General features: G+C 71.9%; 55 protein-coding genes and 1 pseudogene (1 of these 56 only partly in view). 36 read left to right on the top strand and 20 right to left on the bottom strand.

Annotated features, from left to right (window positions below; translation table 11 throughout):
- The 3 genes from ilvA to LG395_RS30380 all read left to right on the top strand — a co-directional run.
- Positions 1–626 carry the 3' portion of a threonine ammonia-lyase gene (ilvA, locus tag LG395_RS30370; protein WP_225811878.1) on the top strand. The gene continues 604 nt to the left of window position 1, outside the view, so the window shows 626 of its 1,230 coding nt (coding positions 605–1,230); its start codon lies off the left edge, out of view; its stop codon occupies positions 624–626.
- A 226-nt stretch (positions 627–852) separates the two neighbouring features.
- Complete coding sequence (locus LG395_RS30375) at positions 853–1,836, top strand: ATP-binding cassette domain-containing protein (RefSeq protein ID WP_171153311.1); 984 nt, start codon at positions 853–855, stop codon at positions 1,834–1,836.
- The gene (locus LG395_RS30380) at positions 1,833–2,684 is read left to right on the top strand and encodes an ABC transporter permease (RefSeq protein WP_171153310.1); all 852 of its coding nucleotides are present in this window, start codon (positions 1,833–1,835) and stop codon (positions 2,682–2,684) included. Before LG395_RS30375 ends, LG395_RS30380 begins: the two co-directional genes overlap by 4 nt.
- Before the next feature lie 101 nt (positions 2,685–2,785).
- Here LG395_RS30380 and greA read toward each other — a convergent pair whose 3' ends face one another.
- Positions 2,786–3,283 (bottom strand): transcription elongation factor GreA, encoded by a 498-nt coding sequence (greA, locus tag LG395_RS30385; protein WP_171153308.1) that lies wholly within the window; start codon positions 3,281–3,283, stop codon positions 2,786–2,788.
- Positions 3,284–3,483: 200 nt separating this feature from the next.
- Positions 3,484–3,882 carry a DUF4307 domain-containing protein gene (locus LG395_RS30390; RefSeq protein ID WP_171153307.1) on the bottom strand — a complete coding sequence of 133 codons (399 nt, stop codon included), beginning with the start codon at positions 3,880–3,882 and terminating at the stop codon, positions 3,484–3,486.
- Positions 3,883–4,006: 124 nt separating this feature from the next.
- Here LG395_RS30390 and mca point away from each other — a divergent pair, with 124 nt between their 5' ends.
- Both mca and LG395_RS30400 read left to right on the top strand, forming a co-directional pair.
- Complete coding sequence (mca, locus tag LG395_RS30395) at positions 4,007–4,867, top strand: mycothiol conjugate amidase Mca (protein WP_171159748.1); 861 nt, start codon at positions 4,007–4,009, stop codon at positions 4,865–4,867.
- Positions 4,860–5,111 (top strand): hypothetical protein, encoded by a 252-nt coding sequence (locus tag LG395_RS30400; protein ID WP_171153306.1) that lies wholly within the window; start codon positions 4,860–4,862, stop codon positions 5,109–5,111. Before mca ends, LG395_RS30400 begins: the two co-directional genes overlap by 8 nt.
- Before the next feature lie 16 nt (positions 5,112–5,127).
- Here the strand turns inward: LG395_RS30400 and LG395_RS30405 are convergent, their stop codons facing one another.
- The gene (locus tag LG395_RS30405) at positions 5,128–8,328 is read right to left on the bottom strand and encodes a tetratricopeptide repeat protein (RefSeq protein ID WP_225811879.1); all 3,201 of its coding nucleotides are present in this window, start codon (positions 8,326–8,328) and stop codon (positions 5,128–5,130) included.
- A 249-nt stretch (positions 8,329–8,577) separates the two neighbouring features.
- Between LG395_RS30405 and LG395_RS30410 the strand changes: the two genes are divergently transcribed.
- The gene (locus LG395_RS30410; protein ID WP_225811880.1) at positions 8,578–10,611 is read left to right on the top strand and encodes a thioredoxin domain-containing protein; all 2,034 of its coding nucleotides are present in this window, start codon (positions 8,578–8,580) and stop codon (positions 10,609–10,611) included.
- Between the two features lie 59 nt (positions 10,612–10,670).
- On the opposite strand, the gene LG395_RS30415 is transcribed toward LG395_RS30410, so the two are convergent.
- The 4 genes from LG395_RS30415 to trhA form a co-directional block, all read right to left on the bottom strand.
- Positions 10,671–11,000: a hypothetical protein gene (locus tag LG395_RS30415; protein WP_225811881.1), complete on the bottom strand. Its 330-nt coding sequence runs from the start codon at positions 10,998–11,000 to the stop codon at positions 10,671–10,673.
- A 48-nt stretch (positions 11,001–11,048) separates the two neighbouring features.
- Positions 11,049–11,771 carry a Mut7-C RNAse domain-containing protein gene (locus LG395_RS30420; protein ID WP_171153299.1) on the bottom strand — a complete coding sequence of 241 codons (723 nt, stop codon included), beginning with the start codon at positions 11,769–11,771 and terminating at the stop codon, positions 11,049–11,051.
- A gap of 33 nt (positions 11,772–11,804) precedes the next feature.
- Entirely contained in the window at positions 11,805–12,437 is a 633-nt protein-coding gene (locus LG395_RS30425) for a TetR/AcrR family transcriptional regulator (RefSeq protein WP_225811882.1), read from the bottom strand.
- Positions 12,438–12,585: 148 nt separating this feature from the next.
- Positions 12,586–13,299 (bottom strand): PAQR family membrane homeostasis protein TrhA, encoded by a 714-nt coding sequence (gene trhA, locus LG395_RS30430; RefSeq protein WP_171153296.1) that lies wholly within the window; start codon positions 13,297–13,299, stop codon positions 12,586–12,588.
- 280 nt (positions 13,300–13,579) lie between these two features.
- On the opposite strand from trhA, the gene LG395_RS30435 reads away from it, so the two are divergent.
- A complete protein-coding gene (locus tag LG395_RS30435; RefSeq protein WP_225811883.1) occupies positions 13,580–15,403 on the top strand; it encodes a phosphoenolpyruvate carboxykinase (GTP) in 1,824 nt (607 codons plus the stop codon).
- A gap of 171 nt (positions 15,404–15,574) precedes the next feature.
- Here LG395_RS30435 and LG395_RS30440 read toward each other — a convergent pair whose 3' ends face one another.
- From LG395_RS30440 to LG395_RS30465, 6 genes are all read right to left on the bottom strand, one after another.
- Complete coding sequence (locus tag LG395_RS30440; RefSeq protein ID WP_225811884.1) at positions 15,575–16,201, bottom strand: hypothetical protein; 627 nt, start codon at positions 16,199–16,201, stop codon at positions 15,575–15,577.
- Positions 16,188–17,726 (bottom strand): vWA domain-containing protein, encoded by a 1,539-nt coding sequence (locus LG395_RS30445; RefSeq protein ID WP_171153292.1) that lies wholly within the window; start codon positions 17,724–17,726, stop codon positions 16,188–16,190. The genes LG395_RS30440 and LG395_RS30445 overlap by 14 nt, the downstream gene beginning before the upstream one ends.
- A complete protein-coding gene (locus LG395_RS30450; RefSeq protein ID WP_225811885.1) occupies positions 17,723–18,886 on the bottom strand; it encodes a toxic anion resistance protein in 1,164 nt (387 codons plus the stop codon). Before LG395_RS30450 ends, LG395_RS30445 begins: the two co-directional genes overlap by 4 nt.
- Before the next feature lie 17 nt (positions 18,887–18,903).
- Entirely contained in the window at positions 18,904–19,980 is a 1,077-nt protein-coding gene (locus LG395_RS30455) for a substrate-binding domain-containing protein (RefSeq protein ID WP_225811886.1), read from the bottom strand.
- 282 nt (positions 19,981–20,262) lie between these two features.
- Entirely contained in the window at positions 20,263–20,679 is a 417-nt protein-coding gene (locus tag LG395_RS30460) for an SCO4983 family protein (RefSeq protein ID WP_171153288.1), read from the bottom strand.
- 90 nt (positions 20,680–20,769) lie between these two features.
- Positions 20,770–21,981 (bottom strand): pyridoxal phosphate-dependent aminotransferase, encoded by a 1,212-nt coding sequence (locus LG395_RS30465; protein WP_171153286.1) that lies wholly within the window; start codon positions 21,979–21,981, stop codon positions 20,770–20,772.
- Between the two features lie 126 nt (positions 21,982–22,107).
- Here LG395_RS30465 and LG395_RS30470 point away from each other — a divergent pair, with 126 nt between their 5' ends.
- Together LG395_RS30470 and LG395_RS30475 are read left to right on the top strand one after the other, a co-directional pair.
- On the top strand, positions 22,108–22,923 hold the full coding sequence (locus tag LG395_RS30470; RefSeq protein ID WP_225811887.1) for a hypothetical protein: 816 nt from the start codon (positions 22,108–22,110) through the stop codon (positions 22,921–22,923).
- Between the two features lie 275 nt (positions 22,924–23,198).
- The gene (locus LG395_RS30475; protein WP_225811888.1) at positions 23,199–24,062 is read left to right on the top strand and encodes a S1 family peptidase; all 864 of its coding nucleotides are present in this window, start codon (positions 23,199–23,201) and stop codon (positions 24,060–24,062) included.
- Between the two features lie 7 nt (positions 24,063–24,069).
- On the opposite strand, the gene LG395_RS30480 is transcribed toward LG395_RS30475, so the two are convergent.
- Together LG395_RS30480 and LG395_RS30485 are read right to left on the bottom strand one after the other, a co-directional pair.
- Entirely contained in the window at positions 24,070–25,680 is a 1,611-nt protein-coding gene (locus tag LG395_RS30480) for an N-acyl-D-amino-acid deacylase family protein (RefSeq protein WP_225811889.1), read from the bottom strand.
- A gap of 9 nt (positions 25,681–25,689) precedes the next feature.
- Complete coding sequence (locus tag LG395_RS30485) at positions 25,690–26,961, bottom strand: amino acid deaminase (protein ID WP_225811890.1); 1,272 nt, start codon at positions 26,959–26,961, stop codon at positions 25,690–25,692.
- Between the two features lie 204 nt (positions 26,962–27,165).
- Here LG395_RS30485 and LG395_RS30490 point away from each other — a divergent pair, with 204 nt between their 5' ends.
- The 5 genes from LG395_RS30490 (at position 27,166) to LG395_RS30510 (ending at position 31,702) form a co-directional block, all read left to right on the top strand.
- A complete protein-coding gene (locus LG395_RS30490; protein ID WP_372463487.1) occupies positions 27,166–28,248 on the top strand; it encodes a sugar kinase in 1,083 nt (360 codons plus the stop codon).
- Entirely contained in the window at positions 28,245–29,009 is a 765-nt protein-coding gene (locus tag LG395_RS30495) for an IclR family transcriptional regulator (RefSeq protein WP_171153278.1), read from the top strand. The genes LG395_RS30490 and LG395_RS30495 overlap by 4 nt, the downstream gene beginning before the upstream one ends.
- Positions 29,006–29,416, top strand: coding sequence for a RidA family protein (locus LG395_RS30500; RefSeq protein ID WP_030652279.1), 411 nt, complete (start codon positions 29,006–29,008; stop codon positions 29,414–29,416). Before LG395_RS30495 ends, LG395_RS30500 begins: the two co-directional genes overlap by 4 nt.
- A 128-nt stretch (positions 29,417–29,544) precedes the next feature.
- Positions 29,545–31,029 (top strand): GntP family permease, encoded by a 1,485-nt coding sequence (locus LG395_RS30505; RefSeq protein ID WP_225811891.1) that lies wholly within the window; start codon positions 29,545–29,547, stop codon positions 31,027–31,029.
- A gap of 37 nt (positions 31,030–31,066) precedes the next feature.
- Positions 31,067–31,702 (top strand): hypothetical protein, encoded by a 636-nt coding sequence (locus LG395_RS30510; RefSeq protein ID WP_372463482.1) that lies wholly within the window; start codon positions 31,067–31,069, stop codon positions 31,700–31,702.
- Position 31,703: 1 nt separating this feature from the next.
- On the opposite strand, the gene LG395_RS30515 is transcribed toward LG395_RS30510, so the two are convergent.
- The 3 genes from LG395_RS30515 to LG395_RS30525 all read right to left on the bottom strand — a co-directional run bounded on the left by LG395_RS30515 (position 31,704) and on the right by LG395_RS30525 (position 34,292).
- Positions 31,704–33,050, bottom strand: a complete 1,347-nt coding sequence (locus LG395_RS30515; protein WP_225811892.1) for a M14 family metallopeptidase — start codon at positions 33,048–33,050, stop codon at positions 31,704–31,706.
- A 190-nt stretch (positions 33,051–33,240) separates the two neighbouring features.
- Positions 33,241–33,438: a DUF397 domain-containing protein gene (locus LG395_RS30520; RefSeq protein WP_171153273.1), complete on the bottom strand. Its 198-nt coding sequence runs from the start codon at positions 33,436–33,438 to the stop codon at positions 33,241–33,243.
- Positions 33,439–33,440: 2 nt separating this feature from the next.
- Entirely contained in the window at positions 33,441–34,292 is an 852-nt protein-coding gene (locus tag LG395_RS30525; RefSeq protein ID WP_225811893.1) for a helix-turn-helix domain-containing protein, read from the bottom strand.
- 207 nt (positions 34,293–34,499) lie between these two features.
- Here LG395_RS30525 and LG395_RS30530 point away from each other — a divergent pair, with 207 nt between their 5' ends.
- Together LG395_RS30530 and LG395_RS30535 are read left to right on the top strand one after the other, a co-directional pair.
- Complete coding sequence (locus tag LG395_RS30530; RefSeq protein WP_171153269.1) at positions 34,500–34,910, top strand: ATP-binding protein; 411 nt, start codon at positions 34,500–34,502, stop codon at positions 34,908–34,910.
- Positions 34,910–35,806 carry an RpnC/YadD family protein gene (locus LG395_RS30535; protein ID WP_171153267.1) on the top strand — a complete coding sequence of 299 codons (897 nt, stop codon included), beginning with the start codon at positions 34,910–34,912 and terminating at the stop codon, positions 35,804–35,806. Before LG395_RS30530 ends, LG395_RS30535 begins: the two co-directional genes overlap by 1 nt.
- A gap of 208 nt (positions 35,807–36,014) precedes the next feature.
- Here LG395_RS30535 and LG395_RS30540 read toward each other — a convergent pair whose 3' ends face one another.
- Complete coding sequence (locus LG395_RS30540) at positions 36,015–37,733, bottom strand: chitinase (RefSeq protein ID WP_308071422.1); 1,719 nt, start codon at positions 37,731–37,733, stop codon at positions 36,015–36,017.
- Positions 37,734–38,073: 340 nt separating this feature from the next.
- Here LG395_RS30540 and LG395_RS30545 point away from each other — a divergent pair, with 340 nt between their 5' ends.
- From LG395_RS30545 to LG395_RS30610, 14 genes are all read left to right on the top strand, one after another.
- Complete coding sequence (locus LG395_RS30545; RefSeq protein WP_225811915.1) at positions 38,074–38,895, top strand: hypothetical protein; 822 nt, start codon at positions 38,074–38,076, stop codon at positions 38,893–38,895.
- 58 nt (positions 38,896–38,953) lie between these two features.
- Positions 38,954–39,658, top strand: a complete 705-nt coding sequence (gene cpaB / locus LG395_RS30550) for a Flp pilus assembly protein CpaB (protein WP_171153265.1) — start codon at positions 38,954–38,956, stop codon at positions 39,656–39,658.
- Positions 39,659–39,667: 9 nt separating this feature from the next.
- A complete protein-coding gene (locus LG395_RS30555) occupies positions 39,668–40,903 on the top strand; it encodes a CpaE/TadZ family protein (RefSeq protein ID WP_171153264.1) in 1,236 nt (411 codons plus the stop codon).
- 7 nt (positions 40,904–40,910) lie between these two features.
- Positions 40,911–41,291 carry a TadE family protein gene (locus LG395_RS30560; RefSeq protein ID WP_171153262.1) on the top strand — a complete coding sequence of 127 codons (381 nt, stop codon included), beginning with the start codon at positions 40,911–40,913 and terminating at the stop codon, positions 41,289–41,291.
- Between the two features lies 1 nt (position 41,292).
- Positions 41,293–41,637 carry a TadE/TadG family type IV pilus assembly protein gene (locus LG395_RS30565; protein WP_225811894.1) on the top strand — a complete coding sequence of 115 codons (345 nt, stop codon included), beginning with the start codon at positions 41,293–41,295 and terminating at the stop codon, positions 41,635–41,637.
- An 18-nt stretch (positions 41,638–41,655) separates the two neighbouring features.
- The gene (locus LG395_RS30570; RefSeq protein WP_225811895.1) at positions 41,656–42,993 is read left to right on the top strand and encodes a TadA family conjugal transfer-associated ATPase; all 1,338 of its coding nucleotides are present in this window, start codon (positions 41,656–41,658) and stop codon (positions 42,991–42,993) included.
- A gap of 11 nt (positions 42,994–43,004) precedes the next feature.
- A complete protein-coding gene (locus LG395_RS30575; protein ID WP_225811896.1) occupies positions 43,005–43,949 on the top strand; it encodes a type II secretion system F family protein in 945 nt (314 codons plus the stop codon).
- 13 nt (positions 43,950–43,962) lie between these two features.
- Positions 43,963–44,850: a DUF5936 domain-containing protein gene (locus tag LG395_RS30580; RefSeq protein ID WP_171153254.1), complete on the top strand. Its 888-nt coding sequence runs from the start codon at positions 43,963–43,965 to the stop codon at positions 44,848–44,850.
- 8 nt (positions 44,851–44,858) lie between these two features.
- Positions 44,859–46,394: a sensor histidine kinase gene (locus LG395_RS30585; RefSeq protein WP_372463483.1), complete on the top strand. Its 1,536-nt coding sequence runs from the start codon at positions 44,859–44,861 to the stop codon at positions 46,392–46,394.
- A gap of 10 nt (positions 46,395–46,404) precedes the next feature.
- Positions 46,405–47,163 carry a response regulator gene (locus LG395_RS30590; protein WP_171153252.1) on the top strand — a complete coding sequence of 253 codons (759 nt, stop codon included), beginning with the start codon at positions 46,405–46,407 and terminating at the stop codon, positions 47,161–47,163.
- Positions 47,164–47,288: 125 nt separating this feature from the next.
- Positions 47,289–47,474 carry a hypothetical protein gene (locus LG395_RS30595; RefSeq protein ID WP_225811898.1) on the top strand — a complete coding sequence of 62 codons (186 nt, stop codon included), beginning with the start codon at positions 47,289–47,291 and terminating at the stop codon, positions 47,472–47,474.
- Positions 47,471–48,082, top strand: coding sequence for a pilus assembly protein TadG-related protein (locus LG395_RS30600; RefSeq protein WP_225811899.1), 612 nt, complete (start codon positions 47,471–47,473; stop codon positions 48,080–48,082). The genes LG395_RS30595 and LG395_RS30600 overlap by 4 nt, the downstream gene beginning before the upstream one ends.
- A gap of 15 nt (positions 48,083–48,097) precedes the next feature.
- Positions 48,098–48,679: a DUF3426 domain-containing protein gene (locus LG395_RS30605; RefSeq protein WP_225811900.1), complete on the top strand. Its 582-nt coding sequence runs from the start codon at positions 48,098–48,100 to the stop codon at positions 48,677–48,679.
- A 7-nt stretch (positions 48,680–48,686) separates the two neighbouring features.
- Positions 48,687–49,307 carry an OmpA family protein gene (locus tag LG395_RS30610; protein WP_372463484.1) on the top strand — a complete coding sequence of 207 codons (621 nt, stop codon included), beginning with the start codon at positions 48,687–48,689 and terminating at the stop codon, positions 49,305–49,307.
- A gap of 36 nt (positions 49,308–49,343) precedes the next feature.
- On the opposite strand, the gene LG395_RS30615 is transcribed toward LG395_RS30610, so the two are convergent.
- The gene (locus LG395_RS30615) at positions 49,344–49,751 is read right to left on the bottom strand and encodes a DUF192 domain-containing protein (protein ID WP_225811901.1); all 408 of its coding nucleotides are present in this window, start codon (positions 49,749–49,751) and stop codon (positions 49,344–49,346) included.
- Between the two features lie 59 nt (positions 49,752–49,810).
- Here LG395_RS30615 and LG395_RS30620 point away from each other — a divergent pair, with 59 nt between their 5' ends.
- The 6 genes and pseudogenes from LG395_RS30620 to LG395_RS30645 all read left to right on the top strand — a co-directional run.
- Positions 49,811–50,719 (top strand): LLM class flavin-dependent oxidoreductase, encoded by a 909-nt coding sequence (locus LG395_RS30620; protein WP_225811902.1) that lies wholly within the window; start codon positions 49,811–49,813, stop codon positions 50,717–50,719.
- 68 nt (positions 50,720–50,787) lie between these two features.
- A complete protein-coding gene (locus LG395_RS30625; protein WP_372463485.1) occupies positions 50,788–51,318 on the top strand; it encodes a GNAT family N-acetyltransferase in 531 nt (176 codons plus the stop codon).
- A gap of 66 nt (positions 51,319–51,384) precedes the next feature.
- Positions 51,385–52,176, top strand: a complete 792-nt coding sequence (locus LG395_RS30630) for a class I SAM-dependent methyltransferase (RefSeq protein ID WP_225811904.1) — start codon at positions 51,385–51,387, stop codon at positions 52,174–52,176.
- Between the two features lie 653 nt (positions 52,177–52,829).
- Entirely contained in the window at positions 52,830–53,603 is a 774-nt protein-coding gene (locus LG395_RS30635) for an isoprenyl transferase (RefSeq protein ID WP_171153237.1), read from the top strand.
- Positions 53,604–53,951: 348 nt separating this feature from the next.
- Positions 53,952–55,277, top strand: coding sequence for an RNA 5'-3' helicase PhoH2 (gene phoH2, locus LG395_RS30640; protein WP_171153235.1), 1,326 nt, complete (start codon positions 53,952–53,954; stop codon positions 55,275–55,277).
- A 390-nt stretch (positions 55,278–55,667) separates the two neighbouring features.
- Positions 55,668–55,829, top strand: a pseudogene (locus tag LG395_RS30645) (lytic transglycosylase domain-containing protein); the annotation flags it as partial.

A 55,829-nucleotide genomic window follows, 5' to 3' on the forward strand; every position in this document is an offset into this window, starting at 1 on the left:
TGCGGCCGGACGTGCGGATCGTCGGCGTGCAGGCGGAGGGGGCCGCCTGCTACCCGCCCTCGCTGGCCGCCGGGCGCCCGGTGTCGTTGCTGAGCCCGGCGACGATGGCCGACGGCATCAAGGTGGGGCGTCCCGGCGTGGTGCCGTTCGGGATCGTCGGCGAACTGGTCGACGAGGTGCGCACGGTCAGCGAGGACCAGTTGTCGGCGGCGCTGCTGCTCTGCCTGGAGCGGGCGAAGCTGGTCGTGGAGCCGGCCGGGGCGAGCCCGGTGGCGGCGCTGCTGGCCGCGCCGGACGCCTTCGACGGTCCGGTCGTCGCGGTGCTCTCCGGTGGCAACGTCGACCCGGTTCTGATGCAGCGGGTGCTGCGGCACGGCATGGCCGCGCAGGGCCGTTACCTGGCCGTCCGGCTGCGGCTGACGGACCGGCCGGGCGCGCTCGCCACGCTGCTCGGCGTGCTGTCGGCGGTCGACGCCAACGTCCTCGACGTCAGTCACGTCCGCACCGGTCCCCGGCTCGGTCTGACGGAGGCCGAGGTGGAGCTGCACCTGGAGACGAAGGGCCCGGCGCACTGCGCCGAGGTCGGCCGGGCCCTGCGGGACGCCGGCTACACCGTCATCGACTGACCCGGAACGGCCGGCCACGGCCACCACCCGTTCGAGCGAAGTCTCTTGAGGGACGCGATACATCGCGTTATGGTGTGTCGTGTGGCCCCGGCCGGCCTGCCCGCGGGTGCGCGGCACCTGTGCGTACCGGCGTCCGCATCCGCGAAAACCGCGGGCACGGCCGGGCGAACAAACCTAGCCTTTGCGAAGAATCCGTCCCCGAATTCCCGACGACGTGGAGACACATATGCCAGGTGCCATCTATGCCGAAGGCCTGGTGAAGACCTTCGGCGACGTAAGGGCACTGGACGGCGTCGACCTCGACGTGCCCGAGGGCACGGTCCTCGGCCTCCTCGGGCCGAACGGCGCCGGCAAGACGACGGCCGTCCGCTGCCTGACGACCCTGCTGCGCCCCGACAGCGGCAAGGCGGTGGTCGCCGGCGTGGACGTGCTGCGCCACCCCGACGCCGTACGCCGCTCCATCGGCCTCTCCGGCCAGTTCGCGGCGGTCGACGAGTACCTGACCGGCCGGGAGAACCTGCAGATGGTCGGGCAGCTCTACCAGATGAGGGCGAAGGCGGCCAAGGCGCGCGCGACGGAGCTGCTGGAGCAGTTCCACCTCGCCGACGCCGCCGACCGACCCGCCAAGACCTACTCCGGAGGCATGCGCCGCCGGCTGGACCTCGCCGCGGCCCTCGTGGTCTCGCCCCCGGTGATGTTCATGGACGAACCGACGACGGGCCTCGACCCGCGCAACCGCCAGCAGCTGTGGGAGGTCATCAAACGGCTCGTCTCCGGCGGTACGACGCTGCTGCTCACCACGCAGTACCTGGAAGAGGCCGACCACCTGGCCCACGACATCGCGGTCGTCGACCACGGCCGGGTCATCGCCCAGGGCACCTCCGACCAGCTCAAGGCCCGCACCGGCGGCGAGCGCGTCGAGGTCGTGGTGCACGAGCGGGAGGAGATAGCCGCCGCCGCGGAGGTGCTGCGCGGCTTCGGCAAGGGCGAGACCACGGTCGAGGAGCACACCCGCAAGCTCACGGTGCCCGTCACGGGCGGCGCCAAGCTGCTCGCCGAGGTCATCCGCGAGCTGGACTCGCGCGGGATCGAGATGGACGACGTCGGGCTGCGCCGCCCCACCCTCGACGACGTCTTCCTGTCCCTGACCGGACACGCGGCGGAGAGCGCCGAGCAGGGCGAGCGCACCGGCAAGGAGGCCGTGAAATGAGTGCCGTCACCGACACCGCGCCCGTCGCGGCCCCGGGCAACCCCGTGGTCAGATCCGTCCGCGACTCACTGGTCGTAGCCCGCCGGAACCTGATCCGCATGGGCCGGATCCCCGAGATGCTGATCTTCGGACTGATCCAGCCCATCATGTTCGTGGTGCTGTTCACCTACGTGTTCGGCGGCTCGATCCAGGTCGGCTCGTCCAACTCCACGCAGGCCTACCGCGAGTTCCTGATGGCCGGCATCTTCGCCCAGACCGTCACGTTCGCCACGGCGGGCGCCGGCGCGGGCATCGCCGACGACATGCACAAGGGCCTGATCGACCGGTTCCGCTCCCTGCCCATGGCACGCGGCGCGGTCCTCACCGGGCGCACCCTCGCCGACCTGGTCCAGACGGCGCTGACCCTGCTCGTCCTCGCGGTCGTCGCCGTGCTGGTCGGCTGGCGCACGCACGAGAACTTCGGCAAGGTCCTCGCCGGCTTCGCCCTGTTCCTGCTGCTCGGCTACGCGTTCTCCTGGATCGGCGCGCTCATCGGCCTGTCCGTGCGCACCCCGGAGGCGGCGACCTCGGGCGGTCTGATCTGGCTGTTTCCGCTGACGTTCATCTCGAACGCCTTCGTGGACGCGAACCAGATGCCGGCCTTCCTGCGGCACATAGCGGAGTGGAACCCGTTCAGCGCCACCGTCCAGGCCTGCCGCGAGCTGTTCGGCAACCTGCCGCCGGGCTTCCGGACACCCGACGCCTGGCCCATGCAGCACCCGGTCCTGGCCTCGCTGATCTGGTCGGTCGTGATCATCCTGGTCTTCCGCACCCTCGCCGTGCGCAAGTACCGCTCCGCGACCGCCTGACTGCACCGCGGCGGCGGGACACGCCCGCACGACGGCCCGAGCATGACAAGGCCCCCGGCACCCCTGAGGGCGCCGGGGGCCGGTAGTCGACCGGGTCTGGATCAGCCCGTGTACGGCTCGGCCTTCAGGATGCGGACCGAGGCCTTCTTGCCGTTCGGCAGCTCGTACTCCGCGTCCTCGCCGACCTTGTGGCCGATGACGCCCGAGCCCAGCGGGGACTGCGGCGAGTAGGTCTCGATGTCGGCGCTCGCGTACTCGCGGGAGGCGAGCAGGAACGTCAGGGTGTCGTCCTCGTCACCGTCGAAGGCGATCGTGACGACCATGCCGGGCGCGACGGCACCGTCCGCGGCCGGCGGCTCGCCGACCTTGGCGTTCTCGAGGAGCTGGGTCAGCTGGCGCACACGCAGCTCCTGCTTGCCCTGCTCCTCCTTGGCCGCGTGGTACCCGCCGTTCTCGCGCAGGTCGCCCTCCTCGCGCGCGGCCGCGATCTTGGCGGCGATCTCCGTGCGCGCAGGACCAGTAAGGTACTCAAGCTCGTCCTTGAGCTTGTTGTACGCCTCCTGGGTCAGCCAGGTGACGTTCTCGCTGGTCTGGGTCACAGGGTGCTCCTCGTCGGTACTGGGAATACAAAGCATCGCCCTACCCAGAAGAATGTTCCCTCTTGGATGGGCGAAACCACGAGCCTAACAATTCAACGCCGGAAGGGGGAGGACATAAGCCATCAGAATCACATCAACGCAGGTCAGGGCCTACGCATTCCGGGTGAACCCGGAGCGTGGCCGCGCGTGTCCGCCGGGTGTCAGCCGGCGTGACAGCCCAGCAGCTCGGCCGTCGTCCCCTGCGCCGTCGTACGGAGCGTGACGACCTTGTCGATCCGGGTGGCCGACCCGGAGAAGCGGAAGTCCGCGCGGCCCACCTCGGCGCCGTCGGCCGACTGCGAGCGCAGGGTGCAGTAGCCCGAGGCGCCGGCGTCCTTGCGGACCTCCAGGTGCACCTTGACGGCGTCGTCGGAGGCCTGGAAGGTGATGACCTCGGCGCTGATCTCGTTCTGCGCGACGTAGTGGTAGGCGAAGTAGCCGACCAGTGCGAGCAGGACCGCGCCCAGCACCGTGCCGGCGATCCTGAGCTTGCGGTCGGCGCGCTGGTCCGAGGAACGGCCGTAGCGGCCCTCGGGCAGCCGCGTGCTCGCGGTACTCATGATCGTCCTCTCCGCGGAATTATTCGCCCCCCGATTCGGTCACTATAGAAGCCGCCGATCGCGCCCGGAGCCACGGGGGCGCCGACTTACCGAGGATTGAGTCTTGACTGAGCAGCTGCGGCTGATGGCCGTTCACGCGCACCCCGACGACGAGTCGAGCAAGGGCGCGGCCACCATGGCGAAGTACGTGTCCGAGGGGGTGGACGTGCTGGTGGTGACCTGCACCGGCGGAGAGCGCGGGTCCATCCTCAATCCGAAGCTCCAGGGCGACACCTACATCGAGGAGCACATCCACGAGGTGCGCCGCAAGGAGATGGACGAGGCCCGGGAGATCCTCGGCGTCAAGCAGGAGTGGCTCGGCTTCGTCGACTCCGGCCTGCCGGAGGGCGACCCGCTGCCGCCGCTGCCCGAGGGCTGCTTCGCCCTGGAGGACGTCGACAAGGCGGCCGGTGAGCTGGTGAAGCAGATCCGCTCCTTCCGCCCGCAGGTGATCACCACCTACGACGAGAACGGCGGCTACCCGCACCCCGACCACATCATGACCCACAAGATCTCCATGGTGGCGTTCGAGGGCGCGGCGGACACCGGGAAGTACCCCGAGGACGAGTTCGGCCCCGCCTACCAGCCGCTGAAGCTCTACTACAACCAGGGCTTCAACCGTCCCCGCACCGAGGCCCTGCACCAGGCCATGCTCGACCGCGGCCTGGAGTCGCCGTACGGGGAGTGGCTCAAGCGGTGGAACGAGACGGAGCGCACCGAGCGCACCCTGACCACCCACATCCCGTGCGCGGACTTCTTCGAGATCCGCGACAAGGCGCTGATCGCCCACGCCACGCAGATCGACCCGGACGGCGGCTGGTTCAAGGTGCCGCTGGAGCTCCAGAAGGAAGTCTGGCCGACGGAGGAGTACGAGCTGGCGAAGTCCCTCGTCGATACTTCCCTCCCCGAGGACGACCTCTTCGCGGGCATCCGGGACAATGCCTGACATGAGCGCAAGCGTGAGCCTGGCAGTGACGCACCTCGTCCCCCTCGCCGCCAAGGAGGTGGACGAGAACAAGGTCACCCCCGGCATCCTCGGTTTCATCGTCTTCGCGGTGATGGCCGTGGCCGTGTGGGGACTGATGAAGTCGATGAACAAGCACATGCAGAAGGTCGACTTCAAGGAGTCCCCGGACGCCGACGCGGAGGGGGCCCGGGAACAGGCCGGCTCCGCGGCCCAGCAGCGCTGACCCGCCGGGGTCGGCCTTACGCCGGCACCGCCACCCCCATCACCTCCCGGGCGTGGCGGTCCGGAGTCATGCGCAGCCGCCAGGCCTGCCAGCCGGCCTCCAGCTCGACACCCCGCTCCAGCAGCAGGGCGTACGCCGGGACGTAGTCCGCCAGCTTCTCGTCCCGCAGCGGGTGCGAGGCACGGGCCAGCTGGGCCAGCTCCTCCTGGGCGACGGCCGTGCCCACCTCCACCCCGCCCGGCGCCGCGTACGGCAGCAGGGTGCAGCGCAGGAAGCGGGCCCAGTCCTCGCCGCGCCGGTCGCCGTAGGACGTGAACAGGGCGAGCGCCTCGTCGCACAGCGCCAGCGCCTGCTGCGTCCGCGCGTTGCCCGCGTCCACCACCGCCAGCTCCAGGCAGGTCCAGGCCTCGCCGTGGGCGACGCCGATCCGCTGGAAGTCGGCGCGCGCGTCCACCAGGAGCTGCCGGGCGAAACCGGAGTTGCGCAGCGAGCCGGTCTGCGCGGCCCGCTGGTCCCGGGTCGCCCGCGCCGAGTGGTGCCGGGCACAGGCCAGGCCGTACACGTCCCGTATCCGGGAGAACATCGTCCGGGACCGCTCCAGGTCCCGCACCGCCTGGTCCAGCTCACCGGTCTCCTCCAGCGCCTGCCCCAGGTGGTACAGCGTCCACGCCTCGCCGCGCGCGTCCTCGTTCTCCCGGTGCCGGGTCACCGCCCGGCGCAGGCTCTCCACGGCCGCGGCGCCGTCACCGGCCACCAGCCGGGCCCGGGCCAGCTGGGTCAGCGCCCACGCCTCCCCTCGGGCGTCCTGCGTCCTGCCGTACCGCTCCAGGGCCGCCCGCAGCTCCGTCTCCGCGCGCGGCACATCCCCCAGCCGCAGGGCCAGCTGGCCCAGATGGAAGTGCGCCCAGGCCTCGCCGTGCACCGAGCCGCCCTCGCGGTGCAGGACCAGGGAGCGGGTGAGCAGGTCCAGGGCCTCCGCCAGCCGGGCCCGGTCCCGCTGGACGGCCGCCAGCGCGTGCATCGTCCACGCCCGGTCCGTCGCCAGCTCCGGTGCCGCCTGCATGTCCAGTGCCTCGCGGAGCCGGGCCGCCGCCTCGGTGAGGTTGCCCTGGTGGTGCAGCGTGATCCCCAGCGAGGCCAGCGCGCGGGCCGCCCCCGCCTCGTGCCGGGCCTCCCGGTACAGGTCCACGACCGAGGTCAGCGTGGTGCGCGCCTTGTCCAGCTCACCGAGCTGCCGGGCCGCGATACCGGTACGCCACTGCACCGAGCGCACCAGCAGTCCCTGGTCCACCGACTGCGCCAGCTCGCTGATCTCACCGAGCCGGTACAGGTCGCCGCGCAGCAGGCAGTAGTCGCACAGCGCGCCCAGCAGGTTCAGCACGGCCGCCTGGTCCACGCCCTCCGCGTGCCGCAGGGCCGCTGTGATGAAGCTGGACTCGTCGTCCAGCCAGCGCAGCGCCTCGTCGAGGGAGGGGAAGCCGTGCGAGCCGAACTGGTTCGACCGCGTCGACATGTTCCCGTCGACCAGGCGCAGCACCGAGTCGGCCAGCTCCGCGTAGTTCACGATCAGCCGCTCCTGCGCGGCCGCCCGCTCGGCCGGGTCCTCCTCGTCCAGCAGCCGGGCATGGGCGAAGGCCCGCACCAGGTCGTGCAGCCGGTAGCGGCTGCCGCGCACATGGTCGATCAGGCCCGCCCGGGCGAGCGCCACCAGATGCCGGGTGGCCTCGGCCTCGTCGGTGGCGAGCAGGGAGGCCGCCGCCGCCGCGCCCAGCGAGGCCCGGCCCGCCAGGGCGAGCCTGCGCAGCAGCCGGCGGGTGGGCTCCGGCTGGTCGGTGTAGCGCAGCCACAGCGCCCGTTCCACCGGCTCCACCGGGCCGTACGCCCCCAGGTCCGCGGCCAGCTGCCCAGGTGAGCGCGGGCCCAGTGCCGAGCCCGCGACCCGCAGCGCCAGCGGCAGCCCGCCGCACAGCTCGCGGACCCGGTCGGCGGAGCCGGCGTCGTACGGCCCCGACGCGTCCTCGGCCGCCGCGCTCAGCAGTTCCTCGGAGCCCGCCGCGTCCAGCGCCGGGACGGGCAGCTCGTGCACCCAGGCCGGCAGGTCGGCGGGCAGGTCGAGGGGGGTGCGGGCGGTGACCAGCACCAGGCTGTCGGAGCGCTCCGGCACCAGGGCGCGCACCTGCTCCGGGTCCGAGGCGTCGTCCAGCACGATCGTCACCGGCAGTCCGGTCAGATGCCGGTGGTACAGCTCGGCCAGCCGCTTGACCTGCTGGTCGGGGGAGGACCGCTCCCGGAACAGCAGCTGCTCGCGGGGCGCGCCCAGCCGGTTGAGCAGGTGCAGCAGGGCGTCCCTGGTGGACAGCGGCGCCTCCTCCCGGCTGCCGCCGCGCAGGTCCACGACCACCGCGCCCCGGAAGTGGTCCCGCAGCTCGTGCGCCGCGCGCACCGCGAGCGTGGTCCGGCCGGAGCCGGGCTCGCCGTGCAGCACCACCAGCGTCGGCCGGGTCTCGGTGGCCGCACGCGCCGCCTGCGCCCACTGCCTGATCCGCCCCAGCTCCGCCCGGCGCCCCGCGAACGGGCCGTCGGCCTCCGGGAGCTGCCCGAAGGACTGCTGGAGCACCGAACGCCTGCGGGCCGCCGCGCTCTTGTCCGCGCCGCGCAGCGCCGGGCCGGTGCCCTTCTTCTTGGCACCGGTGGAGGCGCTGAGCACCCGCTGCTGGTCGAGGAACGGGCGGATGCCCCGCACCTCCAGCGCCGTCAGCCACTGCAACCGCAGCTGCTCCGGGCCGCCGGGCTGGCCGGCCGCGCCCGCGCGGTGGTGGGCGGCGGGCAGATGCGCACCGGCCACCTTCACCACCGTCGCCGCGGCGCCCGCCACGCCCGCGGTGGTGCCCGCGCCGAGGGCCGTGCCGGTGCCGGTACCGAGGGCCAGGTCGGCCACGGCGGCGGCGACGGCGGCGACCGCCGCGACGAGCAGGGCCGTTCCGGCGCCTGCGCGGGCGTACCGCCGGCCGAAGGTCAGCCGGCCGGCCTCCGCCTCGTCCAGGGCGCGCGTGTAGGCCTCGTACTCCTCGCCGGCCGCGCCCGCCATCGCGTCCAGCGCGCCGCGGGCCCGCGACAGCAGCAGCCGGCCGTCGATCCGCCCGCCCGAACGCCGCACCTCCTCCTCCACGGCCCGCACCAGCAGCCGCTCGGCCTCCGCCCGATGACCGTCCCGCATGTCCCGTCCCCCTCCGGCGGCAACTCCGTCGCGTACGAGTGTCCTTCGGGGACGACGGGATGGCGAGGGGGTGGCGATCAGCGGGGGTGGTGAGGGTTTCGTGCCGGTTCCCGGGCCGGCCGCTTCCCCCGGTCACGTCCGGGAGCCGCGTCCCACGGCTCCGCCTCGGCGTCCGCCCGTTCCGCGAAACCGGCGGTTGCCGTCCGGGCCTGACGTCCCGCGCGGGGACGGCTGCGGCAGGATGGGGTCATGCCGAATCGACTGGCCCATGAGACGTCCCCGTACCTGCTCCAGCACGCGGACAACCCCGTCGACTGGTGGCCGTGGTCCGGCGAGGCCTTCGAGGAGGCCCGCAGGACCGGCAGGCCCGTCCTGCTGAGCGTCGGGTACAGCAGCTGCCACTGGTGCCACGTGATGGCCCACGAGTCCTTCGAGGACCGGGCCACCGCCGACTACCTCAACGAGCACTTCGTCAGCGTCAAGGTCGACCGCGAGGAGCGGCCGGACGTGGACGCCGTCTACATGGAGGCCGTCCAGGCGGCCACCGGGCACGGCGGCTGGCCCATGACCGTGTTCCTCACCCCCGACGCGGAGCCGTTCTACTTCGGCACCTACTTCCCGCCCGCCCCCCGGCACGGCATGCCCTCCTTCCGGCAGGTGCTGGAAGGCGTCCAGCAGGCCTGGACGACCCGCCGGGAGGAGGTCGCCGACGTCGCCGGGAAGATCGTCCGCGACCTCGCCCAGCGGGAGATGGTCCGGCAGGCCGACACGGCGCCCGGCGAACAGGAGCTGGCACAGGCCCTGCTCGGGCTCACCCGCGAGTACGACCCCCAGCGCGGCGGATTCGGCGGCGCGCCGAAGTTCCCGCCGTCCATGGTGCTGGAGTTCCTGCTCCGCCACCACGCCAGGACCGGTGCCGAGGGCGCGCTGCAGATGGCCCGGGACACCTGTGAGCGGATGGCCAGGGGCGGCATCTACGACCAGCTCGGCGGCGGGTTCGCCCGGTACTCGGTGGACCGCGACTGGGTCGTGCCGCACTTCGAGAAGATGCTGTACGACAACGCCCTGCTGTGCCGGGTCTACACCCACCTGTGGCGGGCCACCGGCTCGGACCTCGCCCGGCGGGTCGCGCTGGACACCGCCCAGTTCCTGCTCCGCGAACTGCGCACCCCGGAGGGCGGATTCGCCTCGGCCCTCGACGCCGACAGCGACGACGGCAGCGGGCGGCACGTCGAGGGCGCGTACTACGTATGGCGGCCCGAGCAGCTGCGCGAGGTCCTCGGCGACGACGCCGAGCTCGCCGCCCAGTACTTCGGCGTGACCGAGGAGGGCACCTTCGAGCACGGCCAGTCCGTCCTGCAGCTCCCGCAGACGGAGGGCGTGTTCGAGGCCGAGAGGATCGCCTCCGTCAAGGACCGGCTCCTCGCCGCCCGGGACCGGCGGCCCGCGCCCGGCCGGGACGACAAGGTCGTCGCCGCCTGGAACGGGCTCGCCATCGCCGCGCTCGCCGAGACCGGCGCCTGCTTCGGCCGGCCGGACCTCACCGAGGCCGCCGTCGCCGCCGCCGACCTGCTGGTCCGGGTCCACCTGGACGAACACGGCCGGCTCGCCCGCACCAGCAAGGACGGCCGGGTCGGCCCGAACGCGGGCGTGCTGGAGGACTACGCCGACGTCGCCGAGGGCTTCCTCGCGCTCGCCTCCGTGACCGGCGAGGGGGTCTGGCTCGACTTCGCCGGACTACTGCTCGACCATGTCCTCGCCCGCTTCACCGACGTCGGGACCGGTGCCCTGTACGACACCGCGTCCGACGCCGAGCAGCTCATCCGCCGGCCCCAGGACCCCACCGACAACGCCGCCCCGTCCGGCTGGACCGCCGCGGCAGGCGCGCTGCTGAGCTACGCCGCCCACACCGGCTCCGGACCGCACCGGGCCGCCGCCGAGCGGGCGCTGGGGGTGGTGAAGACGCTCGGGCCGCGCGTGCCCCGGTTCATCGGATGGGGGCTGGCCGTCGCCGAGGCGCTGCTCGACGGGCCGCGCGAGGTGGCGGTCGTCGGGCCGGCCCCGGACGACGAGCGGACGGCGGCCCTGCACCGTACGGCGCTGCTGAGCACCGCCCCGGGGGCCGTCGTCGCCTGCGGCACCCCGGACAGCGAGGAGTTCCCGTTGCTCGCCGACCGCACCCTCGTCGACGGCGCGCCCACCGCGTACGTCTGCCGCGGCTTCGTGTGCGACCTGCCGGTGACGGACCCGGACGCCTTGCGGACGAAGCTGACCACTCCCTGAGAGCGGCGGCCGCCACCTGGACCGCGACGAGGACGGCACCGCCCGCGGGGAGGGAGGTGTCAGGCGTAGCTGAGGATCAGCGCCGCCAGCAGCAACTGGGCGCCCCACTGGACGAGCAGGGCGCCGGCCCTGGCGCCCGTCCACCGGGCCCGGGGCCACACCAGCATGGCCAGACCGGCCACGAGCGAGGCCCAGAAACTGCCGTACAGCAGCCAGCCGGGCACCGCGGCGCACTCCTCGCCGTAGGTGAGGCACCTGCTGGCCCGTTCGCTGGTGAAGGTCAGGAGCGTGGAGAAGAGCACGGTCGGCAGGAGCAGCCCGAGCCCCCACCCCGCTGCCACGCGGAAGCCGTCCCGCACGCGGACGCCGGTCATCTGTGCCGTGTTCATGCCCCCAGCCAACCCCGCCGGCCGGTCACCGCGGATCTGGTGGCGTACTCAGCCGCTCTGGGTACGCATGCTCAGCGCACGTTCCACGACCGCCTCCAGCCGGTCGTGGTGGGCGCCCTTCCAGTAGGCCCGGCCGCAGGCCGTGCACTGGGCGAAGACGTCGTAGGAGCGCTGGGTGCCGTGCTTCAGCTGGGCGGCGACCTCGTCCTTGGTGGCCTGCCTGAGCAGGCCGTTGCAGGCGGTGCAGCGGGTCCAGGGGCTCAGGTCGGGGGCGAAGCGGTCGAGGACGTCGTGGAGCTGGTCGTCGGGGCGGGTGCTGTAGACGAACGCGCCGGCCCACAGTTCCCGGCGGCGCAGCAGGCCCCGGTCGCGGCTGAGCATGACCCGCTTCTCGGCCGCCGAGCGGGCGGCGAGCGCCGGGTCCCCGATGTCCGTCGACTCGTACGCCGTGTCCACGCCGAGCAGCCGCAGCCGGCGGGCCAGCGTGCCGAGGTGGACGTCGAGGAGGAAGCGGAGGGGTGCGCCGGGCACCCGCTGGGGGCGTTCCACCGGCCGGACGACCAGCCGCTCGGCGGGCTGCGGGACGTGCGAGGGCGGGACCTCGCGGCCGTCCACGACCAGCGCGCCGACCTCGGTGAGCGGCACCCCGAGGGACTCGACGAGATGGCCGACGGACGAGACGCCGTCGGTGACGACCGTCCGCCGCGGTGTGCGCTGGACGAACAGGCCCAGCTCGGGGGCGAACTCGACGTGGATCTCGGGACCGTTCACCCGGTCAGGATGCCATGGGAGCGGACCGGGGCCTCAGGGTTTTCCGGTGGGCAGGCCGTGCTCCAGGACGTCCAGGGCCCGGTCCATCATGCCGCGCGGGTCGTCCTGGAAGCCGTTCTCCGCCCACGCCATGGTGACCTCCATCAGGGCGCCGACGAGGGCCGTCGCGTAGACGCGTACTTCGAGGCTGTCCGCGGCCGGCCCGGAGCGTTCGGCGAGGGCCTCGCGCAGCAGGCGCCCGGTCCGCGACATGCTCTCGATCATCCGGGAGCGGACGGCGGGGACCCGGGCCGCGAGGTGCGCCCGCACCCGTACCACGTCGGGGTCCCCCGCCGTCATCGCGTCGACGGCCCTGTGCATCACGTGCCGTACCGAATCCGTCCACGGCTCTCCCGCGGGCCGGGCACGCAGCTCCTCGACCATCAGCGAGCCGGACTCGTCCGTGAGGACGATGTCCTCCTTGGCCGGGAAGTACCGGAAGACGGTCGATGGTGACACCTCGGCCCGGTCGGCGATCTGGTCGATCGTCGTGGCGTCGTAGCCCTGCTCCTCGATCAGCGCGTAGGTCGCGGCGCGGATCGCCTCGCGGGTCTTGATCTTCTTGCGTTCACGCAGGCCCGGCGGGGGTCGGTCGTCGGGGGGAAGCTGGGAGCGTGCGGGCCTCATGCCGGTCATTGTCCGGTATCGGCGCCCGGCGCTTCGAGATGAGAGTGACTCCCGAATCCACGTGACTGTCACTTGCGGCGGAGTGTCACGGCATGAGAACGGCCACGGCTCCCAGGAGCCGTGGCCGGTGCAGGACGAGGGCAAAGGGTTACGTGTGCCGGTAGGCCACCAGCGAGATCCCGACGTAGTGGACGACGAACGCGGCGAGGGTGAGGGAGTGGAAGACCTCGTGGAAGCCGAACCAGCGCGGTGACGGGTTCGGGCGCTTGATGCCGTAGATCACGCCGCCGGCGCTGTAGAGCAGACCGCCGACGACCACCAGGACCAGGACGGCGATGCCGCCCGTGCGCAGGAAGTCGGGCAGGAAGAAGACCGCCGCCCATCCCATCGCGAGGTAGCAGGGCGTGTACAGCCAGCGTGGGGCGCCGACCCAGAAGACGCGGAAGACGATGCCGGCCGCCGCGGCGGCCCAGATGCCCCACAGCAGCCACTGGCCCTTGGCGCCGGGCAGGAGCAGCAGGGTCAGCGGGGTGTAGGTGCCCGCGATGATCAGGAAGATGTTGGCGTGATCGAGGCGGCGCAGCACGCCGTCCATGCGCGGGCTCCAGTTGCCCCGGTGGTAGAGCGCGCTGACGCCGAACAGGAGGCAGGCCGTCAGGACGTAGATGCCGCAGGCGACGCGGCCTCTGGTGGAGTCGGCGAGGGCGGTGAGCACGAGGCCCGCGATGAGTACGGCCGGGAACATCCCGAGGTGCAGCCAGCCGCGGAGCCTTGGCTTGACCGGATGCGGCAGGGAGAGCGCCACGGGGCCACGGCCGGCGGCCGGCGTGTCCGTGGGCGCGTCGGAGGCGGACGCAGTCATGGGCCGCATGGTACCGACGCCTTGGTAAGTCGCTCGTCAATGCACCGTCAATCAAGTCATCCGGCAAAAAGTCCTTCAGCTGAACCCAACATGGACGCAAAGAGTCGTGGTAACCGTGGGATTCCTCACGCTGCTCACTTGTGATGCCCTCTGGACAGATGGGCACTAGACTCGGATGATCAAATGAGTGCGGTCGGCACCGGATGAGCAGGCTACGAAGCATCCGGGTCGCGGCCCCCACGGGGCGAGAACACAAAAAATCCCTCACTTAGGAGCAATCGTGGCGCGCGACATCGCGGCTCCCACCGTCGTCCCCACCAACCACCAGGAACTGATCTCGTGGGTCAACGAGATCGCCGAACTGACGCAGCCGGACAGCGTGGTCTGGTGTGACGGGTCCGAGGCCGAGTACGAGCGGCTGTGCGAGGAACTGGTCGCCAAGGGAACCTTCAGGAAACTCGACCCGATCAAGCGCCCCCACTCCTACTACGCCGCCTCCGACCCGTCCGACGTCGCGCGCGTCGAGGACCGGACCTTCATCTGCTCGGAGAAGGAGGAGGACGCGGGCCCGACCAACCACTGGAAGGCCCCCGCCGAGATGCGGGACGTCTTCACCGGCGACCAGGGCCTGTTCCGGGGCTCCATGCGGGGCCGCACGATGTACGTCGTGCCCTTCTGCATGGGCCCGCTCGGCTCCCCGCTGTCCGCGCTGGGCGTGGAGATCACCGACTCCGCCTACGTCGCCGTCTCGATGCGCACGATGACGCGCATGGGCCAGGCCGTCCTGGACGAGCTGGGCGACGACGGCTTCTTCGTCAAGGCCGTCCACACGCTTGGCGCCCCGCTGGAGCCGGGCCAGGAGGACGTCCCCTGGCCCTGCAACCAGACCAAGTACATCTCGCACTTCCCCGAGTCGCGCGAGATCTGGTCCTACGGCTCCGGCTACGGCGGCAACGCCCTGCTCGGCAAGAAGTGCTACGCCCTGCGCATCGCCTCCGTCATGGCCCGCGACGAGGGCTGGCTGGCCGAGCACATGCTGATCCTCAAACTCACCCCGCCGCAGGGCGAGTCCAAGTACGTCGCCGCCGCCTTCCCCTCCGCCTGCGGCAAGACCAACCTCGCCATGCTGGAGCCCACGATCTCCGGCTGGACCGTGGAGACCATCGGCGACGACATCGCCTGGATGCGGTTCGGCGAGGACGGCCGGCTGTACGCGATCAACCCCGAGGCCGGCTTCTTCGGCGTCGCACCCGGCACCGGTGAGCACACCAACGCCAACGCGATGAAGACCCTCTGGGGCAACGCGGTCTTCACCAACGTCGCGCTCACCGACGACGGCGACGTGTGGTGGGAGGGCATGACCGAGGAGCCCCCGGCCCACCTGACCGACTGGAAGGGCAACGACTGGACGCCGAAGTCGGGGACCCCGGCCGCCCACCCCAACGCCCGCTTCACCGTGCCGGCCGCGCAGTGCCCGATCATCGCGCCGGAGTGGGAGGACCCCAAGGGCGTGCCGATCTCGGCGATCCTCTTCGGCGGGCGCCGCGCGACGGCGGTGCCGCTCGTGACGGAGTCCTTCGACTGGAACCACGGCGTCTTCCTCGGCGCCAACGTGGCCTCCGAGAAGACCGCCGCCGCCGAGGGCAAGGTCGGCGAGCTGCGCCGCGACCCCTTCGCGATGCTGCCGTTCTGCGGCTACAACATGGGCGACTACATGGCCCACTGGGTCGACGTCGCCAAGGACAAGGACCAGTCCAAGCTGCCGAAGATCTACTACGTCAACTGGTTCCGCAAGAACGACGAGGGACAGTTCGTCTGGCCGGGCTTCGGCGAGAACTCCCGGGTCCTGAAGTGGATCGTGGAGCGGCTGGAGGGCAGGGCCGAGGGCGTCGAGACCCCGATCGGCATCCTGCCGGCGAAGGACGCCCTGGACACCGACGGCCTCGCGCTCTCCGACTCCGACATGGAGTTCCTGCTCACGGTCGACAAGGAGGTCTGGCGCGAGGAGGCCGCGCTGATCCCCGGGCACCTGGAGACCTTCGGCGACCACACCCCGAAGGAGCTGTGGGACCAGTACCGGGCGCTGGTGGAGCGCCTGGGCTGAACCGCCCGCCCATGACCCCGCGGCCGGTCGCCGTGCCCTGACCAGCGATCGTCACGACCGGCCGCGGTGAACGTTCCACCGGGCCCCGCACAACGGCGTGCGGGGCCCGGTCGCCGTACGGACGGCCCGGCACCGCCCGCCGACGTCGCCGGCGACCGCCGGACGCGCACGTCAGGTGCCGGGTGCGCCGTCCCCCCTCCCGCCCCGGTCCTCCAGGTACCGGGTGTGGGCCTCCTGGCGGCGGGCCTCGCTCTCGCCGAGTTCCGCGGCGAGCCGCTCGGCCTCCCGCCGCAACAGGTCGAGCTGCCGCTCCAGATGACGCTCGGGCGGTTCGGTGCCCGGCGCCAGACGCGTCCACCAGCGGGTGCGGACGAAGGCGTCCACGGCCTCCGGGACGTCCTGCCGTACCGCCCGGGAGACGCCGTGCACGGCCTCCGGGTCCCGGGCGAGCGCCTCGGCGGCCCAGCCCGGTTCCAGCAGCGCGCCCAGCAGCCCGGTGAGTTCGCCGAGCCGGGCGGCGGCCCCGGGCGGCAGGTCGACGTCCGCGAGGTAGCCGCCGAGCCGGCGCAAGTCGGCGCGCACCTCCTCGACTTGGGCCGACGGGCTCGGAAAGTCCGGCGGAGCGGGCCGTTCCGGCGGGGCGATGAGCGCGCCCGCGCCGTACAGCCCGGCCACCACGACCGGCCAGTACGGTCCCGCGACCCCGGTGAAGGTCAGCACCAGACCGAGCAGCCCGCAGGCGCCGCCGGTGAGGTTCTTGCGGGACTCCAGGTAGCCGAGGACCTCACTGGTAGCCACGGATCTCCTCGAAGGCGCCGTCCAGCGAGCCCTGCCGGGCGTCGAAGAGCCGGCCGCCGGTCAGGTCGGCGATGTGCCGCAGTTCGGAGCGGGAGGAGTCGCCGAACAGGATCGGGAAGACCGGGATGTCCCGCCGGTCGCGGCCCAGGGCGCGGTAGAAGCCGTCGAAGTCGCCGGCCTCGGCGCCCGCCGTGTTCTCGCCGTCGGTCATCAGCACGATCGAGGTGAACGTGTCCCGGTCGGCGCCGAGATGGTCGTACGCCCGCTCCAGCGAGGTGTAGACGGCGGTGCGGCCGTCGGCGCCGAGCGCGTCGGTGTCCCGGCGGATCGCGGCGAGCCCGGCCTCCGGGTCCTCCGGGTCGACGACGTGGGTGCGCACGCTCTTCACGTCCGAGCCGAACGGCATCAGCGTCACCTCCTCCCGGTCCCGGAAGTCGCCGGTGAGCCCGGCCAGCGCCTTCTTCAGCGCCGCGAGCCGGTCGCCCTCCATGGAGCCGGAGGTGTCCAGGACGTACACCGTGCGCGAGGGGCGGCGCAGTTCGTTCTCGTACGAGTCCAGCAGCCCGTCGGCCACCGAGCGGCTGCCGGGGAAGGGCAGTTCGCGGCGGCGGCCGGTGTCGAGGCCGGCGGCGGGCCGCACCGACGGCACGACCGGACGGCGGCGGGTGGTGTCGGTGATCAGCTTCTGCACGGCGTCCGTGCGCAGGTCCGCGGTCACCTTGCGGACGTCCTCGCGGGTGCGGGCGTCGCTGGACGCGAGCGAGGAGAGCGGGTAGTCGGCGGTGACGACGCCGTCGCGGGGGCGGATCACGGTAAGGCCCGGGATGCCCTTCAGGACGGACTCGTAGTTGAGCAGCGCGTCGACGGTGCCGCGCCTGCGGTAGGCGGAGGCGAGCCAGCCCGACGAGCCCGAGGTCAGCTTCTGGCCCCGGAAGAACTCCTTCAGCCGGGGCGTCGCCTTCGCCACGTCGGCGTCGGTGAGCGCGGACTGGGCGCCGGAGAGGGCGGAGGCGACCGAGACCAGCGTGGCGAAGCCCGAGTTGGAGCGGGCCGGGTCGGTCATGCCGTAGGTCAGCTTCCCGTCCTGGACGGCCTGTTCCACCTGGGACCAGGTGACGTCCTCGGGCTTCCAGCCGAGCTCCCGCACGGTGTCCTGCCGGACGCCGACGGCGACCGGGCTGGACATCACCGGCGTCTCGGACACCACCTTCCGCGCCGCCTCGGGCCGCAGCCGCAGGTAGTCGTCCGACGACAGCCACAGCGCGTCGTACGCCCCGTCCGCCTTCCCCCGGGCCAGCAGGTCGACGGCGTCCAACGTGCCCATGTAGGTGGGCCGGATCCTGACGCCGGTGTCCTCGCGGACGCGGTCGAAGACAGCGGTCATGTCGCTCAGTTCGCTGGAGGCGAGGACCCGCAGTGTGCCGGGCCGCGGCGCGTTCGCGTCGTCGTCGGTGTCCTGCGAGGTGCACGCGCCCAGCAGGCCGGCGGTGACGGCGACCACGGTGATCAGGGAGCGTCGTCTCATCCGAGGCCCCCCTCCGGCGCGCCCTGGGCGCGGCTGCGCTCCAGGTGGGCGGAGGCGCCGCGCAGTTCGTCCGTGAGGGACTGCACGGTGCTCGCCATGACCTCCGTCGCCTGGACCTTGTAGCTGTCGATGGCGTCGAGGGTGCGGTAGATCTCCTGGAACGCCGCGCGCAGGGTCTCCGCGCCGACCGCCGGGTCGGCGGCGATCCGCTGGATCTCGCCGCTCTGCGTGGCGAGCATCTCGGCGTTGCCCCGGATGAGGTCCTCGGTGGTCCCGCGCAACGCGTTGACCTGCTCGACGACCTTCTTCTGGCTCTCCAGGGCGGAGGCCAGCATCACGGAGATGCGCAGCGCCGAGACGGTGGTCGTGGCGGCCCGGTCGACGCCCTTGATCAGCTCGTCGTTGTTGCGGCGTACGACGTCCATGGCCAGGTAGCCCTGCGCGCACACCGCGAGCTGGGTGAGCAGGTCCTGGTGCTTCTGACGGACCGGGAAGAGCACGTCGGCACGCAGGGCGTCGGCCTCCTGCGGGTCCCCGGTCCCGGCGATGTGCTCCTCCACGGCGGTGTCCAGGGCCTGGGTGAGGACGACGTACTCCTGGAGCTTGCCCATCGTCTCCCACAGCCGGACCCGCTCGGTCTGCAACGCGGCGTTGTCCCGGCGCAGTTCGTCCTGCCCGCCGCGCAACGCGCCCACGATCCGGTTCAGGTTCCCCTGCGCGGAGGCGTACTTGGCGAGGTGGTCGCGCAGTCTGTTGCCGCCGGGCAGCTTGGACAGGAACCTGCGTCCCTTGTTCGCGGGAAGGTCCCTCGGGTCCAGGTCCTCCACCACGCGGCGCAGTTCCACGAGCGAGCCGGCCACCTTGCCCTGGGCGTCCCCGCCCCTGTCGGGCAGGCTGCGCACGGCGCGCTCCAGCATGCGGTTGGACTGGACGGCGGCGGTGCGCATCTCACCGGAGCCGAGCGCGGTAATCTCGCCGACCTTGCCCGCGAACGCGGGCGAGCGGGCGTCGAGCGCGGCGAGCTGCTCGACGAAGGCGGTGGCCTTGCGGGCCATGTCGGTGCGCACCGCGTCCTCGACGGGCACCAGAGCGCCGGCCTTCTCCCTGGGCACGGGCGGTACGGGGTCGGGCGGGGTGAGCTGGAAGTCGCTGTCGGTCATGCGGTGGGTCCCCCGTGTCATCCGCGGGCCCGGCGGGCCATCTCGTGCAGCACCGCGGAGGTGGGCACGGGCGCCTGCCGGACGCCGGTGAGCTTCTGGTTGAGGTAGGCGGCGCGGCCGGCGGTGGCCGCGACGAACTCGGCGGCGTCGCCCTGCGGCCGGAAACCGTGCCGGACGGCGAGCCTGCGCAGGGCCGGGTCGGTGCTGAGCAGTTCCCCGAGCGCCCGGCCGTCCGCGTCCAGCGGTACGACGGTGTGGTCGCTGTTGACGGTGGTGTCCGGGTACAGCACGACCAGGTCGTCCACGCCGTGCCGCTCGGCGAGGAGCGCGGCGACCTGCGACTCGTACACCAGCACCAGCGGGTTGCCCGCGCCGCTGACGAAGTCCCGGAACACCGCGTCCGTGCTGGACTGCTGGGCGCCCTGGACGCTGACCAGCTTGTGCAGCAGGGGAGCGGTGCGGTCGAGGTCGGCCTCGCCGACGACCACCTTGCCGCCGTTGGCCACGTAGGAGGCGGCGGCGAGGTAGAGGGCGCCGGAGTTGGACGACTCGGGGTCGGTGCTGGCGATGTACACGGTGCCGGTCAGCTCGCCGTGGTCCTTGGCGCCCTTGAGCTGCTGCCAGGTGCGGTCGTGCCGGGCCGCGTCCAGGTAGGCGCCCGTCCTCAGCGTGCCGCGGTTCTTCCCGTCGAGCACCGCCAGTCCGTTCGCGGCGAGCACGTCGGCGGCGCCGCGGTGGGCCACGACGACGAGCGGCGAGTAGAAGGGCCGGGGCAGCGGCTCCCGGACGTGGTACTTGCGCGCCAGCTGGTCGGCGGGTGCCTGGCTGGACGGGAAGGCGAAGTCGTACCCCTTGAGGTCCAGCCCCTCCATGGCCCAGGACCCGGAGGCCTCGGTCTTGACGGTGTAGCCCTTGGCGGCGAGGGCCTTCACCACGTCGGGATCGGCGAAGAAGTCGGCCTTCTCCGATCCGATCACACCACGCACGGTCTTCGTTGCCGTGCCCTTGTCCTCCCCTTGCCGGCCCGCGACGACGGCGGCCACCACGCCACCGATCAGCAGAACCGCGAGGACGATTCCCGCGATACGTCTCACGCCGGGGAGCGTGCTCCCGGAACCCCACGTTCCCCACGCGCCGAGATGAACGCCGGGTGACGTCCCGATCCCGGTCTGCAACGGGAGGTCACCCTTCCGGAACGGGCGGCGGCCGGTACGGCGTGCGGTGGCGGCGAGCGCCCCGGGCGGCCCGGCGTCCCGGAAGGAGGGGGGCCGCATCTCGCGCCCCGGCCCGGGCCGGGGCGCGGTGTTGTGGCGCCCGGTCCGCGCGTCGCTGCGGGTGCGCGCGGACCGGGGCCGATCGGGGGACCCCCGCGGGGGTCAGGCGGTGCTGAGTTCCTTCGGGTCGGCGGACAGCGCGGCTGCGTGCGCGTCCATCCGCTCGGCCGAGAGGATCGCCGCCGCCGTGTCGGCGCGGGACGCGGCCACCACGAGCGCGCGCCCGGCGAGGGCGTGCGCGCGCCGGTGCAGGGCGCCGGGGTCACCGGCCGCCGCGGGCGCCGCCCGCAACGGCGTACGCCCTCCCCGCAGCCGGGCCACCTGCGCCACGAGGCGCTCCGCTGCCGTGTCCAGGTCGGTGGACGGGGACAGCGCGCGCAACTCGTCGGTGACCGCGAGCAGCGCGGCGAGGTGTCCGGCGAGCTGGATGTCCAGCTCCTCCTCGCGCGACCGGTGGGGGAAGTCCGAGGTGCCGGCCATCGTGCTGTGGACCGACTTGGTGCGGATCGGCTCGTACATGGGGGGATGGCCTCCTGCGCTCTGACAGGAAACCATCTTAGCTTGGATTTCGTCTAAAGTTGAGTCGGGTCACGGAGCGGAGCCCGTCGGCTACGGCTGGCTGTATCCGTCCAGGAAGGTGCCGATGCGGGTCACCGCGTCCCGAAGGTCCCCCACCGTCGGCAGCGTCACCACCCGGAAGTGATCCGGCTCCGGCCAGTTGAAGCCCGTGCCCTGGACGACCATGATCTTCTCCTTGCGGAGCAGGTCCAGCACCATCCGCCGGTCGTCCTTGATCTTGAAGACGTCGGGGTCCAGCCGCGGGAACAGGTACAGCGCGCCCTTCGGCCGTACGCAGCTCACCCCCGGGATCCGCGTCAGCAGCTCGTACGCGGTGTCCATCTGCTCCTTCAGCCGGCCGCCGGGCAGCACCAGGTCGTTGATCGTCTGGCGTCCGCTGAGCGCGGCGACCACCCCGTGCTGTCCCGGCATGTTCGCGCACAGCCGCATGTTCGCCAGGATCGTCAGGCCCTCGATGTAGGAGTCGGCGTGGGCGCGCGGGCCGGAGATCGACATCCAGCCGACGCGGTAGCCGGCCACCCGGTACGCCTTCGACATGCCGTTGAAGGTGAGGGTGAGCAGGTCGGGGGCGACCTTCGCGGTCGGGGTGTGCGTGGCGCCGTCGTAGAGGATCTTGTCGTAGATCTCGTCGGAGCAGACCAGCAGGTTGTGCCGGCGGGCGATGTCCGTCAGGCCCCGGAGCACCGTCTCGTCGTAGACCGCGCCGGTGGGGTTGTTCGGGTTGATGATGACGATCGCCTTGGTGCGGTCGGTGACCTTGCGCTCGACGTCGGCGAGGTCCGGCATCCAGTCGGACTGCTCGTCGCAGCGGTAGTGCACCGCCGTACCGCCGGAGAGGGACACGGCCGCCGTCCACAGCGGGTAGTCCGGGGCCGGTACGAGCACCTCGTCACCGTCGTCCAGCAGGCCCTGCATCGCCATCACGATCAGCTCGGAGACGCCGTTGCCGATGAAGACGTGCTCGACGTCGGTCTCGATGCCGAGGGTCTGGTTGTGCATCACGACCGCGCGGCGGGCGGCCAGCAGGCCCTTGGCGTCCCCGTAGCCGTGCGCGGTGGAGACGTTGCGGAGGATGTCCTCCAGGATCTCCGGGGGGCACTCGAAGCCGAACGCGGCGGGGTTGCCGGTGTTGAGCTTGAGGATGCGGTGGCCCGCCGCCTCAAGCCGCATGGCCTCCTCGAGAACCGGGCCCCGGATCTCGTAACAGACGTTGGCGAGCTTGGTCGACTGGATCACCTGCATGTGCGTGAGCTTACGACCCGGTAACGCCTCATGGCTCGTGTTTTCCGCCACGTGAGACACGAAGATTTGCCCGGATATCACCGTCGGCTGTCTCAGGGGTCGCTTGCGTCCCTACAATTCGCTGGCATGTCCACGGAACGGGAGTACGAGGCGGAGGCGGACGGCATGGACGGAGCGCGCGGCGCGTCCGGGACCCGGCCGAACGTGTACCACCCGCAGCCGGCTCCGGCCCCCGCGTACGAGCAGTACGCCGACCCCGCCGCCGCGCACGGCTGGCAGGACGCCTACGACGCGACCCGCGAACTGCCCGCCCTGACCGGGGCCGACGAGGTGGTCGGGGCTCACGGGACGCACGGAGCCGGGGAGACGGCGCGCCCCGTGGCGGCGCCCGAAGCCGAGGACCACGCCGAAGCGACGCGTCCGTTCGGCCCCGTCACGGCCACCGGTGTGCCCGGCGAGGGCCGGGCCGGACGGCGGCGGGCCGCGCGCCGCGCGGGCGGCCGGCGCCGGGTGGCCATCGTCGCCGGGGTCCTCGGCGTGGCCGGAGCCGTGGCCGCGTTCGCCGCGCTCGGCGGCTCGGGCTCCCCGGCCGGCGCGCGTCCCGAGGACGGCAAGAGCGCGGGCGCCGACTCCGCTCCCGCGAGCCCGCGCGGGGACACCGGTTCGCCTGGCGTGACCGCTTCCGAGTCCGACGAACCCGCGCCGTCGCGCCCGGCCGGCCCCTCGGAAACCCCCGCCAGGGCAGACGCGCACAGCGGGACGGCCGACGGCCCGGTGGCCACCACCACGCCCTCGGCGCCGGGCGGGTCGCCGTCCGGCACGCCGACGACGACACCGACCCCCACGGTGACGGCCTCGTCCGGCGCCCCGCAGGCGTCCCCGTCCGGCACGCCCGGCAGGGGCCACGGCAACGGCCACGGGGCGACGAAACACCCCCACTGAGGCCCGACCCGCAGCGTGCAGCACCGCGCCCTCGACACCGGGCGCGCCACCGTCCGGCGGCCCCGGCGGGGGTCACGGCATCGCGAACCACCGGCGGTGAACGCCGGGTTGGTGAGCGCCGCGCCACTGTGTCTTGCTGCCGTCCGTACAGGGAAACCCCTATGACCTGACACCGTGTCTTGTCGCCGCCCCTCCTCGACATTGAGAATGCGCATGACAACCAAGTGGGCGACCGGAGTACTCCGGTCGCCCAAGTCGTAAGAGGGGACCCCCACATGAAGAAGCCTCTCGTCGCCGCGCTCTCCTCCCTGGCCCTGGCAGGGCTGGGCGCGACCCCGGCGATGGCCGCCCCGCACACCACCGCCCCGCACACCACCGCCCCGCACTCCGCCAAGGCCGCCGCGGTCACCGTCGACTTCGCCGGCACCGTCTCGCTCAGCAACTGCTCCGGCTCCGTCATCCGCTTCCCGGGCTCCGCCGACACCGACCCGGCCCTGGTGCTGACGAACGGTCACTGCCTGGAGACCGGCTTCCCGGCCCCCGGCGAGGTCATCACCGGCCAGTCCTCCAGCCGTACCTTCGGCCTGCTGAACTCCGCCGGCACCAAGGTCGCCACCCTCCGCGCCAACCAGGTCGTCTACTCGACCATGACGGACACGGACGTCACGATCTACCGCACCACCACCACGTACGCGGCGATCAGGAGCTCGTACGGCATCAGCCCGCTCACCGTGCAGGACACGCACCCGGTCGCCGGCACCGCCATCAAGGTGGTCTCCGGCTACTGGAAGCGCATCTACAGCTGCAACATCGACGGGTTCGTGTACCGGCTGAAGGAGGGCGACTGGACCTGGAAGGACTCGGTCCGCTACACCTCCGCCTGCAACACCATCGGCGGCACCTCCGGCTCCCCGGTCGTCGACACCGCCACCGGCAAGGTCGTCGCCGTCAACAACACCGGCAACGAGGACGGCCAGCGGTGCACGGAGAACAACCCGTGCGAGGTCGACGCGAACGGCACCGTCACCGTCCGCCAGGGCATCAACTACGCCGAGGAGACCTACAACATCCCGGCCTGCTTCACCACCGGCAACAAGCTCAACCTGACCGCCGCCGGCTGCACCCTGCCCAAGCCGTAGACGCGGATCACAGCGGCGTACGGCGGACGGAGCGCCCCGCCAGGACGTCCGTCCGCCTGCCGTCCTCGATGACGAACCGGCCGTCGACCAGCACGTACGGGATGCCGGCCGGCAGCCCGCGGGGCTCGGCGAAGGTGGCGCCGGACGCGACCGTCCCCGGGTCGAACAGGACCAGGTCGGCCCGGTAGCCCTCGCGCACCAGCCCGCGGTCCGGCAGCCGCAGCCGTGCCGCGGGCCGGGAGGTGAGGTGGGCCACGCACTCCTCCAGCGTCAGCACCCCCAGCTCCCGCACGTAGTGGCCGAGGTAGTGCGGGAAGGTGCCGTACGCGCGCGGGTGCGGCTTGCTGCCCCGCAGGATGCCGTCGGAGCCGCCGGTGTGCGCGCGGTGCCGCATGATCGCGCGGACGTTCTCCTCGTGGCCGACGTGCTGCAGCACGGTCGTCCCGAGCCGGTCCCCGACCAGCAGCCGGTGCGCCGTGGCCCAGGGCGTCTCGCCGCGCAGCTCCGCCGCCTCGCGGACCGTACGGCCCACGACGCCGGCCAGGCCCGGATCGGTCACGCCGGAGATCTCGACCGTCTCCCACTCCACCGGCACGCCGTGACAGCCGTCCGAGCCGGTGACCTCCAGGTCGTACCGGATCCGCTCGGCCGTCGCCGGGTCGGCGAGCCGCGCCAGGATCTCCTCCGGGCCGCCCTCGCTCGCCCAGCTCGGCAGCAGCGCGGCCAGCGTGGTGCAGCCGGGGGTGTAGGGGTAGGTGTCCAGGGTGATGTCCGCGCCCGCGTCCAGGGCCCGGTCGAGCAGGGTGAGCAGGTGCGGAGCCCGGCCCTTGTTCACGCCGAAGTTCATCGTCGCGTGCGCGAGGTGCAGCGGGCAGCCCGCCTCGCGGGTCAGGGAGACCATCTCGGCGTACGCCTCCAGGGCGCCGGCGCCGTAGGAGCGGTGGTGCGGGCAGTAGTAGCCGCCGTAGGACGCCACCACGCGGCACAGCTCGGTCAGTTCGGCGTCCCGGGCGTACATCCCGGGCGTGTACGTCAGTCCCGAGGACAGCCCGACCGCGCCCTGCTCCAGCCCCTCGGCCACCAGCCGCCGCATCCGGTCCAGTTCCTCTGCGGTCGCCTCGCGGTCCTCCCAGCCGACGACGAGCGCCCGGACCGTGCCCTGCGGGATCAGATAGGCCGCGTTCACGGCGATGCCCCGGTCCAGCCGGTCCAGGTACTCGCCGACGCTGCGCCAGTCGAAGTCGACGTCCTCGCCGTACCCGTTCCAGCCGGTGATCGCCCGGCGCACCTCCTCCAGGGTGCGGTCGTCCACCGGGGCGTACGACAGCCCGTCCTGGCCCAGCACCTCCAGCGTGACCCCCTGCGCCGCCTTCGCGCTGTGGTCGGGGTCGCGCAGCAGGGCCAGGTCGGAGTGGGCGTGCATGTCGATGAAGCCGGGGGAGAGGACCAGGCCCTCCGCGTCGATCTCCCGCATGGCGCTCGGGCGCTGGCAGCCCGCCGCCGCGGCCTCCTTGACGATCGAGACGATCCGGCCGGCGTCGATCACGACATCGGCGCGGTACGCGTCCGCCCCGCTGCCGTCGACGACGTCGGCGTCCCGGATGACCAGGTCCTCCACGCGGGCCTCCTAGAAGAACGTACGGATGTAGTCGACGACCGTGCCGTCCGCCTCGGCCACCGGGATCAGCTGCCACTTGTCGAAGGACGTGCACGGGTGGGACAGGCCGAAGCCGATCCAGTCGCCGACCGCCAGATCCGCCTCCGGCTCCGTGCGCAGCCAGGTGTGCTGGTCGGAGAGCCCGGTCACGGTGATGCCGGTGGCCGGGCGCTCCTCGCCGTCGCGGCGTACCACCTGGGCGGCGGGCAGGTCGAGGTCGTAGGCCGCGTCGCGCTTGCCCGCGTCGGCGAAGGCCTGCTCGGGCGTCGGCCGGGAGACCACCTGCGCCCACAGCCGGAAGGCGGGCTCCAGGGCGCCCTCCTCGGGCACCCGGCCGAACGGGGTGAGCCTGCGGTAGTGCCCGTCGTCGTGCGAGACGTACGCGCCCGAGCGCAGCAACTTCAGCACGGGCCTGGACAGTTCGGGAATCCCGGCGAAGACGTCGGCGACGGCGTCGAACCAGGCGCTGCCGCCCGCGCTCACCACGATCTCCGCGGCCTCGTCGAACCGCCCGTCCTTGTCGAGGCCGGCGGCCAGCGCCACCAGCCGCCGCAGATACGCCCGCACGCGCTCCGGATCGGCCCCCGGCACCTCGCCCTCGTACCCCGCCACGCCGACCAGGCGCAGGGTCGGTACGGCGGCGACGGCCGCGGCGACGGCCGCGCACTCCGCCTCCGTGCGCACGCCGGTCCGGGCCCCTTCGCCCGCGCCCAGCTCGATCACGACGTCCACCGGACGGGCCGTGCCGGCGAGGGCCGCGTCCATCAGCTCCACCCCGCGCACGGAGTCGACGTAACAGACGAACCGGAACTCCGGGTCGGCGGCCAGCTCGCCGGCGATCCAGCGCAGGGCGGGCGCGCCCACCAGCTCGTTGGCGAGGAAGACCCGCTGGACGCCGAACGCGCGGGCCACCCGCACCTGGTGCGGCACCGCGAGCGTGATCCCCCAGGCGCCGTGCTCGATCTGGCGGTGGAAGAGCTGCGGGGCCATGGAGGTCTTGCCGTGCGGGGCGAAGGCGAGACCGTGCCGGGCGGTGTACGCCTCCATCAGCGCGAGGTTGTGCTCCAGGCGCTCGGCGGACAGCGCGAGGACGGGGGTGGTGAAGCCGTCGCCGTCCCGGAAGAGGTTGCGGCGCTGGGCGGCCAGCTCGGCGACGGTCAGGCCGGCGGCGTCCGGGGGGAGCCCCTTGAAGCGGTGGTCGACGCGTTCCTCGGCCAGGCGGGTGAGCGCTTCGGTGCCCATGCAGCCCCTCTCAAGCGTTGCAAATAATGCAACGACCATTGCGTGTTGTGCTTACAGGTGTCTAGCATCTCGCCGAACACCGGGTCAACGGATCCGCCGGCCGGGCGATCGACAGGAGTCATCATCAACGACGCTGCTTACGCCTCGGCCGTTGCGCACCCGCGGACTGTCCTGGACGTGGACGTGGCGGCGCTCGGCGAGTCCATGGTCACCTTCCTGCCCAGCCGACCCGGCCGCCTCGCCGACGTCCCCTCCTTCGACCGGGCCATCGGCGGCGCCGAGTCCAACGTCGCCTGCGCCCTGGCCGCGTTCGGGCACACGGCACGCTGGATCAGCCGCGTCGGCGCGGACGGCTTCGGCGACCACCTGCTGGAGCGGATCGCCGGGTACGGCGTCGACGTCACCGCCGTGCACCGCGACCCCGGCCGGCCCACGGGCGTCTACTTCCGCACCGCCGGCGACCGGGGAACGGGCGCACATGAGGTGGCGTACTACCGGGCCGGCTCGGCGGCCTCGGCGATGTCCGTGACCAACGTGGACCTCACGGCGGCCCGCGCGGCCCGCGTCCTGCACCTGACCGGCATCACGGCCGCGCTGTCGCGGGAGTGCCGGGAACTGCTGCACGAGCTGACGGCCCCCCTCCCGGGGCGCCCGCTGGTGTCCTTCGACGTGAACTACCGCCCGGGACTGTGGGGCGACGACGAGGACGCCCGGCTCCTGCTCGAACTGGCCCGGCGCGCGGACATCGTGTTCGTGGGCGCGGACGAGGCGGAGCAGGCATGGGGCGTCACGGGCGGCCCCGAGGCCGTCCGCAGGCTGCTGCCCGAGCCGGCGGCGCTGGTGGTGAAGCAAGGGGCGCAGGGTGCGACGGCCTTCGCGCGTCCGCTCCCCGCGGGCGGTCGTGCCGCGCGGGCGGCGGACGTCCCGGACAAGGGCGGCGCCCCGTCGGCGCCGGGCCGCGCGGCCCGCCCCCGGCCCGGTGCCGCCCCGCCCGTCTTCGTGCCCGCCCTCGGCACAGCCGTCGTGGCGACCACCGGCGCCGGAGACGCCTTCGCCGCCGGTTTTCTCTCGGCGACCCTGCGGGGACTGACCGTCAGGGACCGGCTCCGCTACGGCCACCTCTTCGCCGCCGCCGCCCTCACCGCCCCCGGTGACCTGGCCGCGCCTCCCGCCCGCGGCCACGCCGACCGCCTCGCCGCCCTGGACGACGACGCATGGGGGAGACTTCGACTCGGCCCCGGCTGGACGCAAGCCGAGCAGGCCGAGGAGGAGGCGAACATCCCATGAGTCAGACCGTCGACCGCGCCCTGAGCATCCTGCCGCTGCTCGCCGAGGGCCCCGCCGACCTCGGCCAGGTGGCCGACCGCCTCGGCGTGCACAAGTCCACGGCCCTCCGCCTCCTGCGCACCCTGCACGAACACGGCCTGGTCTACCGCCAGTCCGACCAGCGGTACCGCCTCGGCGCCCGCCTCTTCGCCCTCGCGCAGGAGGCGATGGAGAACCTCGACATCCGCGAGATCGCCCACCCCCACCTCGTACGGCTGAACGAACAGTGCGGCCACACCGTGCACCTCGCCGTCTACGAGGAGAACGAGGTGCTGTACATCGACAAGGTCGACAGCCGCTACCCGGTCCGCATGTACTCGCGGATCGGCAAGCCCGTCGCCATCACCGTCGCCGCCGTCGCCAAGCTGCTCCTCGCCGACCTGCCCGAAGCCGAGCGCCGCGCCCTCGCCGAGCGGCTCGACTACCCCCTGTACACGGCCCGTTCGACCCCCCACGCCGAGGCCTTCCTGAAGGAGCTGGCCACGGTGCGCGAACAGGGCTGGGCCACCGACCTCGGTGGCCACGAGGAGTCCATCAACTGCGTCGCCGCCCCCATCCGCGGCGCCGACGGCCGGGTGGTCGCCGCCATGTCGGTCTCCGCGCCGAACGTGGTCGTCACCGCCGAGGAACTCCTCACCCTGCTCCCGCTGGTGCGCCGTACGGCGGACGCCATCAGCGGCGAGTACTCCGGACGCACCCCAGTGAAGGACCGCACCGCATGACCGACAAGATCGCCCTCACCCCGAAGACCCACACCACCCCGCCCGCGAAGTTCTCGCACGGCGTGCGCAAGGGCAACATCCTCCAGGTCGCCGGCCAGGTCGGCTTCCTGCCCGCCGAGGAGGGCAAGCCCCCGACGCCCGCCGGTCCCTCGCTGCGCGAGCAGACCCTGCAGACCCTCGCCAACGTCAAGGCGATCCTGGAGGAGGGCGGCGCCGGCTGGGACGACGTGATGATGATCCGCGTCTACCTCACCGACGTGGACCACTTCGCCGAGATGAACGAGATCTACAACGCCTACTTCGAGGAGCAGGGCCTCACCCAGCCGCCCGCCGCCCGCACGACCGTCTACGTCGGTCTGCCGGCCGGCCTCCTCATCGAGATCGACGCCCTCGCCGTCCTCGGCTGACGCCACCTCACCACCCCCCGCACCTGACGCACCTCCCGCACGTCCTGTACGGCACGGCACCCCATGGGGCGCCGTGCCGCGCTCCCCCCTGCCCGAAAGCAGTATGCATTTACGTAGAGGACCCCCGTATGTCCTATCCGCTCGCCGCCCCCGCCCCCGCTCCCGCCGCACCACCCCACACCGGAGGCCTGCTCCTCCTCGTCGACGGCACGGCCGGACTGCTCACGGTCGCCGCCGTGGGCATCGCCCTGCTCCTCTTCCTGATCATCAAGGTCAGGCTCCAGCCGTTCGTCGCCCTGCTCGCCGTCTCCATAGCCGTCGGCCTGCTGGCCGGCCTGTCGGTCACCGAACTCTTCGGCACGGTCCAGCGCTCGGACGCGGTGTCCACCATCGAGTCCGGCATGGGCGGCATCCTCGGCCACGTCGCGATCATCATCGGCCTCGGCACCATGCTCGGCGCCGTCCTGGAGGTCAGCGGCGGCGCGGAGGTACTGGCCTCACGCCTGCTCGCCCTGTTCGGCGAGCGCCGGGCCCCCCTCGCCATGGGACTGACCGGCCTGATCTTCGGTATCCCGGTCTTCTTCGACGTCGGCATCTTCGTCCTCGCGCCGATCGTCTACGCCGCCGCCAAGCGAAGCGGCAGGTCCATCCTCCTGTACTGCCTGCCCCTGCTGGCCGGCCTGTCGATGACCCACGCCTTCCTGCCCCCGCACCCGGGCCCGGTGGCCGCCGCCGGACTGCTCCACGTCGACCTCGGCTGGGTCATCCTCATGGGCGTCGTCTGCGGCATCCCCGCCGTGCTGGCCGCCTGGGCGTACTCCGCGTGGATCGGCCACCGCCTCTTCGTCGCCGTACCGCAGGACATGGTGGAGGCGGCGGCGGAGGCGAAGCAGGCCGTCCTCCAGGAGCAGCGCGCCTCGGGCGCCGAACCGCGCGAGGAGCCGGTGCCGCTGGGCACGGTCCTCGCCATCATCGGTACGCCGCTGGTCCTGATCCTCGCCGCCACCTTCTCCTCGATCGCCTTCGACCCCTCCACCGGCCGCTCCGTCGTCGAGTTCTTCGGCCACCCCTTCGTCGCCCTGACGATCGCCCTCCTCCTCGCCTACTACCTGCTCGGCCTCCGCCGCGGCTGGTCGCGCAAGTCCCTGGAGACGGTGTCGACGGCGTCCCTGAAGCCGATCGGCAACATCCTGCTGGTCGTCGGCGCGGGCGGCGTCTTCGGTGCCGTACTGAAGGCGAGCGGGGTGGCGCAGGCGCTGTCGGACACGTTCCACGACGTGGGCCTGCCCGTGATCGTGCTGTCCTACCTGATCTCGCTCGTGCTGCGGGTCGCCCAGGGGTCGGCGACGGTCGCGATCGTCACGACGGCGGGCATCGTGGCGCCCCTGCTGTCCGAGGGCCACCACTCCCAGGCCTTCGTCGCCCTCGTCATCATGGCCGTCTCGGCGGGCTCCATCTTCGCCTCGCACGTCAACGACGGCGGATTCTGGATGGTGGCCAAGTACTTCGGCATCAGCGAACGCGACACGCTGCGCACCTGGACGGTCCTGGAATCGGTGCTGTCACTGGCGGGGTTCGCGGTGGCGGCGGTGGTCAGCGTGTTCGTGAGCTGACTGGTTCCGGCACAGGAAAGTCGTCCATACTGCCGCCGTGGAGCAGCGCATAGGATCGAGCAGCGAGCCGACCGAGGCAGCGGAGCCGTTGAAGGCGGAGCCTTCGAAGACCGGGCCGTCGAAGGCCGAACCCGTCAAGGCCGAGCCCGTGTTGGGCGCCGGTTTCGACCCGGCCTTCGTCCCGGGGATCACGGGTCCGGCGCCGACGGACGCGGTGACGAAGTCACCGGAGCCGGCGTCCGGGGCCGCACCGGTGGAGGACTCGGTACGGCCGCCGGCCTCCGGCCCGGTGTCCTCGGACCCGGTGTCCTCCGAACCGGCGTCCCCCGAACGGGTGGACGCCGTCGGCGGTGCGGACGCCGGGACCGTCGCCGACGTGGAGGACGAGGCCGACGGCCCGGTCTTCGAGGCGTCCGACCGCCGGGCGCGGATAGTGGCCGACCGCAGGGGCGTCCGTCTCAGCCTGGACGAGGAGGCCTGCGAGTTCCGCTGGGACGAGATCGCGGCGGTGGAGACGGAGTCGCCCCGCTTCGGCAAGCGCTTCACGATCACCGTGCACACCCCTGACCGCCGCTGGTACCCGATCGAGATCGAGGCGGCGGCCAGGGCGCGCTTCAAGGAGTGGGACGAGCAGCTGGACGCGGTGCTCGACGCCTACTTCGAGGAGGCGTGACCTAACCGCAGTACTGGGCGGCCTTACCGATCGACCGGTACATGCAGTCGGCGTTCTCCAGCAGCTGCAGCACGGCGTCCCTGTTCCGGGAGGTCTCCCGCTCGATGACCTCGTCGGGCGGGTAGAACCCGCCTCCCGAACTGGACGTCGGATACATCTCGAAGGTGTAGTCGAAGATCCTGTGCACGCCCCAGAGGTAGTCGTCGATGGACCCGTCGGTGATGTACAGGTCGCTGGACTGCTCCGCCGTGTACCCGTTGCTGGCGGCCATCTTCTGCCCCACGGCCTTGAACGCGGCGGCGTCGTCCGCGGTCATGCCGGTGGCGGTGTCCGCGTAGGTGTACCCGAACGGCCACAGCACCAGTTCGCTGTACGTGTGGAAGTCGATGCCGGCCTTGATCTGCTGCTTGCCGCCGACGACCCGGCCGCGCACGAAGTCGGCGACGACCTTCACCTCGGGGGCGGACTCGGCGGCGGGCCCGCGGTAGGTCTCGGAGGAAGCCGACCCCGACGACCCGCCGCAGCAGCCCCACTTGTAGTTCCAGTTCCGGTTCAGGTCCGTGCCGACGTACGAGGAACCGGAGTTGGGCTGCCGGTTCTTCCGCCACGACCGGTACGACCCGCTGGCGATGTCGTACTCGCCGCCGTCCGGGTTCAGGTCGGGGATGATCCAGATCTCCCGGCTGTTGACGATGTTCGTGATCCGGGAGTCGGACCCGTACCCCGCGCCGAGTTCGCGCAGCAGGTACAGCGCCATCTCCACGGTCAGGTGCTCCCGCGCGTGCTGGTGGGCGGTGAACAGGACTTCCGGCTCGTCCTCGTCGGTGCCGACGTTGTCGCTGACCTTGATGGCGACGATGTCCCGCCCCTGGTACGACTTGCCGATCACCCGCTTGCTCATGATGCCCGGGTAGGCGGCGAGCCGCTGGTCGATCTCGGCGTTCATCTCGGCGTAGTTGTGGTACTTCGCGTCGGCGCCGGGGAAGTCGTAGAGCCGCGCCCCGGACCGCCGCGGCGCGCTTCCCGACGGCTGCACGTCGTACCCGAGCCGCCGGAGCTTCCGGATCTGCTCGGCCCGCCCGGACACGACGACGGTCTCCTCGTCGGCCTCGTCGACGGTGACACCGGTCGCCTGGATGGCCGTACGGGTCACGGGCGTCGTGCTCTGGTGGATCTCGTACTGCCGGATGCCGTCACCGGTGGGCTCGACCTTACGGACACCGTCGGCGCGGGCGGCCTGCCCGACGGTGGCCGATACCGGTGCGGCGAGCGCGAGGGCCAGCAGCGCACCGAGAGCGGCGGTACGTCTGCCGCCACGCGCGCCGGAGCCGCGGATGCGAAGTCGCATGAACTCTCCTTGTGGGGTGGAGGTGAGGTGTTCCCGTGCGACGTGCGGACGCGAACCGACGGGGGCCTTCGGTCGGGCTCCCTGTGAGTTCGCTGTGCGGGTCGGCGCTCATGGTGCGGGGTTGGCATGATCAGGTCAAGCCTGGGGAGAGGGAACGACCGGAAACGGCGGGGCGATCCCGAGGTGCCGCTCAGCCCGCGGAGGGCGACGCCTTCAGGGCTTCGAGGAAGGCGGCGAAGGCGGGGGCGGGGAAGGTGAGGGCGGCTCGGGTGGGGGCCTTGGAGTCGCGGATGGATATGCGGGTGCGACGGTTGAAGACCTCTACACAGGCATCCCCCTGGCCACCTCCGGAGAAGGACGACTTCTGCCAGGTGCCAGGGGTCAGCATGCTCACAGCTCCTTCGTCAGCCTGTGGATGAAGTCACGCGACCGGCGGGGGTCGAGTGACGCCGCCTCTACCCTACGGAAGAGCGTTCGGTAGCGACTGAGCTGAGCTTCGGCGTCGATGAAAACAGGTCCGCCGGGGCCGTCGCGGACGACCGTGTCCAGCCTGGGCACGGCGCCACCCGCGTACACCATGGCGCTGCCGGCTCCGCCGAAGTCGTCCAGGTCGAAGGGGATGACGCGTACCGTCACGTGGTCGGCCTCGGAGAGTTCCAGTACGCGGACGAGCTGAGCCCGCGCAGCGCTGCGGTCTCCCACCCTGATGCGCAGCGCCGCCTCGTGGACCAACGCCTCGTACGGGACCGGATCCGGGCGCTCGATGATGACCCTGCGCTTCATCCGGTGGTCCACCCAGCGCTCCACGTCGCTCTCCGGGAACTCCGGGTTCACGTAGGCGAAGAGCGCGCGGGCGTACTCCGGCGTCTGGAGGAGGCCCGGGACGTGGAGGAACTCCACGTCCCAGCGGTAGTTCGCATGGTGTTCCAACTCGGGCAGGTCCATGAACGGTGTCGGTAGCAGGCCCCGGTACTCCTCCCACCAGCCGCGTGTCCTGTCGGTGGCCATCGCGACCAAGGCGTCGATCAGTGCGGTGTCCGTACAGGAGTACTGAGCCGCGAGCCGCCGTACCCGCTCCTCGCTCACACCGGCGGTACCGGCCTCGATCTGGCTCATCTGGGCCGCGTCCGTTCCGAGCAGTGCGGCTGCTTCGCGCCCCTTGAGTCCCGCCGCTTCACGCAGTTTCCGCAGCTCGGCGCCGAGACGCTCCTGCCGTGCGGTGGGCTGCTGCCTGCGCGGCATGGCTTCCTCCCTCGCCACAAGTGCCCTGAGGCAGTGCCTCGTTCGAGGGGTAGGTTACGGCAACGACTTGCGGCGTCCCAAAATATGGCCTTACCGTCGGTGACGCATCCGATACGCCGCGGAAGCGCACCGTGCCGTCCCGCCACGACGGCTGCGGCAATGCCACCGCGCGCGGAGACCCCCTCACCGGACTGGAGCTGATGACGCATGCCCGAGAACGAACCCTGGGACTACACGCTCTACATCCCCAACGACCCCAGAGCCGTCACGGTCTGCCGCGGAACCCTGCGCGTGATCCTGACGCTGCACGGGCTGACCGGGCTGATGGAGACGGCGGAACTCCTCGCGACGGAGCTGGTGTCGAACGCGGTACGGCACACCAAGGGGCCGGCCGCGCTGAGGGTGCGCCGCTCCCCGGAGGGCCTGGTGTGGATCGGGGCGTGGGACACGGATCCCGCCCCGCCTGAGCCGCCGGTGCCGTTGGAGCAGGCGCTGGAGCGGGAGGAGGGGCGGGGCCTGGGGCTGGTGATGGCCTGCGCGGAGTACTGGGGCTGGCAGCCGTCGGCGCGGTTCGGGGACCGGGGGAAGTACGTGTGGTGCGAGCTGGAGGTGGCGTGATGGTCGGCTCGTCGCACGAAGCGCTGCACCGGATCTTCCAGAAGGACCCGGCGTTGCTGACGCGGGCGTTACAGCGGGTGCTGGACGTGCCGTTCCCGGAGCCGCGGGAGATCGCGGCGCTGAACGTGGACCTGACGGAGATCGAGCCGGTCGAGCGCCGGGTGGACACGTTGCTGCGGGCGGAGACGGACCAGGGCACGTATCTGCTGGTGGTGGAGTCGCAGGGGAAGGCGGACGAGCGCAAGCGGGGCAGCTGGCCGTACTACCTGTCGTACCTGTACGAGAAGTACCGGTGTGAGCCGGTGCTGATCGTGATCACGCAGAGCAGTGCTACGGCGAAGTGGGCCTCGCGTCCGATCCGGTTCGGGTTCCGGGGGTGGGACTCGCTGACGGTACGGCCGCTGGTGCTGGGGCCGGACAACGTGCCGGTGATCGAGGATGAGCGGCAGGCGGAGCGGGACGTCCCCCTTGCGGTGCTCTCGGCGATGACACACGGGCGTGGGCCGCGGGCGGCGGCCATACTGGAATCCCTGGCATCCGCCTTGCGGACCATCGACCCCGACAGCGCCGCGGTCTTCGTGCAGTTCGTCGACTCATGCCTGGCCGATCCCCAGGCGAAGCAGATGTGGAGGGATCTGATGACGGCGATCCAGTACTTCTGGCGACACCCCTTGGCCGAACAGGTGCGCGAGGAGGGTCGAGAACAGGGCCTGGAGGAGGGGCGGGCCGAAGCCAAGGCCGAGATGGTGCTTCACATCCTGGAATGGCGCGGCATCCCCGTGCCCGACACCGTCCGCGAACGGGTGAACGCCTGCACGGATCTCGACCAGCTGGAGACCTGGGCCCAGCGAGCCGTGCACGCGCTGGAGGCCACGGAGCTGTTCACCGGGGGGTGAGTGCGTAACCCTTGACGTGGTCCACTCCAGCCCGGGCCGGTCCCGTCGGGGCTGGGTCCCGGCTCCGCCGGTGCCGTCGCTCGTACAAGCGCTCAAGCAGTCGCAATGCGGCCTTCACGACATGGGCGGTTGCCCAGTCCGGCCCCCCCGCCACACGAGACAGCGCCCGGGCCAGAAGGTCCGGGCGCTGGGGTGGGGCGGGGTCAGGTCACGGCAGGGCGTGGACGTGGGGGCCGACCGTGTTCGACCACGCGTTGCCCGCCGCCGCGTCCCAGTTCGTGGACCAGGTCATCGCGCCCCGAAGCGCGGGGTACGTCTTGGACGGCTTGAAGGTGCCGCAGTTCGTGGCCGCCGTGAGGCAGTCCAGGGCGTTGTCGACCACCGTCGGGGAGACGTAGCCGCTGCCCGCCGCGCGGGTGGAGGCGGGGACGCCGAGGCCGACCTGGGACGGGGAGAGGCCGCCCTCCAGCTGGATGCAGGCGAGTGCCGTCAGGAAGTCGACCGTGCCCTGGCTGTAGACCTTGCCGTCGCAGCCCAGCATGGAACCGCTGTTGTAGTACTGCGTGTTGACGACCGTCAGGATGTCCTTGACGTTCAGGGCCGTCTGGAAGTACGCGTTCGAGGTGGACTGCATGTCGATCGTCTGGGGGGCCATCGTGATGATCAGCGAGGAGCCCGCCTTCGACGACAGGGCGCGCAGCGCCTGCGTCATGTAGGTCGCGTTGAGGCCGTTCTCCAGGTCGATGTCGACGCCGTCGAAACCGTACGTCTGCATCAGGGAGTAGACCGAGTTGGCGAAGTTGGCCGCCGAGCCGGCGTCGTTGACCGACACCGAGCCCTTCTCGCCGCCGACGGAGATGACGACCTTCTTGCCGGCGGCCTGCTTGGCCTTGATGTCGGCCTTGAACTGGTCGGCGGTGTAGCCGTTCAGGCCGGCCGAGTCCAGGGTGAAGGAGACGGCTCCCGGGGTCGACGTGGCGTCGGCGAAGGCCACCGCGATGATGTCGTAGGACGACGGGACGTCCGAGAGCTTCTGGACCGTGGCGCCGTTGTTGAAGTTCTGCCAGTAGCCGGTCACGGCGTGCTTGGGCAGGGAGCCGCCGCCCCCGCCGCCCGTGCCGGAGGCCGTCGTGCCCGTCACCGTGGCCGACTTGGCCGACTCGCCGGCCGCGTTGGTCGCGGTGACCTGGAAGGAGTACGACGTGGCCGCCGTGAGCCCGGTGACCGTCGCCGACGTGCCGGTCACGGCCGTGACCTTCGTGCCGTTGCGGTACACGTTGTAGCCGGTCGCGCCCGACACCGCCGACCAGGACAGGGAGACCGAGGAGGACGTCGTACCGGTCACGGAGAGGCCGGCCGGGGCCGCCGGGACCGTCGGGGCCGGGTCGCCGCCTCCGCCGCCGTCGGGGCCGTAGACCGAGATGTCGTCGGCGTAGTAGGCCGCCTGGCCGTACCAGCCGTGGGTGTAGACCGTGACCGAGGTCGTCGAGGAGCCGGTGGTGAAGGTGGTCGACAGCTGCTTCCAGGACGCCGAGTCGGGGGTCCACGTCGAGACGTCCGTCGTGCCGGTGCCCGTCACGCCCAGGTAGGAGTAGCCGCCCTGCACCCACGCGCTCAGTGTGTACGTCGAGTTGGGCTTGACCGCGACCGTCTGGGTGCACTGGGCGTTGTCCTGGCCCGCCGGGGTCGCCTTCAGGGCCCCGGTGCCCCCGTGCACCGGGGACGTGACCGTCGTGCCGCTGCCGGCCGTGCAGGTCCAGTTGGCCAGGCCCGACTCGAAGCCCGCGTTCTTCACGTTGTTGACGTCCGCGGCGGACGCGGGTCCGGCCGTGGCGAGGCCCGCGACCGAGAGGGCCAGGGCGGTGGCGGCGGACCATGCCGCGAGCCGGCGTGCGCGTGGTCTGGGTATGCCTGGAGCGCGGTCCACTGGAGCCTCCGTCGGGGAGTGGGCGGGGAAGGGAGGAGAGGGGCGGTGGCCACCGCTTGCGCCCTTAAGTTGGTCCAGACCAATCCGGGTGTCAAGAGGTCCAGACCAAAAACGTCTCCGAACGGTGGCTCAACCTGTCCGGGTTTGGCGGGACTTGCTCCGGGAGAGTTCCACACCGGCTTCACCAACGCTGTTCTCCGGCCATACACCCGTGGATACAGTGCTCAGGTAGTCACGCAATGAAGTCGTCCTGGCGCACTGGAGTGACACCGGTGGGCCGGCGGGTGGAAAGAGCGGGGAGCTGCGCGTGCCAACTGCCATTGCCGTGACCAGTGCCGACATGGCACTGCCGGCGCAGGACGAGCGGACCATGCCCGCCGTCGTGCTGGCCGGCCTCGAAGACAAGCCGCTGGACCAGGCCCTCACCGAACTGCACGCCCTCACCGAACAGTACGGCTATGTGGTCGTCGTCTGCTCACAGGCCACCCCCGAGCCGGTCGTACGCCGGATCCACACCCTGCGCTCGCTGCTGGAGAGCGACCGCATCGCCCTGTTCCGGCCCGAGCTGCCGCCGCTCGGCATCGCCGTCCTGGCCCGGCAGCTGCGCCAGCTGGCCTCCTGCGACCTGAGCCCGGGGCTGCTCGCCTCCGCCGGCCGGCTGCTCACCCACTACATCCACGCCGGCGCCGTCCTCGGCTCCGTCGCCAGGCTGGACCGGATCCCGGTCGGCCTCAAGGCGCACGCCAGGTCCTGGATGCCGGGCAGCCAGTTCGCCGTCCTCGCGCACCCCGAGCCCCAGCTCGTCAAGGTGGCCCCCGAGGCCACCCTCAAGGGACCGGAGTTCAGCACCTGGATGCTGGTCGCGAAGGGGCAGCTGCAGAGCGACTGGGCCGCCGGGCTCGGCACGCGGTGGGGCGTGCACGGGCTGCGCGAGACCCCGCTGCCCGCCGAGTCCCCGGTGTGGTGGGGGACCGGCCGCATGGTCGAGTTCTGCGGCTACCTCGCCGACCTGTCCGTCCTCTACCAACTGGTCACCTCCGTACGGCAGACCAGCTGTCACTGGTGCGGCCTGGACGTCATCGGCGACCGCTGCGTCTTCTGCTCCGCCACCCCGCCCGTGTACGAGCCACCCCGCGCCCTGGAACCGCGAACGCCCGCCTGACCTGCGCGAACCTGACCCGTCCCGCTCGACCGATTCCCCCAATGAGGTTGCACGGTCCATGAACTCCCGTCAGCGCCGCGGCGTGATACTCCTGATCCTGTCGGTCCTGTGCGCGCTGGGCGCGTTCGCCGGCGTGCTCTCCGTCATCCACGACGCGAACTCCAAGGTCGGGCCCGAGGTCGCCGCCTACCGGGTCCGGTCCGAGGTGAAGCCGTACACCGCCCTGGACACGGGCCAGTTCGAGAAGATCGAGATGCCCAGGCGGTGGCTGTCCGGCAACGCCGTCACCGACCTCCGGCAGATCCGCGGCAAGATCGCCGTGACCACCCTGCACGCCGGCTCCCTGCTCCAGACCGACATGATCGTGGACCGGCCCGCCCTCAGGCCCGGCCAGCAGGAGGTCGCCATCATGATCGACGCGGCGACCGGGGTGGCCGGCAAGATCACCCCGGGGTCGCGGGTCAACGTCTACGCCACCTTCGAGGGGAAGAAGGAGGGCGACCCCGACCAGTCGAAGATCATCGTGACCAACGCCCGTGTCATCGACGTCGGCCGGATCACCGCCCTCGAACCCGACCGCGACAGGGACCGGCAGCCCACCGAAGCCGTCCCCATCACCTTCGCGCTGTCCACCATCGACGCCCAGCGCGTCACCTACGCCGAGTCCTTCGCCCAGCGCGTCCGGCTCGCGCTCGTGGCCCCCGGCAGCGAGACCAGCGTCCCCGACAAGGACCGCACCTACGAACTCGCGACGGACAAGTGAGAGGCGGCCATGCCCACCAGGATCCTCCCGGCCGGCGCGGACCCGGACGCCGTCCGCTCCCTCACCACCCTGCTCAGCCAGCTCCCCGACGCCGAGCCCCAGCCACCGGTGACCGACTCCACCCAGCTGGTCGACACCCTCGCCCGGCTCGCCGCCGAGTCGGTCGACGAACTGCCCGAGGTCGTGGTCGTCCACGAACGGATCGGCCCGGTCCCGGCCCTGGAACTGATCCGCGAGGTCGCCCTGCGCTTCCCGGCCGTCGGCGTCATCCTCGTCACCACCGACGCGAGCCCCGGCCTGTTCGCCGCCGCCATGGACTCCGGCGCCCGCGGCCTGGTCGCGCTCCCGCTGTCCTACGAGGAACTCGCCAACCGCGTGCAGGCCGTCGCCCAGTGGTCGACCGGCGTACGACGGCACCTCGGGCACGGCGCCGAGACGCTCGCCGGGGCCGGCGGCACCGTCGTCACCGTCAGCGGCGCCAAGGGAGGGGTGGGCGCCACACTGACCGCGATCCAGCTCGCCCTCGCCGCCCAGGCCTCCGGCCGCGCCACCGCCCTGGTCGACCTCGACCTCCAGACCGGCGACATCGCCTCCTACCTGGACATCCAGTTCCGCCGCTCGGTGGCCGACCTGGCCGGCATCACCGACATCTCGCCCCGCGTCCTCGCCGACGCCGTCTTCCGACACGACACCGGGCTCGCCCTGCTCCTCGCCCCCGGCGAGGGCGAACGCGGCGAGGAGGTCACCGACCGCGCCACCCGGCAGCTCGTCAGCGCCCTGCGCTCGCGCTACGAGGTCGTCGTCGTCGACTGCGGCGCCCAGCTCGGCGGGGCCGGCGCGGCGGCCGTCGAGATGGCCGACACCGCGCTGCTCGTCACCACCCCGGACGTCATCGCCGTACGCGCCGCCAAACGGACCGTACGGATGTGGGACCGGCTCCAGATCCGCAAGGCCGAGGAGACGACCGTGGTCGTCAACCGGCACACGCGCCACACGGAGATCCAGCCCGCGCTCGTGCAGCGCATCACCGGGACGGCCCTGGCGCGTACGGCCGTCCCCGCCAACTTCAAGGAGCTGCAGGGGGTCGTGGACGCCGGACGGGTCCACGAACTCGACGCCAGGAGCACGGTCAAGCAGGCGCTGTGGGCGCTCGCGGGGGAGCTCGGGCTGGTCCGGGCCGCGGAGGGAGCCACCCACCGCGGCAGCGGGCGCGGTTCCGTGAGCCTGCGGCGGCGGAAGGAGTGAGCCCCCGATGAGAAGGCCGGACGGAGACCGGGGACAGGTCAGCGTCGAGTTCCTGGGCATGACCCCGCTGATCGTTCTGACGCTGGTGCTCATGTGGCAGGCCGTACTGGTGGGGTACGCCTTCACGCTCGCGGGGAATGCTGCGGACGAGGGCGTGCGGGCAGGGACGGCGGCACCTCCGGGGGAGCGGTTCGGGGTGTGCCAACAGGCCGCACTGAAGCACCTGTCGGGGGCATGGCAGGAGGGCGCCAGCGTGGAGCACTGCGGCGGCACCGGCTACGTGACGGCCGACGTGGCCGTCAAGGTCCCCGTCCTCTTCCCCGGCCTCATCGACTTCCCCGTCACCGTCCACGGCCACGCCGGAGCCGTCGAGGAGGCGAAGCACTGAGATGCCGTACCGCCGCCCGGGACGCGACCGGGGTCAAGTGGCCATCGAATACCTGGGGTTCATCCCCGTCCTGCTCATCGTCGGGCTGGCCGGAATCCAGCTCGGCGCCGTCGCCTACGCGGCCGAGCAGGCCGGTACGGCGGCCCGGGCGGGGGCGCGGGCGGCCTCGCTGGACCAGTCGTACGCCCAGGCCTGCGCCGACGCCGTGAGCGGCGGACTGTCGGTGTCCTGCTCGTCCGCCGAGGGGGGTGACTCGGTCACCGTCACCGCGACCGTCCACATCCCCACCGTCGTCTGGGACCTCGGCTCCGCCACCAAGTCCGCCACCATGCCGCTCGACCACTGACCGAGGAGAGGCGACCCCATGAGTCTGCGGGCACGCATCAGCACCCCGGAGGAGCACGGCAGCCGGGGCGAGGACGGGCACCTGGTCGCCTCCTACCGGGCCAAGCTGCTGGAGGAGATCGACCTCGCGGAGATGAGCTCGCTCGCCGCCGCCGAACGCCGGGCCCGGCTGGAACGGGTGCTCGGGCACATCATCAGCCGCGAGGGCCCGGTGCTGTCGACGGCCGAGCGCTCCCAGCTGATCCGCCGGGTCGTGGACGAGGCGCTGGGCCTCGGCATCCTGGAGCCGCTGCTGGAGGACGCGTCGATCACGGAGATCATGGTCAACGGGCCGGACGCCGTCTTCGTCGAGCGCGGCGGCCGGGTGGAGCAACTGCCCCTCCGGTTCGTCTCCGCCGACCAGCTGATGCAGACCATCGAGCGGATCGTCTCCACGGTGAACCGCAGGGTCGACGAGTCGAACCCGATGGTGGACGCCCGCCTGCCCTCCGGCGAGCGGGTCAACGTCATCATCCCGCCGCTCTCCCTGACCGGCCCCATCCTCACCATCCGCCGCTTCCCGCGCTCCTTCACCCTCCAGGAGCTGATCGGGTTCGGCTCGCTGGACGAGCACATGGTGTACCTGCTGGCGGGCCTGGTGCAGGCGAAGTTCAACATCATCGTCTCCGGCGCGACCGGCACCGGGAAGACCACCCTGCTGAACGCCCTGTCCGGGCTGATCCCGTCGCACGAGCGCATCATCACCATCGAGGACTCCGCCGAACTCCAGCTCCAGCAGAGCCATGTGGTCCGCCTGGAGTCACGCCCGCCGAACGTGGAGGGCAAGGGGCAGGTCACCATCCGGGACCTGGTCCGCAACTCGCTGCGGATGCGCCCCGACCGGATCGTGGTCGGCGAGGTCCGCGGCGGCGAGTCCCTCGACATGCTCCAGGCGATGTCCACGGGCCACGACGGCTCGCTGGCGACCGTGCACGCCAACAGCGCCGAGGACGCGCTGACCCGGTTGCAGACCCTGGCCTCCATGTCCGACGTCGAGGTGCCCTTCGTCGCCCTGCACGACCAGATCAACAGCGCGGTCGACGTCATCGTCCAGCTCACCCGGTTCGCCGACGGCGTCCGCCGGATCACCGAGATCGCGCTGCTCGACAGCCACGGCGGAGAGCCGTACCGGCTGGCGACCGTGGCCCGCTTCGACGCGCGGCCCATGACCCCGGACGGCCGCGTGTACGGCGAGTTCCGGTACTTCCCGCTGCCCCGCCGCACCGCCGACCGCCTCTACATGGCGAGCCAGCCCGTCCCGCAGGCCTTCGGCGTCGCCCGCTCCGCCGACCAGCTCGCCACCCGAGAAGCCAGGTAGGACTCCAGGACATGGAACTGCACACCCTCGTCCAGCTCACCACCGGCGTGACGCTGCTGACCTGCGTCCTGGCGGTGGCCGGCGTGCACGCCTACGCCTCCGGCCGGGCCCGGCGCGCCGCCCTCGTGGACCGCCTCGCGCACACCGGCGCGCCACCCGCGGCCGGCCGCACACGCCGCTTCCGCGACCTGGACCGGCGGCTGCGCCGCACCCGCCTCGGCCGCTGGCTGGAGCGGCGCCTGGCGGCCACCGGCCTGGACGTCACACCGGGGGAGTTCTTCGCCGCCATGCTCGCGACGGTGGCCGCGCTGTGGCTGATCGGCCAGGCCACCCTGGCCCCGTTCTTCGGACCGCTCGCCGGTCTGCTGGGCATCTGGGCGGCGGTCCAGTTCCTCAACTGGCAGCGGCAGAAACGCATCGAGCGCTTCATCAACCAACTTCCCGAACTGGCCCGCATCCTGGCCAACGCCACCCAGGCCGGCCTCGCCCTGCGCACCGCGATCGGCATGGCGGCGGAGGAGCTGGAGGCCCCGGCCGGCGAGGAACTGGCCAAGGTCGCCGACCAGCTGGCCGTCGGCCACTCCCTGGACGACGCCCTCGGCGAGCTGGCCGACCGCCTCCCCTCCCGCGAACTGGTCGTCCTCGTCACCACGCTGGTCCTGTCGAACCGGGCGGGCGGCCAGGTGGTCTCCGCCCTGCGGAACCTGACCGAGACCCTGGAGGAGCGCAAGGAGACCCGGCGCGAGATCCGTACCCAGCTCACCCAGGTGACCATGACGTCGTACGCCGTGCCCGTCCTCGGGATCGGCGCGTTGTTCCTGATGAACGGCGTCAAGGACGGCGCGCTCGAACGCATGACCGGCTCGCCGGTCGGCCAGGCCTGCGTGATCATCGCGTTCGCCATGTACGCCGTCGGCTTCGTCCTCATCCGCCGGATGAGCCGGATCGACGTCTGAGGGAGGTGACCCGATGGCATACCTGCTCGCCCTGCTGATGGGCCTCGGCGTCTGGGGCGTCTTCGCCGGCATCCGCATGTACCGCGCGGAGGCCAGGCTCCCCGGCGACCTCGCCGTCGCCCTGGAGGTCGGCGCCACCCGCACCGGCGCGGTCGGCTCGGTCATCGACCGCATGGGCATGCGCTACGCCCCGGTCGTGCTGCGCCTGATGGGCCCGCGCCTGGTGGCCAGGTACCGCCGCAAGATCGACCTCGCGGGCAACCCCGGCGGCCTGACCCTCGACCGCTACGCCGCCCGCCGCGCGGTCTACGGCGCCCTCGGCGGCGTCGGGTTCCTGGTGTTCCTCCTGCGCGGTCAGTGGTTCGTGGCCGTCCTGCTGCTCCTGTTCGGCGCGTTCTGGACGGAGGTCGGCCTCTGGTCGGCGATCCGGGTCCGCAAGGACGTCATCGAACGCACCCTGCCGGACTTCCTGGACGTCCTCGCCGTGGTGGTCAGCGCGGGGCTCGGCTTCCGGCAGGCCCTGGACCGGGTCGCCTCCCGCTACGAGGGCCCGTGGGCCGACGAACTGCGCATCACCCTGCGCCAGATGGACCTCGGCATGAGCCGCCGGGAGGCCTTCACGGAGCTGCGGCGGCGCAACGACTCCGAGCAGGTGGCCATGTTCGTCACGGCCCTGCAGCAGGGCGAGGAGCTGGGGGCACCCATCGTGGACACGCTGGTCTCCCTGGCCAAGGACATGCGCCGCACCGACGCCCAGAACGCCCGCCGCAAGGCCGCGCGGGCGGTGCCGAAGGCCACGCTGATGATCACCACGTTCATGGTCCCGGCGACGATGCTCCTGCTGGGCGCGGGCCTGCTCCTCGGCTCCGGCGTGGACTTCGGCTCGCTCACGGGAGAGTGACGACGGCCGTGACGGTGACGGGTTCGACGGTGCTGAGGGGGCGTACGGGCCGGGGCGTACACGCGGGCGTGGCCCGGGCCGGGGCGTGGCTGCGGGCGGCGGGGGTGAGGCGGGGTCCCGCGGTGGCCGGGCCTGAGCGGGGTCCGGGGGCGGCCGGGCCTGAGCGGGGTCCGGGGGCGGCCGGGTCGGAGTGGGATCCCGCGGCGGCCAAGATCAGGCGGAATCAAGAGGTGGCCGGTGCCGGGGCGCAGGCCCCACCGCGGCCGGCGGCGACGGACCCGGTGACGGCGGCGCCACCGGCCGAGCCCTCCGAGAAACTGCAGATCCGCGCCCTGCAGGCCCTGTGCCGCCAGGTCTTCGGCTTCCGTCTGGCGATGATCGTCCTGTCGGCCCCCGCCGCCCTCCTCAACGCGGCCCCCGGCCTGGGCGCCCGCCTGGTCGGCGCGGCCGTGGTCGTCACCTTCATGGTGTCCTACGTCCTCTTCCGCGACTGGGAACGCTTCGGCCCCCTCCTGCTGCGCCACCCCAGCCTCCTGGCCGCCGACACCCTCTTCGGCTCCCTCCTCCTGATCTCGGCCGGCCCGGACACCACCCTCGCCTACGTCAGCGTCTGCACCCCGCTGCTGGCCGGCCTGGTCTACGGCTGGCGCGGCGCCGCATGCTTCGCCTCGCTCCAGTCCCTCATCCTGCTCCTGGTCCACGCCACGCTGAAGGCCGACCGCCACGCGCCGGTGGCGGAGGCCCTCCTCCTCCCCGGCCTCTGCGTCATCGCCGGCGCCATGGGCTCCACCCTGCGCAACCTGATGCTCCGCTTCGGCACCGCGACCCAGGCCCTGACGACGGTCCAGACCCGCCTCGCGGCGGCGGAGGCGGTGAGCGCGGAACGCGCCCGGCTGGCCCGCGAGATGCACGACTCCGTGGCCAAGACCCTGTACGGCGTCGCCCTGGCGGCGGACGGCCTGGCGGCCACGGCTTCGTCCGCGGCGCCCGATCCGGCCCGCGTCAGGGAACAGGCGGAACTGGTGTCCCGTTCGGCGCGCAGGGCGGCGGCGGAGTCCCGGGAGCTGCTGACGGACCTGCGCCGGGACCAGCCGGACCGGACCCCGCTGTGGCAGGAACTGGCCCACCGCGCGTCGGACTTCACCAGGCGCACCGGCTTGCGGGTCACGTGTGGCTGGGAAGGGCGGGAGGAGGCCGGCCTTCCCCTGCTCCCGGACCCCCTGGCCCGCCACGTCCTCGCCATCGTCACCGAGGCGCTGGAGAACGCCCACCGGCACGCGTCCGCGACCCGCGTGGACCTACGGGCCGCGGTCGACGGCCACCTGCTCCGGGTCACGGTCCACGACGACGGCAGGGGCCTCCCGCCGGGCACCACACTCCAAGAGCTGCGCGGCTCCGGCCACTTCGGCCTGCTCGGCATGGTCGAACGGGCGGCGCAGGCCGGTGCCCGGATCCGCATCGGAAGGGACAGCCACGAACGAGGCACGGAGGTCCGCCTGGAGGTCCCCTTGCCGGCACCGCCACCCGAGTCCCGACCCGCCTGAGAGGAGGCCCATGCGTCCCCGACGACCACCACAGCCCCTCCCGCCGCCGGCGCCGGCGTCCCCGCCGCTGCGGCTGCTGGTCGCCGACGACAACCCCGTCGTCCGCGCCGGCCTGACGGCCCTGCTGTCGGCCCACCCGGACACCACGGTGGTGGCGGAGGCGAGGGACGGGCGGGAGGCGTACGAGGAGGCGGTCCGGCACCGGCCCGACGTCATCCTCCTCGACGTCCGCATGCCCGGACTCGACGGAATCTCGGCGTTGCCCCACCTGGTGGGGCTGGCCCCCGTCATGATGCTCACGTACAGCCACGAGACGGAGACCGTGCGGGAGGCGCTGCGGCTGGGTGCGGGGGGATATCTGGTGCATGGCGAGTTCACGACGGAGCAGCTGGTGAGGGCGGTACGGGATGTACGGGAGGGCCGGCCGCACGTGACACCGGGGGCGGCGAGGGCGTTGCTGGAGGGACTGCGAGGGGATGCACCTGCACACACCCCTCCCCAACTCGCCTCTGCTGAGCACCCTTTATCTTCCAACCCTCTTTCGCATCTGCAACCATCTGTGGGACAGTCGTTCCGGTCACGGTTCCGGCTGAGCAGCAGGGAGGCGGAGATCATGGACCTCATCGCGTCCGGCATGACCAACCAGCAGATCGCCGCCGCCTGCTTCATCAGCGAGAAGACGGTCAAGAACCACATCAACCGCATCTTCGCCAAGCTCCACAGCACGACGAGGTCCCAGGCGACGGCGAAGTGGCTGGGGGTGGCGTGACATGCCCCGACGAGACACCGCCCGACACCCCGAATGGGCCTGGGGTTGGGCCCTGGGGCCCTCTGACTCGTGCTGCTCGCAGCTTTACGTTTCCGGAATCCGAAGCGAAGCCGGAGGGGAGCGTCATGAACGACTGGATGCTGAAGTTCATGGTGGCGATGCAGCGCCGCACCGACGACAAGGGGCAGACCGCCGTCGAGTACCTCGGGATCATCGCGGTGGTGGTGGCGATCGTGCTGGCGGTCACGGGTACCAGCATCGGATCGGCGATCCTCGACAAGATCATGGCGCAGATCAACAAGATCGTGTGAGACGCCTGCGCCGTTACGGCGATGCCGGGCAGGCCTTCCCCATCTACATCACGGTGGTGGCGGGCCTGCTCTTTCTTGCGTTCGCCTACCTTGCGGTGGGTCAGGCGGCAGTGAACCGTGGCGGCGCTCAGACAGCCGCTGACGCAGCCGTGCTGGCAGCTGCCCAGAACGGGCGTGACCAACTAGCGGCCGCGTGGATCGCCGATTTGCTCGACCCGGACAAGTGGGAGGACGTCTTCCACGGCGAGACGCCGGTCGACAACCCCTGTGCGCGTGCGGAGCAACTCGCGGCGCAGAACGACGCCACGCTGAATGACTGCAACTGGCAGCTTCTGCGGTACACGGTCGATGTGGAAGCGAACAAGTCGGTCGGAGATTCCGTTGTCCCCGGCACAGAGGACATTCACTCCAAAGCCGCCGCCACAGCCGTGATCGAGCCTCGCTGCACGTTCGACCCTCCCGAGGAGGCGGGCAGGGGCGATGAGCTGCCCCCACTCGAGTGTGACGGCAAGACCTGGAATCTGGACCCGGACGATGAAGCCACTCTGCCCGCGCCGGAGGATCTGTTCGACGTCCACCTGGCCGATGGACAAGCCCACGACGATTGATGAGGAAGCGGAGCGATGAGCATGCGGTTCACTGCGAAGGCCCGCAGGGGGATGGTCGCGCTGACCGTTGCTGCTGGGCTGGCCGTTAGCGTTGCCGGTTGCGGTGGCGGAGGGAATGACGACAAGAAGCCGGAGACCTCCGCGTCGGCCTCCAAGGGCGATGGCTCCCAGCCGAGCCCTCAAGAGGGGCAGTCAAAAGCACCTTTGGCAGAGCTCAAGGGGCAGGATGGCCTTCTCCTCCAGGTGACCTCCGCGCAGCGGGATTCCGGTGGATTCGTCACCATAAACGGAAGCCTGAAGAATGACGGGGCGCAGTCGGTGGTCATCCCGTCTGCCCTTCGCGGGGACGAGACTGAGATTGTTCAGCATGGGACATCTCTTGGTGGTGCCACCCTGGTGGACGCCAACGGAAAGAAGCGCTACTACGTGCTCCGCGACACGGACGGGCGACCCCTCACCACGACCGGTCTTTCAACTATCCAGCCAGGTCAGACCATTCCTGTCTTCATGCAATTCCCCTCCCCACCCACGAACACCACCGAGGTGACCCTCCAGCTGCCCACCTTCGCCAGCGCTTCCGTCAAGATCTCCGGGTGAGGCCCAAGTGACCGCATCCCGCATCACCCTCGCAGCCGCCGCGCTCGCCCTGGCCGTGACTCTCGCCCCCACCCCCGCGCTCGCGGACGACACCGGCCCCAGCGAACCCCCCGGTACCGAACCCTCCGCCGCCGCCCCCGTGAAGGTCGACCCCACGGATCCGGATCTGAAGCTTCCGGAAGGGGCCACGCTGGCCGAGGCCAAGGTGCTGGACATCAAGTCGGTCGTGGAGGACCAGAGCGGGGACGAACGGCGCGAGGACACCAACGCCGACGTGACCTTCGCCCTCCAGGCCGAGGTGCTGTTCGGCAAGGACAGCGCCAAGCTCGGCGCGGAGGCGAAGGCCCGTATCGCCGGCATCGCCGAGGAGATCAGGAAGCAGAACGCGACCCGGGTCCGCGTCTTCGGCTTCACCGACAACCTCGGCTCCTCCGCCCACGGCGACACCCTCTCCAAGCAGCGCGCCAACGCCGTACAGGCCGTACTGGACCAGGACCTGAACGCCCCGTCCGTCACCTTCGACGTCCGCGGCTACGGCGAGCAGTACCCGATCGCCGACAACTCCACCGAGGCCGGCCGGAAGAAGAACCGCCGGGTGGAGGTGTCCTTCCCCCGTACCCAGCAGTGAGACGGCGCCCCGGCCGGCCCGGGTCCGCCCCCGGGGTCACCCCACGTCCGTCCCCGTCCCCATGTCCACCTCCACTCGTGCTCCCGGCCGCAGCCCCCACCCCGCCATCGCCCCCGCCCCCGCCTCCAGCACGTGCCGTGCCCGCAGGCGCGGCAGGCCCAGGCGGCCGGGGCGCATCGTGCGGACGGCGATGACGGTCAGCCGGCGGTCCAGGTAGGCGACGTCGATCGGGATCCGCATCCCGAACGTGTGCACCCCGCCGGCCGGCGACAGCAGCAGCGCCCCGTCGACCGCGTCCCGGCCCAGGAGGCCCTTCGTCCGCGCCCGGTAGGAGGCCGCGATCTCCAGGGGGACGCAGACGGCTGACCGCTCCCCTCCAGAGGCGGGGGCGGAGCCCGCCCGCACGATCAGCCGTCCCCGTCCGTCCCGCCAGCGCCGTCCCATGCCCCGACCTCCCACGCCCGGCCATCCGTGTCGTCAACTCGCCCGGCAACGTAAACGCGTTGTCCTTTGCCGTCCTCCCCACTAGGAAGGGCTCCATGACAGGACTCGGTGTCGTTTTCCGTCCCCAGCTTCCTCCCGAGCGGCTGCGGGCCGTCGCCCGTCTCGCGGACGACGTGGGGCTCGAGGAACTGTGGCTGTGGGAGGACTGCTTCCTTGAGGGCGGGGTGTCCACGGCCGCCGCCGCGCTCGCCTGGACCGAGCGGGTGCGGGTCGGCATCGGACTGCTGCCCGTGCCGCTCAGGAACGCGGCCGTCACCGCGATGGAGGCCGCCTCGCTGGAGCGCATGTTCCCCGGCCGGGCCATCCTGACCCTGGGGCACGGGGTGCAGGACTGGATGGGCCAGGTCGGCGCCCGGGCCGCCTCCCCGCTGGGCCTCCTCGGAGAACATCTCGACGCCCTGCGGGCCCTGCTGCGCGGGGAACGGCTCAGCGTGCGCGGGCGGTACGTCCAACTGGACGACGTCGCCCTCGACTGGCCCCCGCGGCGCCCGGTCGACGTCCTCGCGGGCGGCACCGGACCGCGCACGCTCCGGCTCTCCGGCGAGAAGGCCGACGGCACCCTGCTCACCGCCGCGACCTCGGCGGACGGCGTGCGACGGGCCCGCGAGCTCGTGGAGGAGGGGCGGCGGGCGGCCGGACGCGACGGTTCGCACCGGATCGTGGTCTATCTGCTGGCCGCCACGGGTGAGGGCGCCGAGGAACGGATGCGTGCCGAACTCGCCGCCGAGGGGCTGGAGGCGCGGGCGGACGTGGGGGTCGCCGGGGACGCGGGCGCGGTCGCCGAGGCGGTACGGCGGCTGGCCGGGGCCGGCGCGGACACGGTCGTCCTGCAGCCGACGGCGGACGAGCCCGACCCGGAGGGCTTCGTGCGGTTCGCCGCGCGGGAGGTCCGGCCCCTGGTGCCCTGAGCGGACGGCTCGGCGCGGAGCCACCGCAGGTCGGGGACGTTGTCAGTGGCGGGTGGCACACTTCCCTCATGACGGGGAGAAGTCGGATCGATGCGCACAGTGATCGGCGGAGGGGCGGAGTGCCGGACGAGGATGCCTCCGTGCGTCTGCGGGGCGTCACGGAACGGGATCTGGAGGCCCTCTTCGCCTACGAGCACGACCCCGAAGCCGCCCGGCGGTCGAGGTTCACCCCCCGGCCGCGGGACGCCTTCTTCCGGCACTGGCGGGAGCGGGTGCTCGGCGACCCCGACTGCCTGGCGCGGGCGGTCACCGTCGACGGGGAGGTCGCCGGGAGCGTGGTGTCCTGGACGCAGGAGGGACGGCGGTTCGTCGGGTACTGGCTCGGTCGGCCGTATCGTGGCCGCGGGATCGGGACGCGGGCACTCGGCCGGTTCCTGGAACTGGAGCCGGTGCGTCCGCTGTACGCGGACCCCTTTGCCGGCAACACGGCCTCCGTGCGGCTCCTGGAGGCGCACGGCTTCGAGCGGGCCGGCACGGTCCGCCACGGGACGGACGAGCACGTCCTGATGGTTCTCGCGGCGCCGGCCGGGCAGGGCTGAGGGCGGTCCCGGCCCGGCGGCGAAAAACAGGGGGCAACCGCGGGGGCTCGCTGGGATCATGGCCGTATGACTTCCCAGCGTTCCTTCGAGGACCTCGTGGCCGAGGGTGCCGCCGTACCGACCGAGGGGTGGGACTTCTCGTGGTTCGAGGGGCGGGCCGCCGAGGAGCGGCCGTCGTGGGGGTACGCCCGGTCGGCCGGGGAGCGGCTGGCCGGGGCCGAGGCCGTGCTGGACATCCAGACCGGTGGCGGTGAGGTGCTGGACTTCGCGCTGAGCCGGGCGGAGCCCGCCCGGCCGGTGCTGGCCGCGGCCACCGAGGGCTGGCCGCCGAACGTGGCGAAGGCCACCGCCCTGCTGCGGCCCCGGGGCGTCGTGGTGGTCGCCGCCCCGGACGACGCGCCGCTGCCGTTCGCGGACGGCGCCTTCGACCTGGTGCTCAGCCGGCACCCGGTGCGGCCGTACTGGGCGGAGATCGCCCGGGTGCTGCGGCCCGGCGGGACCTACTTCGCCCAGCACGTGGGGCCGAGCAGCGTGTTCGAGCTGGTCGAGTACTTCCTCGGGCCGCAGCCGGAGGAGGTGCGCGGCCGCCGTGACCCCGAGCGGGAGCGGGCCGACGCCGAGGCGGCGGGCCTGGAAGTGGCCGAATTGCGGGCGGAGCGGCTGCGGGTGGAGTTCCACGACATCGCCGCCGTCGTCCACTTCCTGCGCAAGGTGGTGTGGATGGTTCCGGACTTCACGGTGGAGGCGTACGAGCCGCGGCTGCGCGCGCTGCACGAACGGATCGAGAGGCAGGGGCCGTTCGTCGCGCACAGCGCCCGGCATCTCTTCGACGTACGCAAGCCGGGTCGTCGGCCGTAGGCCGGCCGGAGTTCACCCGCGGTTTCCACATTGTTATCGATCGCGGTTCCCATCGGTCCCCTCGATCACGTAAGTTCAGACCAAGGTTATTCGCGTGAGCAAAGCTGCGCGGGCGGTACCGCGCAGTGGAGGGGGCTGCGCGGTGCCGTGGAGCCGCGCGGTCGCCCTTCGGCGGCGTAGCGGAGGCGTCAAGTCCGCCCTTCGCTGACGGCGTCGCCCGTCCGGGGGGACCCGGGGCAACTCGCCGATGAACCCCAAGATGGCCTAATCCTTGCGAATCCATTCGTATCCCACCGGATTTCCCTGCAATTCCGTTGTGAACCGGCCATGACGCCCCCATGAATCCCGCATTCCGCGACCACCGGGGCGTCGCCGGATGATTCCGGAGAGTAGTTGTGGCCCGCCGATGCACCCACCAACCCTTACGAAGGGTTATGGTGGAAACCCCCCCTCGGGCCGGTCCGTCTCCCCCCCACGGACCGGCCCGTTTTTCTTTCCCGCTCCGGGAACCCGGTCCGGGAACCTCCCGGCCCCGCTGTGCCGTCCCCACTGAAGGGCCGGGCCATGACCAACCCCCGAGCAGCGGTAGGCTCAACGGCTCCGGCACCCCGTCCCCCGCGCCCAACCCCCGCGCCCAACCCCCGGAGGGTCACGTGAACCTGCGCGACAAGCTGCGCGGCCTGCTCGTCAGGCTCTACGCACGCCGGGTGGAAGGCCACCTGGACCACGCTCAGGTGCCCAAGCACATCGGCGTCATCATGGACGGCAACCGCCGATGGGCGAAGGCGTCCGGCTCCAGCACCGTGCACGGGCACCGGGCCGGCGCCGAGAAGATCGAGGAGTTCCTCGGCTGGTGCACCGAGACCGACGTCGAGGTCGTCACCCTGTGGCTGCTGTCCACCGACAACTTCGACCGGCCGCAGGAGGAACTCGTCCCCCTGCTCGGCATCATCGAGGACGTCGTGCGCACCCTCGCCGCCGACGGCCGCTGGCGGGTGCACCACGTCGGCACGATGGACCTGCTGCCCGCGCAGATGCAGACGGCCCTGAAGGAGGCCGAGGAGGCCACCGCCCACATCGACGGGATACTCGTCAACGTGGCCATCGGTTACGGCGGCCGGCAGGAGATCGCCGACGCCGTGCGCTCCATGCTCCTCGACGCGCAGGACAAGGGCGTGTCCATGGAGGACCTCGCCGACTCCGTCGACGTCGACATGATCGGCCGTCACCTCTACACCGGCGCCCAGCCCGACCCCGACCTGGTGATCCGCACCAGCGGGGAACAGCGGCTGTCCGGATTCATGCTCTGGCAGACCGCCCACTCGGAGTACTACTTCTGCGAGGTCTTCTGGCCGGCCTTCCGGAAGGTCGACTTCCTGCGCGCCCTGCGCGACTACGCCGCACGTCACCGCCGGTACGGCGGCTGAACCGCCGGTCCCGCCCCGTCGCCGCCCGGTGACGGGGCGTTGTCGTTTACCCCGATTGGCGCAGACGTAACGAGGAGTTCACCGGTGCGCCGATGGCCGCATCTGCATGGCCGCGCGTCATCGAGGGCATAAGCCAAGCAGGTCGTCGCCCGAACCACGGGCGTCGGATCTCAGCGGGCGGCACGGGGTCGCCCGCCCGGGAGGCCCTTTGCACCAGCCCGACCGTGCGGTCACCGCACGGAAGCAGCCGCGGAGGGCCGGTTCACGGCCCGCCGTGCGCGGGGGCCGGACACCGGTCCAGCATCACTTCGTCGCTCCCCGACCTCATCCGAGGGGGTACGTCCTTCCGTGGTGACCAGCACAAAGCGCCACAAGCCCGACCGGCGCACGTATGTTCTCGACACCAGCGTCCTGCTGGCCGACCCGAACGCCCTGGCCCGCTTCGACGAGCACGAGGTCGTGCTCCCCATCGTGGTGGTCACGGAGCTGGAGGCCAAGCGGCACCATCCGGAACTCGGCTACTTCGCCCGCCAGGCCCTGCGCCTGCTGGACGACTACCGGGTGAAGCACGGTCGCCTCGACGCCCCCATCCCGATCGGGGAACTGGGCGGGACGGTCCGGGTCGAGCTCAACCACTCGGACCCCAGCGTGCTGCCCACCGGCTACCGCCTGGGGGACAACGACTCGCGCATCCTCGCGGTGGCCCGCAACCTGCAGGCCGAGGGGTTCGACGTCACCGTCGTGTCGAAGGACCTGCCGCTCAGGATCAAGGCGTCCTCGGTCGGCCTCCTCGCCGAGGAGTACCGGGCCGAACTGGCCATCACGGAGAACTCCGGCTGGACCGGGATGACCGAACTCACCCTGCCGGGCGAGCAGGTGGACATCCTCTTCGAGGAAGGGCACGTGTACGTCCCGGAGGCGGCCGACCTCCCGGTGCACACCGGCCTGACCATCCAGTCCGAGCGCGGCAAGGCGCTCGGCCGGGTCACCGCCGAGGGCAACGTCCGGCTGGTGCGCGGCGACCGGGAGGCGTTCGGCATCAAGGGCCGCAGCGCCGAGCAGCGCATCGCCCTCGACCTGCTGCTCGACCCGGACGTCGGCATCGTCTCGATGGGCGGCCGGGCCGGCACCGGCAAGTCGGCGCTGGCGCTGTGCGCGGGCCTGGAGGCGGTCCTGGAGCGCCGCCAGCACCAGAAGGTGATGGTCTTCCGTCCGCTGTACGCGGTCGGCGGGCAGGAGCTGGGCTATCTGCCGGGTACCGAGGCGGAGAAGATGAGCCCGTGGGCCCAGGCCGTCTTCGACACCCTGTCGGCGGTCACCAGCCGGGAGGTCATCGAGGAGGTCACCGCGCGCGGCATGCTGGAGGTCCTGCCGCTCACCCACATCCGGGGGCGCTCGCTGCACGACGCGTTCGTGATCGTGGACGAGGCGCAGTCCCTGGAGAAGAACGTCCTGCTGACCGTTCTGTCCCGCATCGGCGCCAATTCACGTGTCGTTCTCACGCATGACGTGGCGCAGCGGGACAATCTGCGCGTAGGCCGCTACGACGGCGTTGTCGCCGTGGTGGAGAAACTGAAGGGACACCCGCTCTTCGCCCACGTCACGCTGACGCGTTCCGAGAGGTCCCAGATTGCGGCGCTTGTGACCGAAATGCTGGAGGACGGCCACATCTGACGCATCTCACCCGCAGGTGACGGCTGTTGGCGCCGTCCGGCAAAGGCCACGAGCCTAGCCGGGCGGCGCCTGCGTGTGCGGAGCTTTCCTGAAATCCCCAGGGCCAAACGGGATGTGAGCTTTCACACGCAACACAGAATTGCCACGCGGCGTCCGGTTACGGCAGAGTCTCGTTCCTGTCAGGCCCCGCATACGACACAGCTGTACCCCCAGCGGTAGAGCGCCCCTTGAGCACCACCAACTCCATAGAGTTCGTCGTATGCCGCCCGCGCACCACGCGGCGCTCCCTTCCGGGGAGTTGCCCACCGGGCCCGCGCCTCCCGTGACCCCGCAGTTGGGAGGCCAGTGTCAGGGGCACGATCGCGTCCGCCAGGGTCACCGAAGCGGGCGATGCTGGAAGGAAACCGTGTGAGCCGGATTTCGGTCCGGGGATTCGCAGTGGCCTCCGCCACCGCGGTCACCGCTGTCGGAAGCGTCGTCGGCGTTGCCTCGGGCAGCACCGCGCAGACCAACGACGCCGAGGCGACGGCAGCCGACACCACGCTCCTGGCC

The sequence above is a fragment of the Streptomyces spinosus genome, assembly GCF_020400655.1.
GTDB lineage: Bacteria > Actinomycetota > Actinomycetes > Streptomycetales > Streptomycetaceae > Streptomyces > Streptomyces argyrophylli.

What these genes read in the sequence shown, in the direction of transcription:
- LG395_RS30475 (WP_225811888.1), top strand. Translation starts at nt 23,199, where the DNA reads ATGAAGAAGCCTCTCGTCGCCGCGCTCTCCTCCCTGGCCCTGGCAGGG.
- LG395_RS30515 (WP_225811892.1), bottom strand. Translation starts at nt 33,050, where the DNA reads ATGCGACTTCGCATCCGCGGCTCCGGCGCGCGTGGCGGCAGACGTACC.
- LG395_RS30465 (WP_171153286.1), bottom strand. Translation starts at nt 21,981, where the DNA reads ATGCAGGTGATCCAGTCGACCAAGCTCGCCAACGTCTGTTACGAGATC.
- LG395_RS30545 (WP_225811915.1), top strand. Translation starts at nt 38,074, where the DNA reads ATGGCACTGCCGGCGCAGGACGAGCGGACCATGCCCGCCGTCGTGCTG.
- LG395_RS30495 (WP_171153278.1), top strand. Translation starts at nt 28,245, where the DNA reads ATGAGTCAGACCGTCGACCGCGCCCTGAGCATCCTGCCGCTGCTCGCC.
- LG395_RS30630 (WP_225811904.1), top strand. Translation starts at nt 51,385, where the DNA reads ATGACTTCCCAGCGTTCCTTCGAGGACCTCGTGGCCGAGGGTGCCGCC.
- LG395_RS30590 (WP_171153252.1), top strand. Translation starts at nt 46,405, where the DNA reads ATGCGTCCCCGACGACCACCACAGCCCCTCCCGCCGCCGGCGCCGGCG.
- LG395_RS30505 (WP_225811891.1), top strand. Translation starts at nt 29,545, where the DNA reads ATGTCCTATCCGCTCGCCGCCCCCGCCCCCGCTCCCGCCGCACCACCC.
- mca (WP_171159748.1), top strand. Translation starts at nt 4,007, where the DNA reads ATGGCCGTTCACGCGCACCCCGACGACGAGTCGAGCAAGGGCGCGGCC.
- LG395_RS30415 (WP_225811881.1), bottom strand. Translation starts at nt 11,000, where the DNA reads ATGAACACGGCACAGATGACCGGCGTCCGCGTGCGGGACGGCTTCCGC.
- LG395_RS30525 (WP_225811893.1), bottom strand. Translation starts at nt 34,292, where the DNA reads ATGCCGCGCAGGCAGCAGCCCACCGCACGGCAGGAGCGTCTCGGCGCC.
- LG395_RS30530 (WP_171153269.1), top strand. Translation starts at nt 34,500, where the DNA reads ATGCCCGAGAACGAACCCTGGGACTACACGCTCTACATCCCCAACGAC.
- LG395_RS30410 (WP_225811880.1), top strand. Translation starts at nt 8,578, where the DNA reads ATGCCGAATCGACTGGCCCATGAGACGTCCCCGTACCTGCTCCAGCAC.
- LG395_RS30605 (WP_225811900.1), top strand. Translation starts at nt 48,098, where the DNA reads ATGAGCATGCGGTTCACTGCGAAGGCCCGCAGGGGGATGGTCGCGCTG.
- trhA (WP_171153296.1), bottom strand. Translation starts at nt 13,299, where the DNA reads ATGACTGCGTCCGCCTCCGACGCGCCCACGGACACGCCGGCCGCCGGC.
- LG395_RS30445 (WP_171153292.1), bottom strand. Translation starts at nt 17,726, where the DNA reads ATGAGACGACGCTCCCTGATCACCGTGGTCGCCGTCACCGCCGGCCTG.
- LG395_RS30380 (WP_171153310.1), top strand. Translation starts at nt 1,833, where the DNA reads ATGAGTGCCGTCACCGACACCGCGCCCGTCGCGGCCCCGGGCAACCCC.
- LG395_RS30565 (WP_225811894.1), top strand. Translation starts at nt 41,293, where the DNA reads ATGCCGTACCGCCGCCCGGGACGCGACCGGGGTCAAGTGGCCATCGAA.
- LG395_RS30425 (WP_225811882.1), bottom strand. Translation starts at nt 12,437, where the DNA reads ATGAGGCCCGCACGCTCCCAGCTTCCCCCCGACGACCGACCCCCGCCG.
- LG395_RS30580 (WP_171153254.1), top strand. Translation starts at nt 43,963, where the DNA reads ATGGCATACCTGCTCGCCCTGCTGATGGGCCTCGGCGTCTGGGGCGTC.
- LG395_RS30560 (WP_171153262.1), top strand. Translation starts at nt 40,911, where the DNA reads ATGAGAAGGCCGGACGGAGACCGGGGACAGGTCAGCGTCGAGTTCCTG.
- LG395_RS30470 (WP_225811887.1), top strand. Translation starts at nt 22,108, where the DNA reads ATGTCCACGGAACGGGAGTACGAGGCGGAGGCGGACGGCATGGACGGA.
- LG395_RS30450 (WP_225811885.1), bottom strand. Translation starts at nt 18,886, where the DNA reads ATGACCGACAGCGACTTCCAGCTCACCCCGCCCGACCCCGTACCGCCC.
- LG395_RS30575 (WP_225811896.1), top strand. Translation starts at nt 43,005, where the DNA reads ATGGAACTGCACACCCTCGTCCAGCTCACCACCGGCGTGACGCTGCTG.
- LG395_RS30460 (WP_171153288.1), bottom strand. Translation starts at nt 20,679, where the DNA reads ATGTACGAGCCGATCCGCACCAAGTCGGTCCACAGCACGATGGCCGGC.
- LG395_RS30570 (WP_225811895.1), top strand. Translation starts at nt 41,656, where the DNA reads ATGAGTCTGCGGGCACGCATCAGCACCCCGGAGGAGCACGGCAGCCGG.
- LG395_RS30615 (WP_225811901.1), bottom strand. Translation starts at nt 49,751, where the DNA reads ATGGGACGGCGCTGGCGGGACGGACGGGGACGGCTGATCGTGCGGGCG.
- LG395_RS30485 (WP_225811890.1), bottom strand. Translation starts at nt 26,961, where the DNA reads ATGGGCACCGAAGCGCTCACCCGCCTGGCCGAGGAACGCGTCGACCAC.
- cpaB (WP_171153265.1), top strand. Translation starts at nt 38,954, where the DNA reads ATGAACTCCCGTCAGCGCCGCGGCGTGATACTCCTGATCCTGTCGGTC.
- LG395_RS30375 (WP_171153311.1), top strand. Translation starts at nt 853, where the DNA reads ATGCCAGGTGCCATCTATGCCGAAGGCCTGGTGAAGACCTTCGGCGAC.
- LG395_RS30520 (WP_171153273.1), bottom strand. Translation starts at nt 33,438, where the DNA reads ATGCTGACCCCTGGCACCTGGCAGAAGTCGTCCTTCTCCGGAGGTGGC.
- LG395_RS30490 (WP_372463487.1), top strand. Translation starts at nt 27,166, where the DNA reads ATGGTCACCTTCCTGCCCAGCCGACCCGGCCGCCTCGCCGACGTCCCC.
- LG395_RS30555 (WP_171153264.1), top strand. Translation starts at nt 39,668, where the DNA reads ATGCCCACCAGGATCCTCCCGGCCGGCGCGGACCCGGACGCCGTCCGC.
- LG395_RS30405 (WP_225811879.1), bottom strand. Translation starts at nt 8,328, where the DNA reads ATGCGGGACGGTCATCGGGCGGAGGCCGAGCGGCTGCTGGTGCGGGCC.
- LG395_RS30535 (WP_171153267.1), top strand. Translation starts at nt 34,910, where the DNA reads ATGGTCGGCTCGTCGCACGAAGCGCTGCACCGGATCTTCCAGAAGGAC.
- LG395_RS30625 (WP_372463485.1), top strand. Translation starts at nt 50,788, where the DNA reads ATGACGGGGAGAAGTCGGATCGATGCGCACAGTGATCGGCGGAGGGGC.
- LG395_RS30500 (WP_030652279.1), top strand. Translation starts at nt 29,006, where the DNA reads ATGACCGACAAGATCGCCCTCACCCCGAAGACCCACACCACCCCGCCC.
- LG395_RS30400 (WP_171153306.1), top strand. Translation starts at nt 4,860, where the DNA reads ATGCCTGACATGAGCGCAAGCGTGAGCCTGGCAGTGACGCACCTCGTC.
- LG395_RS30595 (WP_225811898.1), top strand. Translation starts at nt 47,289, where the DNA reads ATGAACGACTGGATGCTGAAGTTCATGGTGGCGATGCAGCGCCGCACC.
- LG395_RS30390 (WP_171153307.1), bottom strand. Translation starts at nt 3,882, where the DNA reads ATGAGTACCGCGAGCACGCGGCTGCCCGAGGGCCGCTACGGCCGTTCC.